51 protein-coding genes (2 of these 51 only partly in view) are annotated in these 57,066 nt (G+C 68.1%); 35 read left to right on the forward strand and 16 right to left on the reverse strand.

Annotation, left to right across the window (positions count from 1 at the left end; all coding sequences use genetic code 11):
• Window positions 1–969: the 3' portion of a proline--tRNA ligase gene (locus AB4070_RS00280; protein WP_441978426.1), read on the forward strand. Its footprint begins 792 nt before the window's first position; the window shows 969 of its 1,761 coding nt (coding positions 793–1,761); its start codon lies off the left edge, out of view; the stop codon is at window positions 967–969.
• A gap of 30 nt (window positions 970–999) precedes the next feature.
• On the opposite strand, the gene AB4070_RS00285 is transcribed toward AB4070_RS00280, so the two are convergent.
• The 3 genes from AB4070_RS00285 to AB4070_RS00295 form a co-directional block, all read right to left on the reverse strand.
• Complete coding sequence (locus tag AB4070_RS00285; RefSeq protein ID WP_441978427.1) at window positions 1,000–1,503, reverse strand: pyridoxamine 5'-phosphate oxidase family protein; 504 nt, start codon at window positions 1,501–1,503, stop codon at window positions 1,000–1,002.
• Window positions 1,504–1,605: 102 nt separating this feature from the next.
• On the reverse strand, window positions 1,606–2,205 hold the full coding sequence (locus AB4070_RS00290; RefSeq protein WP_441978428.1) for a TetR family transcriptional regulator: 600 nt from the start codon (window positions 2,203–2,205) through the stop codon (window positions 1,606–1,608).
• Window positions 2,206–2,226: 21 nt separating this feature from the next.
• Window positions 2,227–3,687 (reverse strand): APC family permease, encoded by a 1,461-nt coding sequence (locus AB4070_RS00295; RefSeq protein ID WP_441978429.1) that lies wholly within the window; start codon window positions 3,685–3,687, stop codon window positions 2,227–2,229.
• 151 nt (window positions 3,688–3,838) lie between these two features.
• Between AB4070_RS00295 and AB4070_RS00300 the strand changes: the two genes are divergently transcribed.
• Both AB4070_RS00300 and AB4070_RS00305 read left to right on the forward strand, forming a co-directional pair.
• Complete coding sequence (locus tag AB4070_RS00300) at window positions 3,839–4,999, forward strand: DmpA family aminopeptidase (RefSeq protein WP_441978430.1); 1,161 nt, start codon at window positions 3,839–3,841, stop codon at window positions 4,997–4,999.
• Between the two features lie 53 nt (window positions 5,000–5,052).
• Window positions 5,053–6,093, forward strand: a complete 1,041-nt coding sequence (locus tag AB4070_RS00305) for a TIGR00730 family Rossman fold protein (RefSeq protein ID WP_441978431.1) — start codon at window positions 5,053–5,055, stop codon at window positions 6,091–6,093.
• On the opposite strand, the gene AB4070_RS00310 is transcribed toward AB4070_RS00305, so the two are convergent.
• Window positions 6,062–7,417, reverse strand: a complete 1,356-nt coding sequence (locus AB4070_RS00310; RefSeq protein ID WP_441978432.1) for a flavin monoamine oxidase family protein — start codon at window positions 7,415–7,417, stop codon at window positions 6,062–6,064. The two genes, AB4070_RS00305 and AB4070_RS00310, sit on opposite strands and share 32 nt — an antisense overlap.
• 131 nt (window positions 7,418–7,548) lie before the next feature.
• On the opposite strand from AB4070_RS00310, the gene nusA reads away from it, so the two are divergent.
• From nusA to AB4070_RS00335, 5 genes are all read left to right on the forward strand, one after another.
• Window positions 7,549–8,532, forward strand: a complete 984-nt coding sequence (gene nusA / locus AB4070_RS00315; protein WP_282846915.1) for a transcription termination factor NusA — start codon at window positions 7,549–7,551, stop codon at window positions 8,530–8,532.
• A gap of 61 nt (window positions 8,533–8,593) precedes the next feature.
• A complete protein-coding gene (locus AB4070_RS00320; protein WP_082108654.1) occupies window positions 8,594–8,848 on the forward strand; it encodes a YlxR family protein in 255 nt (84 codons plus the stop codon).
• 94 nt (window positions 8,849–8,942) lie between these two features.
• A complete protein-coding gene (gene infB / locus AB4070_RS00325) occupies window positions 8,943–11,693 on the forward strand; it encodes a translation initiation factor IF-2 (RefSeq protein WP_282846914.1) in 2,751 nt (916 codons plus the stop codon).
• A 96-nt stretch (window positions 11,694–11,789) separates the two neighbouring features.
• Window positions 11,790–12,215, forward strand: coding sequence for a 30S ribosome-binding factor RbfA (rbfA, locus tag AB4070_RS00330; protein WP_046748269.1), 426 nt, complete (start codon window positions 11,790–11,792; stop codon window positions 12,213–12,215).
• A 164-nt stretch (window positions 12,216–12,379) separates the two neighbouring features.
• A complete protein-coding gene (locus tag AB4070_RS00335; RefSeq protein WP_441978433.1) occupies window positions 12,380–14,455 on the forward strand; it encodes a response regulator transcription factor in 2,076 nt (691 codons plus the stop codon).
• 57 nt (window positions 14,456–14,512) lie between these two features.
• On the opposite strand, the gene AB4070_RS00340 is transcribed toward AB4070_RS00335, so the two are convergent.
• On the reverse strand, window positions 14,513–15,409 hold the full coding sequence (locus AB4070_RS00340; protein WP_441978434.1) for an A/G-specific adenine glycosylase: 897 nt from the start codon (window positions 15,407–15,409) through the stop codon (window positions 14,513–14,515).
• 54 nt (window positions 15,410–15,463) lie between these two features.
• Here AB4070_RS00340 and AB4070_RS00345 point away from each other — a divergent pair, with 54 nt between their 5' ends.
• The 7 genes from AB4070_RS00345 (at window position 15,464) to AB4070_RS00375 (ending at window position 22,460) form a co-directional block, all read left to right on the forward strand.
• Complete coding sequence (locus AB4070_RS00345; protein WP_441978435.1) at window positions 15,464–16,117, forward strand: hypothetical protein; 654 nt, start codon at window positions 15,464–15,466, stop codon at window positions 16,115–16,117.
• A gap of 44 nt (window positions 16,118–16,161) precedes the next feature.
• On the forward strand, window positions 16,162–17,055 hold the full coding sequence (gene truB, locus AB4070_RS00350) for a tRNA pseudouridine(55) synthase TruB (RefSeq protein ID WP_441978436.1): 894 nt from the start codon (window positions 16,162–16,164) through the stop codon (window positions 17,053–17,055).
• Window positions 17,052–17,420, forward strand: a complete 369-nt coding sequence (locus tag AB4070_RS00355) for a hypothetical protein (protein WP_282846909.1) — start codon at window positions 17,052–17,054, stop codon at window positions 17,418–17,420. Before truB ends, AB4070_RS00355 begins: the two co-directional genes overlap by 4 nt.
• A gap of 85 nt (window positions 17,421–17,505) precedes the next feature.
• Window positions 17,506–17,916, forward strand: coding sequence for a hypothetical protein (locus tag AB4070_RS00360; protein WP_419775707.1), 411 nt, complete (start codon window positions 17,506–17,508; stop codon window positions 17,914–17,916).
• Window positions 17,913–18,863, forward strand: a complete 951-nt coding sequence (locus AB4070_RS00365; protein ID WP_441978437.1) for a bifunctional riboflavin kinase/FAD synthetase — start codon at window positions 17,913–17,915, stop codon at window positions 18,861–18,863. Before AB4070_RS00360 ends, AB4070_RS00365 begins: the two co-directional genes overlap by 4 nt.
• A 222-nt stretch (window positions 18,864–19,085) precedes the next feature.
• A complete protein-coding gene (locus AB4070_RS00370; protein WP_441978438.1) occupies window positions 19,086–21,230 on the forward strand; it encodes a DEAD/DEAH box helicase in 2,145 nt (714 codons plus the stop codon).
• A 201-nt stretch (window positions 21,231–21,431) separates the two neighbouring features.
• Complete coding sequence (locus tag AB4070_RS00375; RefSeq protein WP_046748279.1) at window positions 21,432–22,460, forward strand: 6-phosphofructokinase; 1,029 nt, start codon at window positions 21,432–21,434, stop codon at window positions 22,458–22,460.
• 190 nt (window positions 22,461–22,650) lie between these two features.
• Here AB4070_RS00375 and AB4070_RS00380 read toward each other — a convergent pair whose 3' ends face one another.
• Window positions 22,651–24,750 carry a S9 family peptidase gene (locus tag AB4070_RS00380; RefSeq protein WP_441978439.1) on the reverse strand — a complete coding sequence of 700 codons (2,100 nt, stop codon included), beginning with the start codon at window positions 24,748–24,750 and terminating at the stop codon, window positions 22,651–22,653.
• Window positions 24,751–24,905: 155 nt separating this feature from the next.
• Here AB4070_RS00380 and AB4070_RS00385 point away from each other — a divergent pair, with 155 nt between their 5' ends.
• The 4 genes from AB4070_RS00385 (at window position 24,906) to AB4070_RS00400 (ending at window position 29,132) form a co-directional block, all read left to right on the forward strand.
• Window positions 24,906–26,297 (forward strand): anion permease, encoded by a 1,392-nt coding sequence (locus AB4070_RS00385; RefSeq protein WP_441978440.1) that lies wholly within the window; start codon window positions 24,906–24,908, stop codon window positions 26,295–26,297.
• On the forward strand, window positions 26,294–26,629 hold the full coding sequence (locus AB4070_RS00390) for a peptidase (RefSeq protein ID WP_441978441.1): 336 nt from the start codon (window positions 26,294–26,296) through the stop codon (window positions 26,627–26,629). The genes AB4070_RS00385 and AB4070_RS00390 overlap by 4 nt, the downstream gene beginning before the upstream one ends.
• Window positions 26,630–26,688: 59 nt before the next feature.
• A complete protein-coding gene (locus tag AB4070_RS00395) occupies window positions 26,689–27,609 on the forward strand; it encodes a phosphodiesterase (protein ID WP_441978442.1) in 921 nt (306 codons plus the stop codon).
• 62 nt (window positions 27,610–27,671) lie between these two features.
• The gene (locus tag AB4070_RS00400) at window positions 27,672–29,132 is read left to right on the forward strand and encodes an aspartate ammonia-lyase (RefSeq protein ID WP_046748284.1); all 1,461 of its coding nucleotides are present in this window, start codon (window positions 27,672–27,674) and stop codon (window positions 29,130–29,132) included.
• A 64-nt stretch (window positions 29,133–29,196) separates the two neighbouring features.
• Here AB4070_RS00400 and AB4070_RS00405 read toward each other — a convergent pair whose 3' ends face one another.
• Window positions 29,197–30,066, reverse strand: a complete 870-nt coding sequence (locus AB4070_RS00405; RefSeq protein WP_441978443.1) for a fumarylacetoacetate hydrolase family protein — start codon at window positions 30,064–30,066, stop codon at window positions 29,197–29,199.
• Between the two features lie 334 nt (window positions 30,067–30,400).
• On the opposite strand from AB4070_RS00405, the gene AB4070_RS00410 reads away from it, so the two are divergent.
• From AB4070_RS00410 to AB4070_RS00425, 4 genes are all read left to right on the forward strand, one after another.
• On the forward strand, window positions 30,401–31,471 hold the full coding sequence (locus tag AB4070_RS00410; protein ID WP_441978444.1) for a PrsW family intramembrane metalloprotease: 1,071 nt from the start codon (window positions 30,401–30,403) through the stop codon (window positions 31,469–31,471).
• 47 nt (window positions 31,472–31,518) lie between these two features.
• Window positions 31,519–32,199: an alpha/beta fold hydrolase gene (locus tag AB4070_RS00415; RefSeq protein ID WP_441978445.1), complete on the forward strand. Its 681-nt coding sequence runs from the start codon at window positions 31,519–31,521 to the stop codon at window positions 32,197–32,199.
• Window positions 32,200–32,417: 218 nt separating this feature from the next.
• Window positions 32,418–32,786 (forward strand): FKBP-type peptidyl-prolyl cis-trans isomerase, encoded by a 369-nt coding sequence (locus AB4070_RS00420; protein ID WP_046748293.1) that lies wholly within the window; start codon window positions 32,418–32,420, stop codon window positions 32,784–32,786.
• Window positions 32,787–32,966: 180 nt separating this feature from the next.
• Entirely contained in the window at window positions 32,967–33,521 is a 555-nt protein-coding gene (locus tag AB4070_RS00425) for a YceI family protein (RefSeq protein ID WP_045265072.1), read from the forward strand.
• A gap of 32 nt (window positions 33,522–33,553) precedes the next feature.
• Here AB4070_RS00425 and AB4070_RS00430 read toward each other — a convergent pair whose 3' ends face one another.
• Window positions 33,554–34,846, reverse strand: a complete 1,293-nt coding sequence (locus AB4070_RS00430; RefSeq protein ID WP_441978446.1) for an MFS transporter — start codon at window positions 34,844–34,846, stop codon at window positions 33,554–33,556.
• 187 nt (window positions 34,847–35,033) lie between these two features.
• On the opposite strand from AB4070_RS00430, the gene rpsO reads away from it, so the two are divergent.
• The 3 genes from rpsO (at window position 35,034) to AB4070_RS00445 (ending at window position 36,664) form a co-directional block, all read left to right on the forward strand.
• A complete protein-coding gene (rpsO, locus tag AB4070_RS00435) occupies window positions 35,034–35,303 on the forward strand; it encodes a 30S ribosomal protein S15 (protein ID WP_017830938.1) in 270 nt (89 codons plus the stop codon).
• A 169-nt stretch (window positions 35,304–35,472) separates the two neighbouring features.
• On the forward strand, window positions 35,473–36,342 hold the full coding sequence (locus AB4070_RS00440; RefSeq protein WP_441978447.1) for a hypothetical protein: 870 nt from the start codon (window positions 35,473–35,475) through the stop codon (window positions 36,340–36,342).
• The gene (locus AB4070_RS00445) at window positions 36,335–36,664 is read left to right on the forward strand and encodes a transcriptional regulator (RefSeq protein WP_040568602.1); all 330 of its coding nucleotides are present in this window, start codon (window positions 36,335–36,337) and stop codon (window positions 36,662–36,664) included. Before AB4070_RS00440 ends, AB4070_RS00445 begins: the two co-directional genes overlap by 8 nt.
• A gap of 6 nt (window positions 36,665–36,670) precedes the next feature.
• Here AB4070_RS00445 and AB4070_RS00450 read toward each other — a convergent pair whose 3' ends face one another.
• Window positions 36,671–37,675, reverse strand: a complete 1,005-nt coding sequence (locus tag AB4070_RS00450) for an isopenicillin N synthase family dioxygenase (protein ID WP_441978448.1) — start codon at window positions 37,673–37,675, stop codon at window positions 36,671–36,673.
• Between the two features lie 150 nt (window positions 37,676–37,825).
• On the opposite strand from AB4070_RS00450, the gene efeU reads away from it, so the two are divergent.
• Genes efeU through efeB form a run of 3 tightly spaced genes read left to right on the forward strand, consistent with a single transcriptional unit; the run spans window position 37,826 to window position 41,341 of the window.
• On the forward strand, window positions 37,826–38,770 hold the full coding sequence (gene efeU, locus AB4070_RS00455; RefSeq protein ID WP_441978449.1) for an iron uptake transporter permease EfeU: 945 nt from the start codon (window positions 37,826–37,828) through the stop codon (window positions 38,768–38,770).
• On the forward strand, window positions 38,767–39,999 hold the full coding sequence (gene efeO, locus AB4070_RS00460) for an iron uptake system protein EfeO (RefSeq protein ID WP_441978450.1): 1,233 nt from the start codon (window positions 38,767–38,769) through the stop codon (window positions 39,997–39,999). Before efeU ends, efeO begins: the two co-directional genes overlap by 4 nt.
• Before the next feature lie 37 nt (window positions 40,000–40,036).
• A complete protein-coding gene (gene efeB / locus AB4070_RS00465; protein WP_441978451.1) occupies window positions 40,037–41,341 on the forward strand; it encodes an iron uptake transporter deferrochelatase/peroxidase subunit in 1,305 nt (434 codons plus the stop codon).
• A gap of 4 nt (window positions 41,342–41,345) precedes the next feature.
• On the opposite strand, the gene AB4070_RS00470 is transcribed toward efeB, so the two are convergent.
• Both AB4070_RS00470 and AB4070_RS00475 read right to left on the reverse strand, forming a co-directional pair.
• The gene (locus tag AB4070_RS00470; RefSeq protein WP_441978452.1) at window positions 41,346–42,221 is read right to left on the reverse strand and encodes a serine hydrolase domain-containing protein; all 876 of its coding nucleotides are present in this window, start codon (window positions 42,219–42,221) and stop codon (window positions 41,346–41,348) included.
• Between the two features lie 10 nt (window positions 42,222–42,231).
• The gene (locus AB4070_RS00475) at window positions 42,232–43,374 is read right to left on the reverse strand and encodes an acyltransferase family protein (RefSeq protein ID WP_441978453.1); all 1,143 of its coding nucleotides are present in this window, start codon (window positions 43,372–43,374) and stop codon (window positions 42,232–42,234) included.
• A gap of 110 nt (window positions 43,375–43,484) precedes the next feature.
• Here AB4070_RS00475 and AB4070_RS00480 point away from each other — a divergent pair, with 110 nt between their 5' ends.
• Genes AB4070_RS00480 through AB4070_RS00490 form a run of 3 tightly spaced genes read left to right on the forward strand, consistent with a single transcriptional unit; the run spans window position 43,485 to window position 46,760 of the window.
• A complete protein-coding gene (locus AB4070_RS00480; protein ID WP_441978454.1) occupies window positions 43,485–44,711 on the forward strand; it encodes an LLM class flavin-dependent oxidoreductase in 1,227 nt (408 codons plus the stop codon).
• Window position 44,712: 1 nt separating this feature from the next.
• Window positions 44,713–45,357, forward strand: coding sequence for an FMN reductase (locus tag AB4070_RS00485; RefSeq protein ID WP_282846888.1), 645 nt, complete (start codon window positions 44,713–44,715; stop codon window positions 45,355–45,357).
• Between the two features lie 50 nt (window positions 45,358–45,407).
• A complete protein-coding gene (locus AB4070_RS00490) occupies window positions 45,408–46,760 on the forward strand; it encodes an FAD-binding oxidoreductase (RefSeq protein WP_441978455.1) in 1,353 nt (450 codons plus the stop codon).
• 1 nt (window position 46,761) lies between these two features.
• Here the strand turns inward: AB4070_RS00490 and AB4070_RS00495 are convergent, their stop codons facing one another.
• A complete protein-coding gene (locus AB4070_RS00495; protein WP_441978456.1) occupies window positions 46,762–47,451 on the reverse strand; it encodes a response regulator in 690 nt (229 codons plus the stop codon).
• Complete coding sequence (locus tag AB4070_RS00500; RefSeq protein WP_441978457.1) at window positions 47,448–48,737, reverse strand: ATP-binding protein; 1,290 nt, start codon at window positions 48,735–48,737, stop codon at window positions 47,448–47,450. The genes AB4070_RS00495 and AB4070_RS00500 overlap by 4 nt, the downstream gene beginning before the upstream one ends.
• A gap of 145 nt (window positions 48,738–48,882) precedes the next feature.
• On the opposite strand from AB4070_RS00500, the gene AB4070_RS00505 reads away from it, so the two are divergent.
• Window positions 48,883–50,322: a cation:dicarboxylate symporter family transporter gene (locus AB4070_RS00505; RefSeq protein WP_441978458.1), complete on the forward strand. Its 1,440-nt coding sequence runs from the start codon at window positions 48,883–48,885 to the stop codon at window positions 50,320–50,322.
• 54 nt (window positions 50,323–50,376) lie between these two features.
• On the opposite strand, the gene AB4070_RS00510 is transcribed toward AB4070_RS00505, so the two are convergent.
• On the reverse strand, window positions 50,377–50,553 hold the full coding sequence (locus tag AB4070_RS00510; protein ID WP_017830923.1) for a DUF5302 domain-containing protein: 177 nt from the start codon (window positions 50,551–50,553) through the stop codon (window positions 50,377–50,379).
• A 31-nt stretch (window positions 50,554–50,584) separates the two neighbouring features.
• Window positions 50,585–51,169 (reverse strand): DedA family protein, encoded by a 585-nt coding sequence (locus AB4070_RS00515; RefSeq protein ID WP_441978459.1) that lies wholly within the window; start codon window positions 51,167–51,169, stop codon window positions 50,585–50,587.
• A gap of 140 nt (window positions 51,170–51,309) precedes the next feature.
• On the opposite strand from AB4070_RS00515, the gene AB4070_RS00520 reads away from it, so the two are divergent.
• Window positions 51,310–53,250, forward strand: a complete 1,941-nt coding sequence (locus AB4070_RS00520) for a GDSL-type esterase/lipase family protein (protein ID WP_441978460.1) — start codon at window positions 51,310–51,312, stop codon at window positions 53,248–53,250.
• Between the two features lie 12 nt (window positions 53,251–53,262).
• Here AB4070_RS00520 and AB4070_RS00525 read toward each other — a convergent pair whose 3' ends face one another.
• Entirely contained in the window at window positions 53,263–54,573 is a 1,311-nt protein-coding gene (locus tag AB4070_RS00525; RefSeq protein ID WP_441978461.1) for a UDP-glucose dehydrogenase family protein, read from the reverse strand.
• A gap of 359 nt (window positions 54,574–54,932) precedes the next feature.
• Between AB4070_RS00525 and AB4070_RS00530 the strand changes: the two genes are divergently transcribed.
• Window positions 54,933–57,066: the 5' portion of a polyribonucleotide nucleotidyltransferase gene (locus AB4070_RS00530; protein ID WP_441978462.1), read on the forward strand. The gene runs 143 nt beyond the window's last position; the window shows 2,134 of its 2,277 coding nt (coding positions 1–2,134); the start codon lies at window positions 54,933–54,935; its stop codon lies off the right edge, out of view.

Below are 57,066 nucleotides of genomic sequence, written 5' to 3' on the forward strand. Positions count from 1 at the left end.
GACACGCTGGTCGCTCACGCGAACCGCGAACTCGACGGCGAGTACACCGCTGCGGACACGCTCAAGAACGTCGTCCTCGCCCTCACGCATCTCGATGGCACCCGCGAGCTGGTCATCGTCGGGATCCCCGGCGACCGCGAGGTCGATGAGAAGCGCGCCGAGGTGGCCTTCGCGCCCGCCGAGGTCGAGACGGCCACCGCGGACGACTTCGAGAACAACCCGCTGCTCGTGAAGGGCTATATCGGCCCTTGGTCGCCGACGGGGGCGGTGCTCGGCGAGGAGTCGGCCACCGGCATCCGTTACCTCGTCGATCCGCGCGTGAGCGAGGGCACGAGCTGGATCACCGGCGCGAACATCGATGAGAAGCACGCGCACTCCGTGGTGGCTGGTCGCGACTTCGCCGCCGACGGCATCGTGGAGATCGCGAACGTGCGTGCAGGCGATCCTGCCCCCGACGGCTCCGGTCCGGTCGAGCTCGCTCGCGGCATGGAGATCGGACACGTCTTCCAGCTCGGACGCAAGTATGCCGAGGCATTGGGCCTCAAGGTGCTGAACGAGAACGGCAAGCTCGTCACCGTCACGATGGGCTCGTACGGCATCGGCGTGACCCGTATCCTCGCGATCATCGCCGAGCTCAACAACGACGACAAGGGCCTCATCTGGCCGGCGTCCGTCGCGCCGTTCGACGTGCAGGTCGTCGCCGCGGGCCGCGACCAGGTCGCGTTCGAGGTCGCGGAGGGGATCTCCGCTCAGCTCGAAGCCGCGGGGCTCGACGTGCTCTACGACGACCGTCCCAAGGTCTCGCCCGGCGTGAAGTTCGGAGACGCCGAGCTCGTCGGTGTGCCGAAGATCGTCATCGTCGGGCGCGGAGCCGCAGACGGCCAGGTCGAGCTGTGGGACCGTGCCACCGGGGAGCGCGAGGCTGTGTCCGTCGACGAGGTCGTGCCGCGACTCTCCGCCGCGCACTGACCTCCACGATGAGCCTCCACGGCCGTATCGTCAGCAGACGATGCGGCCGTGGTTCATGGTGTCGTCGTCCGGAGTGTCGCGGGTCACGAGCGACTTCAGTGCACCCGCCGCGAGCGCGAGCTTGCCTTTCGACGGCTCCCAGAACTCGGTGACCTTCGGTGTGACCTTGAGGAGTGCGATGCCCGGGGTGTCGAGGCCGTCCACGAACCAGATCTCCAGCGACGCGGAGTAGAGCTCCTCCATCTTGGCGCGATCGTGCACCACTTCTGCGGTCCCCGCGACCGACACGTATCGCATGCCCTTGGCATCGCAGTAGGCGAGGCCCACGTGGTGGTGCTTTCGGGCCTCGTCGACCTTCTCGGTGTCCTCAGCGGTGAAGAACCAGATGTCGCCCGCGTCGTCCATCTGCCTGGTCGACATCGGCCGACTCACGAGGTTGCCGTCGTCGTCGGTCGTTGTGAGCATCGTGATGTCGATGTCCTCCACGAGTTCGGCGATGCGGGCGAGGGCTTCGGGTCCTGTGATCTCCGTCATGACGCCATCGTGCCGCGCGGAGCATGCGGGCACACGGGCATTGACAGAGAGCGGGCGCCGTGCTCGACATCGTCGAGGGCAGACCCCCGTGGACGGCGGGGCTCAGACGTCGAGGTCGCAGTCGAGAGCGGTGCGGGCGTAGGACAGGATGTTCGACCGGTACGTCTCCGCTCCCAGCTCGACGCCGATCAGCGGGTAGAGGTCGTACGCGTCCTCGAGAGCGACGATGTTCCGTGCGATCACGGTGAGGTCGGCGGTGGGGCGGAAGGCGCCGAGCGCCGTGCCGATCTCGATCGTCGATCTGTAGAGGGCGACCTGCCGTTCGACGATGGAGCGGTGCAGGGGACGGTATTGAGGCTGCTCCCGCAGCAGGGGGATGCTCTCGTACGCCATACGCAGATGGTCGCTGATCTCATCCGGGATCCCGGCCCTGATCAGAGCGATCAGACGCTTCGCCGGATCGGGCTCGTTCTCGGCGAGTGCGCGTCGCCTTTCGTACATCTCCTCCAGAACACCCTCGACGGTCGCGTACATGAGCTCATCGAAGCTGGAGAAGTAGTACAGCACGCTCCCCGCGCTGACCGATGCCTCTGCGGCGACCGCGCGCACGTTCGTGCCGAGGAGACCGCTGCGCCCGGCGACGCGTCTGGTCGCGGAGATGAGCTCTGCCCGTCGGGTGGCGTGCTTGCGCTGCTCGGCCACGTATCCTCCTCGCGCCTGGCGCTACTCGTCGTCGGGAACGAGCGTGGTGAGTTCAGCATAGTGGCGCGGGCGGCGTCGCTTCAGGACGAGCCCGACGACGATGCCGGCCACGAACAGGACCGGGGTGGGGGCGAGGAGTGCGAGGTTGATGGGCCCCTGGAGGCCGGTGACGAGATCGAAGTTGGTCGCGATGAGGCCGAATCCGATGATCAGACCGAGCGCGCCGAGCGCCGGTGCGACCAGTACCCGCCAGATGCTGTGGCCTCGCCGTCCTCTCAGGAAGAAGCCGACCACCGCGATGGCGGCCACGGCCTGTGCGAAGACCAACCCGGCCACGCCGATCGAGTACACAGGGAGCGCGAAGCCGAGGAAGGGATCCGCTCCACTGACCATCGTCACCGCGATGGCGACGAGCGACACGGTCGAGATCACGAGGCTGGCGTGGTGAGGTGCCTGCGTCGTCGGCTGAGTCTGCGCGAGCCACGACGGCAGCAGACGCTCCCGTCCGAGCGAGAAGAGATACCGGGAGCTGGCGTTGTGGAACGCGAGGAGGCAGGCGAAGAAGCTCGTGACGATCAGCACCCGCATCGTCACGGACGCCCACGTGCCCAGGTACGCGTCGCCTGCGTGGAACACCATGTCCTGGAAGTCGTCCTGCAGGGCGAGGCGCAGCACGCCCTCGATGCCGAAGGCGACAGTGAGGATCCAGAAGGTGAAGGCGTAGAAGACGCCGAGGAACGCGATCGAGATGTACGTCGCGATCGGTACGGTGCGCGCCGGATCCCGCGCCTCCTCGGCGTAGATCGCCGTGCTCTCGAAGCCGAGGTAGGCGCCGAACCCGAAGACGAAGAGCGCGCCGCTCCCGGCGGCGAAGAAGACGTTCTCGGGCGCGAAGGAGGCGAACGAGATCGGCTCGGGGCCGCCCGCGGCGAGCACGGCGATCGCGAGGACGAGCAGGATGGCGACCTCGGCCGTGAGCAGGACGCCCAGAACTTTCGCGCCCACATCGATCTTGCGGTAGCCGAGCACTCCGACGATGACGAGCGCCAGCAGTGCGTAGACGGTCCAGGGCAGGTCGATGCCGAAGAGCGCGGAAAACGTCATCTCCCCGAAGAACCCGACGAAGCCGTAGAAGCAGATGCAGAGGGCGGTGTACGAGAAGATCGTCACGAACACGATGCCGATGCCGACGGGTTTGCCGAGTCCTCGTGCGCCGTAGACGTAGAACGCGCCGGTGTTGCGCACATACCTCGACATGGCGGTGAAACCGAAGGCGAAGAGCATCAGTACGACACCGCTGGCGAGCATCGCGCCCGGGCCGCCGATGCCCGCGAGACGGAAGTCCGTGGCGGCAGCGCTGGCGACCACCGTGAGGGGCGCCGCGGCGGAGACCACGAAGAAGACGATCGCCCAGACCCCGAGGCGCCGCTGGGCCAGCGTCGTGGTCGTGGTCGTGGGGACGGAGGGATTCGGCTGAGACATCTGCGGCTCCGGAATCTGCTGTCGGGAGGTGGCGTTTCGGGCGGTACGAGCTCTTGAACAGTGATTCAAAAGCCAAATCCGCGTTAAGTCAAGCAAATTATGCGGCTGATGACGTACTCTCTGAACATACGTTCAAGTCAGAGTGGAGTACATGGTGGTTTCCTCAACGGCGTCGGAGGCATCGCGCAGGCGCGTCAGGGCCAGGGATCTGGGGATCCCGTTCACGGGACGCAGCGGCGCCCACGGCGCGATCACCGATGTCCCCGGCGTGGCCGTCGGGTATCGCACCATGGTCGCGGGGGAGGGGGCGCACGCCGTGCGCACCGGTGTCACTGCCGTCCTGCCCCGGGGTCGCGAAGGCGTGGGTGTGCCCTGCGCAGCGGCCGTTCACTCCTTCAACGGCAACGGCGAGCTCACCGGCCGCGCATGGATCGACGAGTCAGGATCGCTGTCCATGCCGATCGGGATCACCAGCTCGCATGCGGTCGGAGCCGTGCACAGCGGTATCGACTCCTGGGTGGCGCAGATCGCCCCGCACGTCGCGGCCCAGTGGATGCTGCCCGTCGTCGGGGAGACCTGGGACGGATACCTCAACGACATCAACGGCGGTCACGTCACGCCCGAGGACGCGTGGTCGGCTCTGGATGCGGCCAGCACCGCCGCACCGGCGGAGGGGAACGTCGGCGGAGGGACGGGGATGAACTGCTACGGCTTCAAGGGAGGCACCGGCACGGCGTCGAGGACGGTGGCGTACGGCGATTCCGAGTACACCGTCGGAGTCCTCATCCAGGCGAACTTCGGTGCGCGCGAGGAGCTTCGGCTCGGCAGCATCGACCTTGGCGCACGATCGTCGGCGCCGAACCCGATGGGCGACGACGACTGGTTCGCTCGGGAGCGGCGCCAGCGCGCTCCGGGAGGAGCCGGATCCGCGATCGTGGTCATCGCCACGGACGCACCCTTCCTCCCCGGTCAGTGCGCGGCACTCGCTCGTCGGGGAGCTCTCGGTCTCGGCCGCAGCGGCACGGCAGGCAGTCACTTCTCGGGCGACATCGTCCTCGCGTTCTCCACCGCGAACGAGGGTGCGCTCACGTCGCAGTTCCCGGACGGGAGTGACGAGGTCTACGAGACCATGCGCCTGATCCCGTGGGGGCGGATCGATCCCTTCCTGACAGCGGCGGTGCAGGCCGTCGACGAGGCTGTGTGGAACGCACTCGTCGCAGCGGACGACATGACCGGACGCGACGGGCACAGGAGCCTCGCGCTCCCGCACGACGAGATCCGGGCGGCCGTCGACGAGTCCCGCGGAGTCTGAGCGACGGCGTGGCACGAGGCGACCGTCGCTCCGGAGCATGACACCCTGGAGACATGATCGACGAACCCCTCCCCGAAGCGCTCAGCGCCGAGATCAACACCGTCCTCGACGACGCGGGAGTCCACACCGACCGCAGGCTCGTGATGCGGATGCTGCGCACCGCGATCCTGCTGGGAGAGGACGGTGCCGACCGCCTCGATCTGAAGATCGCTTCGGCGGCGCTCGCCGAGATGCGTGACGCGTTCCGTCTCTTCGCTCCGTTCCGCGGCGTCCCCAAGGTCACTGTCTTCGGCTCGGCGCGAACCAGGCAGGACGACCCGCTGTATCTGACGGCACGCGACGTCGCCTCCGCCCTCGCGGGGGACGGATGGATGGTCGTCACGGGGGCGGGGCCAGGCATCATGCAGGCGGCTTCCGAGGGAGCGGGTCCTGCACTCTCGCTGGGCGTCTCGATCAGGCTGCCTTTCGAAGAGAAGCCCAACGGCTTCGTGGCAGGCCAGGACCACGTGGTCGCGATGAAGTACTTCTTCACCCGCAAGCTCATGCTCATCAAGGAATCGCTCGGGTTCATCTGCCTGCCTGGGGGATTCGGCACCCTCGACGAGATGTTCGAACTGCTCACCCTGCAGCAGACCGGAAAGGCGGAACCGACGCCGATCGTTCTCCTCGACGAGCCGGGTGGCACTTTCTGGCAGGGGCTTCGCAGCTTCATCGACGACCATCTCGCCCCGACTGGGGTCATCTCCGAGGGCGACTTCGATCGCGTCGTGATCACGGATTCGGTCGATGCGGCCAGGGCGGAGATCACGGGCTTCTGGCACAACTACGACTCGTTGCGGTGGGTCGGCGATGCGCTGGTGCTGCGGCTCAAGGCAGAGCCGACGGACGAGGAGATCGCTCAGCTCAACGAGGAATTCGGCTCGATGCTGTCATCGGGGAGGATCGAGCGGACGGGCCCGCGGCAGCCGGAGGTCGCCGATGCCGACAGCCTCGACCTCCCGCGACTGATCCTGCACCTGGATCAGCGGCAGGTGGGCAATCTGTTCCGACTGATCGGCGCGATCAACGCCCTCCCGTCTGCTCCCGCGCGGTGATGCGGGCGGCGAAGTCGGCGAGGTCGACCGGGCGATCGAGGATGCGCTCCGCAGCGCGGTGTCCTGAATAGAGCGCCGCCCCGACCGTGGCCGGCTCATCGCCCCAGGTCGCTTCGCCGGCGAAGTGCAGCACGCCGTCGACGGGACCGGCCAGCGCATCGTGATCGTGGTGCGTCGATCCGAGGGCGAGGTGCGAATACGAGCCGTTCGAGAACTCATCCTCACCCCAGCGCGTGACCCAGTGGGCGAGCGGTTCACCGACGGCGTCTCCGTAGAGGACGTGAAGAGCGCTGACCGCATCGGCGACGATCTCGGCATCCGCGAGGTCCTGCATACGGCGGCCGAAGGGGCCGGCGGCGAAGGTGAGGAGCGTGGGGATGCCGCTCACGGCCGATACGTCGTACCAGGAATGCCAGTGCTCGCCGGCGTCGCCGAGCGCGCGGATCACGTAGGTCTCCTCGTCCCAGAAGCGCTCGGGGAATTGGACGAACACCTTGTTGAACACGCCCATCCCGAGGCGGGAGATAGGCCCGGAGACCGCCTCGGGGAGCTCGGGATCGAACGAGATCGTACCCGCCTTGAGGACCCCGAGCGGCACGGTGACGATGACGCGGTCCGCGCGGTACTCGGTATCACCGGCGCGCACGATGAGGCCCGCTGCGGAACGGCTCACGCGGGTCACGACCGTGCTCAGGCGCACATCGAGGCCGGCTGCGATGCGGCGGGGGAGCTCGTCGTAACCGCGGGGGAAGATGACCTCGTCGCCCTCGATCGCATCCTCATCGAGGCCATGGGCATCGAGATCGCCGATCCAGGCGCCGCACTGCTCCTCGACGCGATGGCGGAAGAACTCGCGGATGTCGTCGATGCGATCAGGGGAAAACCCCGACCTGTCCAGAGCGCGCTCCGTGACGTCCAGGTACGTGTCGCCGGGGGAGGAGGCGGCGATCTCCTCCACGAGCAGGCGGTCCGCCAGGTCGACGTCGCCGACCCATTGCGCGGTCGCGGCTTCGTCCAGATGGCGGCCCTCGCCGTCGTAGTTCTCGATCGGGCGACCTCCCACCTGGAAGCTGCCCACCGTGTACTCGATCGCCGGGATGCGCAGCGCATGCACGAGGTCCCACAGCGGGGAGTTCTCGATGCCGTGGATCCATGAGGCGCCGAGATCGACGGGGAATCCGGCGCTGCGGTCGGTGTGCATGCGCCCTCCGATGCGGTCGCGCCCCTCGAGGACGACGACGCGCTGACCGGCGTCGGCGAGCATCCGGGCGCTCGTGAGCCCCGACATGCCTGCGCCGATCACGACCGTGTCGAATGTGCTCACGTGCTCCTCCTCGAGCGGCTCCGGGATTCCGCCACCGCCGCCGCCGTGCGGGAGCCGGTGGGCACAGGGTATCGTGGTACGGATGTCGCGCGTGCGAACAGGCGCGACGAGAGCTGAATAGAGAGGCCGTCATGGACATCGAACTGAGTCTGCTGCGAGGGATCGAGAAGGAGAAGGCGATTCCCTTCGATGAGCTCGTCGCCATCATCGAGCAGGCGATCCTGACCGCGTACTCCAAGCACGTCTCCGCCGATGGCGTCACGCCCGAGGGCGTCCGCGTCGACCTCGACCGCAAGACCGGCCACGTCGCCGTCCTGCAGGTCGTCAAGGACGAAGAGGGTGCGATCATCGGCGAAGAGGACGCAACGCCGGACGACTTCGGCCGCATCGCCGCCTTCGCCGCCAAGCAGGTCATCAGCCAGCGTCTCCGTGACATCGCGGACGACGTCGTGCTCGGCGACTTCAAGGACAAGGAAGGCGACATCGTCGCAGGCGTGATCCAGCAGGGCCCGAACCCCCGCATGATCCACGTCGACCTCGGCTCCGTCGAGGCCATCCTTCCCCCCGAGGAGCAGGTTCCCGGCGAGGAGTACACGCACGGATCTCGCCTGCGCGTCTACGTCACGAGTGTGGCCAAGGGTCTCAAAGGCCCGCAGATCACCGTCTCGCGTACGCACCCGGGGCTCGTCCGCAAGCTCTTCGCCCTGGAGGTCCCGGAGATCGCGGCCGGTCTGGTCGAGATCGTGGCTCTGGCCCGCGAGGCCGGACACCGCACGAAGATCGCGGTGAAGGCGAACGACCCTTCGATCAATGCCAAGGGTGCCTGCATCGGCGAACTGGGTCGTCGTGTGCGCGCGGTCACCGAGGAGCTCGCCGGCGAGAAGATCGATATCGTCGACTACGACGCGGATCTTCCGACCTTCGTGGCGCACGCGCTCTCGCCCGCCAAGGTCACGAGCTCTTTCGTCCTCGATGCCGGTACCAAGGCCGTCCGCGCGCTGGTGCCCGACTACCAGCTGTCGCTCGCGATCGGCAAGGAGGGTCAGAACGCCCGCCTGGCCGCCAAGCTCACGGGGGCGAAGATCGACATCCAGCCGGACAGCGTCCTCGACTGACCGGCTTCGGCCTTCCGCCGCGCCCGGGAACGGGCGAGGCGGGGTGAAACGCAGGTGTAAGATGGAACCCGTACGAACGTGCGTCGGTTGTCGCACGCGTGCTCCCCGCTCCGCCCTTCTCCGGGTGGTTGCCCAGAACGACACCCTCATCCCCGATGAGCGTGCTGTCCTGCCGGGGCGCGGCGCGTGGGTGCATCCGACACCCGAATGCATGGAGGCCGCTCTGCGGCGACGGGCCTTCGGACGAGCACTGCGTGTGAACACTCAGCTGGACACACGGACCTTCGAACAGCACCCACCAAGAAACAAAGGCTGAACAGCTATGGAAACAAAGTGAACGGCTCGAAATGAGACCCGTCCGCGACTAGTGGTCTGCCCTGTCTGGGTGGACCGACTCAGACAGGAGAATTGTGGCTGGTAAACCACGCGTACATGAGATCGCCGCCGAACTCGGCGTCGACAGCAAGATCGCACTTGCAAAGCTCAAGGAACTCGGCGAGTTCGTGAAGAGCCCCTCTTCGACCATCGAACCGCCGGTGGCGCGCAAGCTGCGCGCGGCGATCGAGGCCGACAGCTCGCTCAAGAGCGCAGCCCCTGCTGCTCCGGCCGCCAAGCCGGCTGCGTCTGCGGCGAAGCCCGGTGCGAGCTCCGGTGCCAAGCCGGGCCCGAAGCCCGGCCCGAAGCCTGGTCCCAAGCCTGCCCCGGAGGCCCCGGCCCCCGCTGCTCCGGCGCCCGCGGACCCGACTCCTGCGCCTGCAGCAGCGGCTCCCGCGCCTGCAGCTCCGGAGGCAGCCGCACCCGCCGAGAGCAGTGCGCCGACTCCGGGCGCTCCGCGTCCGGGCAACAACCCCTTCTCGTCCGCCCAGGGCATGGGCCAGCGTCCCGCCGGTCCCCGTCCGGGCAACAACCCCTTCGCCTCCGCGCAGGGCATGGGCCAGCGTCCGACTCCGGGGAACATCCCGCGTCCTCAGGCGCCTCGCCCCGGTGCACCCCGTCCGGGTGCGCCTCGACCCGGCTCGCCTCGTCCCGGTGCACCGCGTGGTGGCCAGGGCGGTCGCCCCGGTGCTCCGTTCCAGCAGCGTCCCGGAGGCCCCGGTCGTCCCGGCGGCGCCGGTGGACCCGGTGGTGCGGGCGGTCCCGGTGCACGTCCCGGCGGCGGCTTCGCCGGTCGTCCCGGTGGTGGTGGCGGTCGCGGCCGTGGACCCGGCGGTGGCACGGCAGGTGCCTTCGGTAAGGGCGGCGGCAAGAGCAAGCAGCGCAAGTCGCGGCGGGCGAAGCGGCAAGAGTTCGAGATGCGGAGTGCTCCGGTCGTCGGTGGCGTCAACGTCACCCGCGGCAACGGAGAGATCATCCGCATGCGTCGCGGCGCATCGATCGCGGACTTCGCCGACAAGATCGAGACGCTGACCGGCTACACGGTGCAGCCCGGAACCCTCGTGACGATCCTCTTCAACCTCGGCGAGATGGCCACGGCCACCGAGTCGCTGGACGAGGCCACGTTCGAGGTACTGGGCGAGGAGCTCGGTTACAAGATCCAGATGGTCTCGCCCGAGGACGAGGACAAGGAGCTCCTCGAGGGCTTCGGTCTCGACCTCGAGGCCGAGCTGGAGGCGGAGAGCGAGGAAGACCTCGAGATCCGTCCTCCCGTCGTCACCGTCATGGGTCACGTCGACCACGGTAAGACGCGACTGCTCGACGCGATCCGTCAGACCAACGTCATCGAGGGAGAAGCCGGCGGCATCACCCAGCACATCGGTGCCTACCAGGTCTGGACCGAGCACGAGGGCATCGAGCGTGCGATCACCTTCATCGACACCCCGGGTCACGAGGCGTTCACCGCCATGCGTGCCCGTGGTGCGCAGGTCACCGACCTCGCGATCCTCGTGGTCGCAGCCGACGACGGCATCATGCCGCAGACGGTCGAGGCGTTGAACCACGCCCAGGCGGCGAACGTGCCGATCGTGGTCGCGGTGAACAAGGTCGACAAGCCCGACGCCAACCCCTCGAAGGTGCGTCAGCAGCTGACCGAGTACGGTCTCGTCGCCGAGGAGTTCGGTGGCGACGTCATGTTCGTCGACGTCTCGGCTCGTGCCAACACGGGTATCCAGGAACTCCTGGATGCCGTGCTGCTCACGGCGGATGCCGGCCTCGACCTGACCGCCAACCCGAACAAGGCCGCTCGCGGTGTCGCCATCGAGGCGAAGCTCGACAAGGGTCGCGGTTCGGTCGCCACGGTGCTCATCCAGTCCGGAACGCTCCGGGTCGGCGACGCGATCGTCGCGGGTACGGCTTACGGCCGTGTGCGTGCGATGGCCGACGAGAACGGCGAGCAGGTCCTCGAGGCCTACCCGTCGCGTCCGGTCCAGGTGCAGGGTCTGAACTCCGTACCGCGTGCCGGCGATGTATTCATCGTCACCGAGGAAGACCGCATGGCCCGCCAGATCGCTGAGAAGCGTGAAGCGGTCGAGCGCAACGCCCAGTTGGCCAAGGCTCGCAAGCGCATCTCGCTCGAGGACTTCACCCGTGCTCTCGAAGAGGGCAAGGTCGAGTCGCTCAACCTCATCATCAAGGGTGACGTCTCCGGTGCCGTCGAGGCACTCGAGGAGTCGCTCCTCAAGATCGAGGTCGACGACTCGGTGCAGCTGCGCATCATCCACCGCGGTGTCGGTGCGATCACCGAGTCCGACGTGAACCTGGCGACGATCGACAACGCGATCATCGTGGGCTTCAACGTCCGCCCGGACACGAAGGCGCGCGAGCGTGCCGCTCGTGAAGGCGTGGACATCCGCTTCTACTCCGTCATCTACAACGCGATCGACGAGATCGAGAGCTCGCTCAAGGGCATGCTCAAGCCGGAGTACGAAGAGGTCCAGTCGGGTGTGGCCGAGATCCGCGAGGTGTTCCGCTCCTCGAAGTTCGGCAACATCGCCGGTGTCATCGTGCGATCGGGAACGATCACGCGCAACGCCAAGGCTCGCGTCATCCGCGATGGCGTCGTCATCGCCGATGGTCTCGCCATCGAGTCGCTGCGCCGCTTCAAGGACGATGTCACCGAGGTCCGTACGGACTACGAGGCCGGTATCGGACTCGGGAAGTACAACGACATCCAGATCGGTGACGAGATCGAGACGACCGAGCTCGTCGAGAAGCCTCGCGGCTGATCTATTCGAAACACTCTCGGGCGTTCCCCGTCTTCCGTTCCTTTCGGATCGTGGAGACGGGGGACGCCCTGAGGGTTCCTGGACAGGGAGAGAACAATGGCAGGCGAACGACAGGCCCGACTCGCGGATCGAATCCGCGTGATCCTCGCGGAGAGGCTGGAGAAGGGGCTGCGCGATCCGCGCCTCGGCTTCGTCACCATCACCGACGTGCGTGTGAGCGGAGACCTTCAGCACGCATCCGTTTTCTACACGGTGCTCGGCACGGAAGAGGAGCGCATCTCCAGCGGAGCCGCGCTGACCTCCGCGACCGGAATGCTGCGCAGCGAAGTCGGACGACAGCTGAGCACGCGACTCGTGCCGACGCTCGAGTTCATCCCGGACGCGCTGCCGGAGAACGCAGACCACATCGGTGCGCTGCTCCGCGAGGCGCAGCAGCGCGATGCAGACGTCGCGAAGCTGGCTTCTTCGGCCTCGCACGCCGGCGACGCCGACCCCTACCGTACGGAAGACGACTCGGAGTGAGCCCCGTTTGATACGCTCTGCTTCGCGGGACCCGATCCCGCGAAGCTGAGGGGGATCGGCGCATCGAGGGTACGGACACCACTGGGGGGCCGTTCGTCGCGCCTGCCGCGGCCGGACTTCTCCTGGCAGATCTCCTCGAGCAGGATCTCGGATGCGCTCCGCACGTGCTCGCGCGTCTCTTCGACGCCGTCGATGGCGACGTGCCGACGATGCGCGAAGTCGTCGAGCGTCTGACACCTGCGCAACGTCATGGGCTGCATTCCCTGCCCACGCCCCTTCCGCTCGTGCCGGCCATCGCGCTTCGGTTCGCGGGCCTGGAACTCGACGAACGTGATCGTGAACTGCTGCTCGCCCTCGCGGTGCGCCTGGACGACGCCCTCGATCCTCTCCTCGCCTTCGACGGAAGAACCGCGAGCGAGTTGGCCGATGCGTCGGTGGCCGATCACGTGATCGTGCACGCCGGTCGCGCACGGCTCGTCGATGCGCGACTGTCCGTCTGGGTGCAGGCGACCACCTGTGCGGCCAGGACTGCGGCGGTTCACGAGCGGTTGAGCGTGCTCTTCCGAGAGCGGGGTGAACGCGCGAGTGCGGACTGGCACGAGGCGCGGGCCTCCCTCGAGGGAGCCCCGTCCACCGCGCCCGGGCTCACGCAGCTCGCCCGGCGGCTCTCCGAGGCCGGCCAGTCCGAACGTGCGCTGCTGCTCGCGACGGAGGCGCACAGACACGCCGTGGGCGATGCCAGAGACGAGGCACGTCTCGTCGCGGGCGTCTCAGCTGTGAGCGCCGGATTCGCTGCGGAGGCCGCAGCATGGCTGGGGGGTCTCTACCCGCACGGAAGCGCGCATCACCGGATCGCCGGGCTCGGCGCGCTGATCGTCGCTCAGACGTTCGTGCGGGGCGCAGTACCTGACGTCGATCCGACCACGCTGCGGCCGAGAGCGCTCGATCAGGACGGCTGGCGCCACTGGACCAGGGCTGCTGCTCTCGCGGCCGTCCTGTGCGCCGAGCGCGGCGACCGGACCGGGATGCGCACCTGGCTCGATGTCCTGCGAGACGGTGCCGCCCGCACGGATGCAGGCGATGAGCTCCGCGATCCCGTCGTCGCGTTGTGCTGGCTCATCGTGGGGGACCGCGGCGGCGACGCCGTGAGCGGAGCCGGTCCGGCGAGCGGGGGCATGCTCCGTGCACTGCGCGCCGCGACGGACGGAGACCTCGATCGCGCGCTCCGCCTGCTGGCGGACGACGGATCGGTCCTGTCCGTCGGCCCCGAGCCTCTCATCCCGGGCTACGGGAACAGCCCGGTCACCCACGCCTATCGCGCGGTCATCGAGGTGCTGCTGCTGGTGTGGCGGGGCGATATCGGGCTTGCGCGCGACCGACTGATGCAATCGGCTCTCCGGCTTCCGATCGCGATGCCTTTCGCCGGCCTCGGCGTGGTCCTCGCCCGGCGCCTGGACGTGGCCGTGCTCGGTGAGCTCGGGCCTTTCGCCCGTTCGCTCACGGCGGCCCTCCCCGTAGGGGTGAAGGTCGATCTGCTCGTGGACCGCGGCATCCGCTCGTTCCTCGCCGGCTCGTTCGACGAGGCTGCTGCGACGTTCCGGCTCTGGTTCGATCGCGGCGCACCGCAGACGGCGTTGGCGGTGCCGGGGCTGGAGGAGATGGCGTTCGTGGGCCAGGAGAGCGTCAGGGTCGCCGCGCTCGAGCCTCCCGAGATCGCCCTCGCGCAGCAGCTGCGGATACGCCTCGCCACAGCGGGGGATGGGCGGTGGTCCTCTGAGAGTGAGGAGGTGCGCGAGATCGCGCGCACTCTCACTTCGCCGTTCGCCAGGGCGCGTGTGGAGATGATGCTCGGGACGCAGCAGGCCATCCGAGACGATCACGCGTCAGCGAGAATCCACCTCCAGTACGCGGAGCGGCTGTTCGAGCTCTCCGGCGCAACCGCCTGGGCCAAGGCCATCCGGAACAGGTTGGATCGCCTCGACGCCAGGGAAGGAAGCATCCTGCCCGTGGCGGAGGCTCTCTCCGCGTGCCGTTCGGCCTGGGCGCTCCGGCTCACGGCGCGCGAACTGGAGGTCGCGATGCGCGCCGTCCGAGGAGCGGCGAACCGTGAGATCGCGGAGGCGTTGAGTGTCTCGGTGCGCACCGTGGAGGTGCACCTCGGTCGGGTCTTCGTCAAGCTGGACGTGCGGAGCAGGGTCGAGCTGACGGTGCTCGCGCATCGCACGGATCACCACGTCTGAGGGTACGGACCCGTCGATGCATCGGCGTCCTCTGCCGTGATCGCCTCCGGAAGACCTTCAGCGTGGCAGGAACAGCGCTGACCCGTCCGCTTCCGCGAGACCGTCCGCGATGAGGGAGTCGATGGCGCGGTCCCGCTGAACCCCGTCCGGCCAATCCGGCAGCACGGCCTCGAGCGGAACAGGCTCCGGATCCAGGGTGCGCAACAGCCGCAGCACCGCACCGCGGGCCTGTCTGTCCGACCCCTCGTACGTCGCCTGGCGTCGGCGCTCATCCCCGGTGTCGGGTCTGCCGGCCGCCAGCCAGGCGCAACTGCCTGCCAACGGGCACAGCTCGCATCGTGGCGATCGTGACGTGCACACCGTGGCGCCGAGCTCCATCGCCGCGGCGTTGAACACCGCCGCGGCATCGTCGTCCTCGGGCAGCAGCGAGGCCATCAGATCGAGGTCCCGGCGTGACGGCGCACCCGGCTGTGCGCGGCCCTCGACGGCACGAGCCAGCACCCGCCGAGTGTTCGTATCGACCACCGGGTGGCGGTCGCCGTAGGCGAACACGGCCACCGCCCTGGCGGTGTAATCGCCGATGCCCGACAGCGCCAGCAGGGCGTCCACCCCACGCGGGACGACCCCGCCATGCCGATCGGTGATCTCGACGGCCGCGCGATGCAACCAGAGCGCGCGCCGGGGGTAGCCCAGGTTCGCCCACTGCTGCACGACGTCCGCCGTCGATGCTCCGGCCATCGTCGCGGGCGTCGGCCACCTCTTCAACCAGGCATCGAGGTGCGGGATGACCCTCGTCACCGGCGTCTGCTGCAGCATGAACTCGCTCACGAGCACGCCCCAGGCTCCGTACTCGTCGTGGAACTCGGGGCGCCGCCACGGCAGGTCTCTGGCGGTCGAGCGGTACCATTCAGGCAGGGCCGACACCACGTCGGAAGGGACCTGCGTGTCGGGCATCCCTCCAGCCTACGTGAGCGGGCCGAGGGGCCCGAGACCGGAGTCAGGGGCTTCATGATCCGTGCACGCGCCGCCGCGCTCATCCTGCTCACCGCTCTCGCCACGAGCGGTCTCACCGGTTGCACCGGGAGTGCGGCCCCCGCGCCATCCGACAGTCGGGCATCCAGCCCCAGCCAGACGCCGTCCGTCTCTCCGAGCTCGACGACGGAAGCCAGGGTCGAGGTCACGACAGACCCGGGCACCTGGATCATCGACGACGCGGGTGTCGGGCCGATCGAGATCGGCGGCGACTTCACCGCGACGCTCGACGGTCTCGCACCGGGATGGACCAACGACCTGGCCAACTGCTCATGGTCGGCATGGTGGACGGCGTCCGATTCCGCCTACGGCATCTCGTTCGTGCGGGGCACCGAGAGCTCGACCGCTCCCATCCGCGAGATCTCCATCTCTTCCACGAGTGAGTCGCTCGAGGCGGTTCCGGGTCCCCGGACGATGACGGGGCTGGGCATCGGTGCCACCAGGGACGATCTGCTCGCGGCATACCCCGCCGCGCAGCAGGGGACGTCGACGGTCGGGAGCGACAGCTGGATCATGCTCCCGAGTGAGACCGACGCCCACGTGTTCTTCGCGTTCCGGGAGGGCGCGGACACCGCCTGGGACGTCACGGTGACGACCGGTGCGGAGCCCTCGTACGAGGTCTGCGGCTGAGCGCAGTGACGGCTCCGCCCCGTCACCGTCGGTAGGCTGGGAGGATGGTCTCGCCCGGCATCCTCCTCGTCGACAAACCCGCTGGGCTGACCAGTCACGACGTCGTCGCCCGCACGCGGCGGGCGTTCGGTACCCGCAAGGTGGGGCATGCCGGAACCCTCGACCCGATGGCGACGGGCCTGCTGGTGATCGGCATCGAGGGTGCGACCAGGCTCCTGACGTACATCGTGGGAGCCGACAAGACCTATACGGCGACGATCCGTCTCGGTCAGACGACCGGCACCGACGATGCGGAGGGGGAGATCCTCACGACGGCGTCCGCCGATGCCTGGGACTCGGTAACCGACGACGCGGTGTCGGCCGGTATCGCCGAGCTCACGGGTGAGATCTCCCAGGTCCCCAGTGCCGTCTCGGCGATCAAGGTGGATGGTCGCCGCGCCTACGATCGGGTGCGCGCGGGAGAAGAGGTCGTGCTCGCGGCACGGGACGTCGTGATCTCGCGGTTCGACCTGCTGGCCACTCGCCGAGGGGAGGGGCACGTCGATCTGGATGTCATCGTCGAGTGCTCGTCCGGGACCTACATCCGCTCGCTCGCCCGCGACCTCGGGGCAGGCCTCGGCGTCGGCGGTCATCTGACGGCGCTTCGGCGCACCAGGGTCGGGCCGTTCGATGTGACCGACGCCGTCGGGATCGATGCGCTCGAGGGCGCGCCGACCTTGACTCCGGGGGAAGCAGCGGCGCGGATCCTGCCCGTGCTCGAGATGTCCTCGGAAGACGCGCGCGACCTCCGCCACGGCAAGCGATTGAGCGGACAGGCGGCGCGTCTGCACGAGGCGATCGGCGCGGCGATCGACCAGGAGGGTGCCCTGATCGGCATCGTCGAGAAGCGCGGCGCGGATCTCAAGAGCGCCATGAACATGCCGGAGGTCGCACCATGATCCTGTGGTTCACGATCGCGCAGATCGTCATCGCGGTCGCCGCGGGTGTGTTCTGCATCGCCGCGGGGCTGATCGGCAGAAGACCGAGCGACTTCAGCGTCGGTGCCCTCGCCCTCGTCGAGGCGCTCCTCGTCGTCCAGGTGGTCGTCGCGATCATTGCACCGCTGGCGGGCAACCCGCCGACCGGAGACCTCCTGGAGTACTGGGTGTACCTGGTCTCGGCTGCCCTGCTCCCCGTCGGGGCCGTGCTGTGGGCGCTCATGGAGCGCAGCCGCTGGAGCACGGTGATCCTCGGGGTCGCGGCACTCGCGATCGCCATCATGCTGTGGCGCATGCAGGTCATCTGGGCGGTCCAGATCGCGTGAGGCGAGTGGTCGACGCGGGAGCCCGGCAGCTTCCCGCGGCTCTAGGATGGAATGCGCTATGAGCTCCACCGCCCCCTCCTCTCGGATGACCGGAATCGGTCGCGTCCTCGTCATCGTCTACGCCGTCATGGCGCTGGCGGCGACAGGTCGCAGCTTCGTGCAGATCGTGCGCCGGTTCGACGAGGCGCCGCTGGCGTACTCGCTCTCCGCACTCGCCGCCGTCGTCTACATCCTCGCCACGCTGGCGCTCGTGCTGGCCCGTCACCGCGGCTGGTATACGGTCGCCTGGGTCGCCATCGTCTTCGAGCTGACCGGAGTGCTCGTCGTCGGGCTGCTGAGCATCCTCCTCCCCGATCTCTTCCAGCACGAGACCGTGTGGTCGCTCTTCGGACGGGGGTACCTGTTCATCCCGCTGATCCTTCCCGTCTTCGGCATCTGGTGGCTGCGCACGCACCGACCCGCCGATGTCGTGCGTCCGGTCGAGGTGGGCGCGTGATCGTCTTCCGCAGCCCGGAGGACGTGCCGAGCGACTTCGGCCCGAGCGCGGTCGCGATCGGCAAGTTCGACGGTGTGCACGCCGGCCATCGTGTGGTGATCGAACGCCTCGAGAAGGCCGCGGCCGCGACGGGGAGTCGGGCGGTCGCCGTCACCTTCGACCGCAACCCTCTCGCCGTCATCCGGCCCGACCGGTGCCCGGAGAACGTGGTCACGGTGGAACGCAAGCTCGAACTCCTGGGGGAGCTCGGGCTCGACGCCACCCTGGTCCTCACGTTCGACGAGCAGCTCGCTGCCCGCAGTGCCGAGGACTTCGTCGTCGACATCCTCGTCGGAGCCCTTCAGGTCTCGACGGTTCTGGTCGGACAGGACTTCCGCTTCGGCAACAGGGGAGCGGGCACTCCGGAGCTTCTGCGGGAGATGGGCCCGCTGTACGGTTTCTCCGTCGAGGTCGTCGACGACGTGTACCTCCCCGGCTCGGAGCGACGCGTCTCGTCGAGCTGGATCCGCGAACTGCTGATGGAGGGCGATGTCGCCTCGGCGGCGACGGTGCTCGGTCGGTACCCCGACGTGCGCGGCGAAGTCGTTCACGGGCTCAAGCGCGGACGCGAGCTGGGTTTCCCCACCGCGAATCTGTCGACCATCGTCGACGCATTCGTGCCGGCAGACGGGGTGTACGCGGGGTGGCTCGTCGACCATGACACCGGTATCCGGCACCCCTCCGCCATCTCCGTGGGCACGAACCCCACATTCGACGACGTGCTCGTCCGGCAGGTGGAGGCTCACGTGCTGGGTGAGACAGGCCTCGACCTGTACGGTCACGATGTCACGGTCGAGTTCGTCGAGAGGCTGCGGGGGATGGTGGCCTTCGAAGGCATCGACAAGCTCATGGCGCAGATGGGTGCCGATGTGACGGATGCCGCGCGTGCCCTGGGGCTCCCGGCCTAGGGGTCCGGGTCCGGGATCCGGCGCGGCGCGGCGCGGGCAATCGCGTTCGCGCGAGCGTCATGACATAGAATGGATATCGGCTCCCGCCGGACTTCGCGAATCTCGCGTACCACGACGGGAAGAAGACCCACTGTTCGTACGTCCTGGCTCGTGCCACACGCGGACAACGAGAACGGCCCATGGCTTCCTGGGGAAGCCGGAGCCTTCACGCTCAGGAGGAGCATGCCGACCACGGCAACCGCCGCCACGCGGCGCAAGAAGACGTCCCGTCGCGACGACGAGGCACCCCTCATCCCGATCCTCGCGCGCAAGGTGCGCGAGATCGAGGCGAAGTCGCAGCGCGGCAAGCTCGGACCCACGAACAGGGTGAAGTTCCAGGTGATCGCCTTCCTGGTGCGAGAAGAGCGCGCGCGGGTGAAGGCCGACGGCGAGATCACCGATCCCGCACGCGCGGAGCTGCTCAAGCGGCTCGACGGAGTCGCGACGATCCTCGCCAAGACGGCGGCCCGCGATACGTCGCTCATCCAGCTGCTCGAGGCTGACCAGGCGACGTCGCCGGTGGCGAAGCGCATGCGTCGGGACTGGCTGCTCGAATCCGGTGCCGAGCTGGCGCCGGAAGAGCTCATCATCGCCGACGCTGCCCCGGTGCAGATCTCGGTGGTTCCCGCCGCGATCGCCGAGCGACAGGTGACCCCGCCCTCGGTCGAGGCGCGACAGCTGGCCAACCCGTTCCTGGCTCCCGACCTCACGCCGCGTCCGACCGCCACCCCGCGCCGTCGTCTGGACGGCTGGGAGCTCATGGGGCCGCTCTACAAGGCATTCGAGACGGGGGCCGGCGGCGCTGCGGCGTCGATGGATCTGCCGCCTGCACCCGAGTTCGACCACATCTCGCCCAAGGGCCTCGAGGTCATGGTGCACCAGTCACGGTTCCTCGAAGCCGTGAAGGCCGGCCACCGCAGCTTCCTGCTCGCGGACGAGCCGGGTCTCGGCAAGACCGCGCAGTCCGTGCTCGCGGCCTCTGTCGCCGGCGCATACCCGCTCCTGGTCGTGGTACCCAACGTCGTGAAGATGAACTGGGCACGCGAGGTCGAGCGTTGGACGCCGCAACGTCGTGCGACGGTCATCCAGGGGGACGGCGACGACATCGACGCCTTCGCCGACGTCTTCATCGTGAACTACGAGATCCTGGATCGGCACATGTCGTGGCTCGCGTCGATCGGCCTGCGGGGCATGGTCGTCGACGAGGCCCACTTCATCAAGAACCTCTCGTCGCAGCGGTCGCAGAACGTGCTGTCGCTGGCCGCTCAGGTGCGCGAGCGCACCCCGGGTCACAACCCTCTGATGCTCGCCCTCACCGGCACGCCGTTGATCAACGATGTCGAGGACTTCGACGCGATCTGGCGTTTCCTGGGGTGGACGACCGGTGAGAAGCCGGGCCCGGAGCTCATGGAGAAGCTCGACGCGACGGGCTTCACGCCGGCGGACAAGGCCTTCTACCCGGAAGCGCGAGACGCCGTCATCTCGATGGGCATCGTCCGTCGCAAGAAGAAGGACGTGGCGGCGGACCTTCCGGACAAGCTCATCGCCGATCTGCCGGTTCAGCTCGACGACGAGTTCGGACGCAGCATCCGCCAGGCCGAACGCGAGCTGGGGGAGCGGCTCGCCGCTCGCTACCGTCGCATCATCGAAGCGCGGGGAGATCGCGGCCTCGCGCCTGGCGAGATCGACGACGACATCGTGCGGCTGGTCGCTCAGAACGAGCTCGAGGAGTCGAAGGCCGCCGGCACCGGCGGAGACAACGTCTTCACCATGGTGCGCCGCATCGGTCAGGCGAAGGCTCCGCTTGCAGCGGACTACGCAGCGCAGCTCCAGCGCTCGGTGGGCAAGGTCGTGTTCTTCGCGAAGCACATCGACGTCATGGACCAGGCGGAGGCGCACTTCGCCGCCGCGGGCATCCGCTCGGTGTCGATCCGTGGAGACCAGACCACCGCGGTCCGGCAGCAGGCGATCGACGACTTCAACAGCGACGCCGAGGTCGGCATCGCCGTCTGCTCGCTCACAGCGGCAGGAGTCGGACTCAACCTGCAGGCCGCGTCGAACGTGGTCCTCGCGGAGCTGTCCTGGACGGCGGCCGAGCAGACGCAGGCGATCGACCGCGTGCATCGGATCGGCCAGGATGAGCCCGTCACCGCATGGCGGATCATCGCCGCGCACACGATCGACACCAAGATCGCGGAGTTGATCGATCAGAAGCAGGGGCTCGCGGCTCGCGCGCTCGACGGGGAAGCGGTCGACGAGTCGGCGGCCGAACCGGTGCAGCTGGCGGCGCTCATGCATCTGCTGCGTCAGGCGCTCGGCGAGATCTGAGCGTCAAGAACAACTGTTCTTAACGCGCTTCGGAGGGTCAGATCTCCGGTGATCGGGAAGTTCATCGGTTTCGGTGAATCAAGCCGTCAAGATCGACGTTTTTCGTCGCGCCCGAATGGCGCCCGGACGTGCCGGGGCGCTAGGGTCGATCGAAGGCAGCGTCGCCTTTCCCCCATCTCCCGAACGTCTGAAGGCACCAGCATGAAGATCGGCATCCTGACGAGCGGCGGCGACTGCCCCGGCCTCAACGCGGTCATCCGCGGCATCGTGCTCAAGGGCACCACCACGTACGACCTGGAGTTCGTCGGCATCCGTGATGGATGGCGTGGCCTGGTCGACGGCGACTTCATGCCGTTGACCCGACACGAGGTGAAGGGCTTGTCGAAGGTCGGCGGCACCATCCTCGGCACCAGCCGCACCAACCCTTACGAGGGCGAGCGCGGCGGAGCCGAGAACATCGCCAAGACTCTCTACGGGCACAAGATCGACGGCATCATCGCGATCGGCGGCGAAGGGACACTCGCCGCGGCCGACCGGCTCGCGAAGGACGGGATCAAGGTCATCGGCGTCCCCAAGACGATCGACAACGACCTGCAGGCGACGGACTACTCGTTCGGCTTCGACACCGCGGTGAACATCGCCACGGACGCCATGGACCGCTTGCGCACGACCGGCGATTCGCACCAGCGCTGCATGGTCGCCGAGGTCATGGGGCGGCACGTCGGCTGGATCGCGCTGCATGCGGGGATGGCCGCGGGTGCTCACGTGATCTGCATCCCCGAGGTGCCGATGTCCATCGATGACATCACGGAGCTCGTGACCAGTGCACATGATCGCGGGCGTGCACCGCTGGTCGTCGTCTCGGAGGGCTTCAAGCTGCTCGGGATGGACGAGGCATACAGCGACAAGGGTCTCGACGCCTTCAATCGCCCGCGCCTCGGCGGCATCGGAGATCAGCTTGCCCCTGAGATCGAGCGCATCACCGGGATCGAGACGCGTGCGACGATCCTCGGACACATCCAGCGTGGTGGATCGCCCTCCGCATTCGACCGCGTGCTCGCGACGCGGCTCGGACTGCATGCGGCTGACGCGATCGTCGATGGTGCATGGGGTCAGATGGTCGCGATGCAGGGCACCGACATCGTGCGTGTGCCGTTCGCCGACGCGCTCGGTGAGCTGAACACGGTTCCCCGCTACCGCTATGACGAGGCGGCTGCACTCTTCGGTTGAGCCCGGGCTCTCGTCTGCGGCGCGCGTCGGTTCAGGCCACCTCGCGGATCATCCTCGCCTCGCGTCCTCGGCGTCGACGAGGCGACAGGGTATCCCGCCAGAACAGGCCGCTTCAGTCGAAAGCAGCCTGTTCCGGCGTGATCGCCTGTCCTCGCGCTCGCACAGGCGGGAACGCGACCACGCTCCGGCGTCAGTCCTCGGCGAGGCCGAGAGTATCGAGGAGCCAGGCGAGCTCGAACGCCCGCTCCTTCCAGGAGTTGTAGCGTCCGCTCACGCCGCCGTGCCCTGCGACCATCTCGCACTTGAGCAGCACGTCGGCGGCACCGGCCTCACGCAGACGGGCCACCCACTTCGCCGGCTCCACGTAGAGCACCCGGGTGTCGTTCAGCGAGGTGACCGCGAGGATCCGTGGATACCGGACACCGTCGCGGACGTTCTCGTACGGACTGTACGACTTCATGTAGGCGTAGACATCCGGGTCGTGAAGCGGGTCGCCCCACTCGTCCCACTCGATCACGGTCAGTGGCAGCGACGGATCGAGGATCGTCGTCAGGGCGTCCACGAAAGGCACACCGGCGAGGATCCCTGCGAACAGCTCGGGCGCGAGATTCGTCACGGCGCCCATGAGCAGGCCGCCGGCGCTTCCCCCCTCTGCCACCATCCGGCTCGGAGTGGTCACACCCGTCTCGACCAGATGCTCGCCGCAGGAGACGAAATCGGTGAAGGTGTTGCGCTTGTGGAGGAGCTTCCCGTCCTCGTACCACTGCCTGCCCATCTCGCCGCCTCCGCGCACATGGGCGACCGCGAAGACCACACCGCGGTCGAGTTCGGAGAGGCGCGCGACCGAGAATCCGGGATCGATCGAGTGCTCATACGATCCGTAGCCGTAGAGGTGCACAGGGCGCGGTTCCGCTCCCGGCTCCCCGAACGAGCGCTTCCAGACGAGTGAGATCGGCACGCGCACTCCGTCGGCGGCGGTGGCCCATTCGCGTCGCTGGCCGTAGTCCGTCGGGTCGTAGCCACCCAGCACGGGTACCTGCTTGCGCAGCACCAGCTCACGGGTGGCGAGTTCGAGGTCGTACACGGTTCCCGGCGTCACGAACGACGTGTACCCGAGGCGGAGGAACGGCGAGTGCCATTCCGGGTTTCCACTCACGCCTGCCGAGTAGAGCGGCTCGTCGAAGGCGAGTTCCTCGACAGCGTCGGTGACGTAGTCGAGCAGGCCCACGCGCTCCAGACCTTCACGGCGGTACTCCACGGTCGCGAAGTCGCGGAAGGCCTCGACCCCGAGCAGTCGCCGTCCCTGCTCGTGGGCGAGCACGACACGTCGTTGCCCCTGCGGATCGGAGGCCGAGACCGAGACGAGTTCGAAGTCGAGAGCCCCGTCGTTGTGGAGCACGAGCAACCGGTCATCGCCGTCCACGACCGCGTGCTCGATCGAGTACTCGACCCCTTCTCGACGGGGCCAGACGAGACGCGGTTCAGCGGTGAGGTCGCCGCTCAGATCGACCAGATACTCCTCGCTCGTGATGCTCGATCCCACTGCGATCACCAGGTACCGACGGCTGCGGGTGATCCCGGCGCCGAGCCAGAACTTCTCGTCGGGTTCGTGGAAGAGCTTCACATCTTCGGATACCGGGGTCCCGAGTCTGTGCAGCCACAGGGTGTCGGGGCGCCAGGCCTCGTCACGGGTCGTGTAGAGCACGCCGGTGCCGTCCGGGGTGAAGAAGGCGCCGCCCGTGTTCGGGATCTCATCGTCGAGCGTGGTGCCGGTGGCGAGGTCGCGGACATGCACCGTGTAGAGCTCGTCGCCTTCGAAGTCCGTCGACCACAGCAGCTTCGTCGCGTCGTCCGACGTGTCGAAGGCTCCGAGTGAGAAGAACTCGTGGCCATCGGCCTCGAGGTTGCCGTCGAGGAGCACGACCTCACCGTGCACCGGGACTCCCGGCTCGAGGCGCGGAGGAGTCCAGTCGCCGGGCTCGGCCGCCGCACGGCAGTGGATTCCGTACTGCGAACCCTCCTCGGTGCGGCTGTAGTACCACCAGTCACCACGGCGCGTGGGGACGGAGAGGTCAGTCTCCTGCACTCTTCCCTTGATCTCCTGGAACAGCGTCTCGCGGAGCGGGGCGAGATGTGCGGTCTCGGAATCGGTATGGGCGTTCTCCGCTTCCAGATGGGCGATGACCTCCGCGGAATCCTTGGCGCGGAGCCATTCGTAGGGATCGTCGAAGGTGTCGCCGTGGTGGGTGCGGAGCGTCGAACGGCGGTCGGTGGCAGGGGCATCAGTCACCGTCTCACGCTATCCCAGGTCGAGTTGACCGGCACGGGGGAGGGTGGGAGGATTTACCGGGGCCGGTTAACGGAAGTCAAACCCACGGTGAACTCTTCGTTCGTCACGTCGATCACGTCGACATCTCCTTCTTCCTCAACGACCGAAAGCGAACGGTGGAAACCGCAGCCCTCATCGTCGTGCTTGTCATCGCGCTGGCACTCTTCTTCGACTTCACCAACGGCTTTCACGACACGGCGAACGCCATGGCGACGCCGATCGCCACAGGTGCGCTGAAGCCCAAGACCGCCGTTCTCCTCGCCGCGGTCCTCAACCTGGTCGGCGCGTTCCTGTCGACGGAGGTCTCCAAGACGATCTCCGGCGGCATCATCCGTGAAGACGCGATTATCGACGCGGGAACCGATCTGTTCCTGTCGCTGATCTTCGCCGGGCTGATCGGCGCCATCACCTGGAACATGCTGACCTGGCTGCTGGGGCTGCCGTCGAGCTCGTCCCACGCCCTCTTCGGCGGACTGATCGGCGCGACCATGGTCGGCGCGGGGATCAGCGGCATCGACTTCGGCATGGTGCTCTCGAAGATCGTGCTCCCGGCTCTGATCGCTCCTGTCACCGCTGGTCTCATCGCCTTCGCTGCCACCAAGATCGCCTACTCGATCACCCGTCGCTACGACGGGAAGCCCGATGGGCGCGATGGCTTCCGGTGGGGGCAGATCTTCACTTCATCCCTGGTCGCGCTCGCGCACGGCACGAACGACGCGCAGAAGACGATGGGCGTGATCACGCTGGCGATGATCACCATCGGATGGCAGTCGGGAGCGCACCACGAGCCCGAGCTGTGGGTCATCATCGCCTGTGCGTTCACGATCGCTCTCGGCACCTACCTCGGCGGCTGGCGCATCATCCGCACCCTCGGCAAGGGGCTCACCGACGTCAAGCCGGCGCAGGGCTTCGCTGCGGAGAGCTCGACCGCAGCCACCATCCTCGCCTCCAGCGCCCTCGGCTTCGCCCTCTCCACGACGCAGGTCGCCTCCGGCTCGGTCATCGGCTCCGGTCTCGGACGTCGTGGCTCCACCGTGCGCTGGCGGACCGCCGGCCGTATCGGTGTCGGCTGGCTGCTGACTCTCCCTGCGGCAGGAGGCGTCGGGGCGCTCGCAGCGCTGCTCGTCGTCTGGCTCGGCAACTGGGGTGTCGTGATCGACGCGGTCATCGCGCTCGCCATCATCCTCGGACTCTTCATGCGTTCGCGCCGCAACGCCGTGACGCCGGCGAACGCCATGAGCGACGTCGCCGAGTCGGGCCGTGCGATCGAGCTGCCGGACACGCCACCGCCGACGAGGCGTCAGCAGCGCATCGAGCAGGCCAAGGCCGAGGCCCGGGCCCGGGCCGAGGCGCGCGACAAGGCGAAGGCCGAGGCCAAGGCCCAGGCGAAGAAGGATGCGGCGGCGAAGGCGAAGAAGAAGGCTGACGCCAAAGCGACCACCAAGGCATCGAAGACCGCGTCGACGACGCCGAACTCCGACGCCCGCCGGAACGGAGAGTCCGAATGAGCGTCGCGATCGACTGGTTCGCGTTCCTCCAGGTGTTCGCGGCCGCCCTCATCGGCGCCGCGGCCATCGTCACGTTCTACGCACTGGGGCTCCGGCTCCTCGTCCGCAGCGGTCGCGCACCTGTCGTGAGCCCCGCCGAGTTCACCGACGCGATCACGGTGATCACGGAGAAGGAGCTGAAGCGCGCCGAGAAGCAGGCCGCCAAGGCTGCCCGAAAGAGCCCGCTGACCGAGGGGCAGAAGTCCCTCGCACTGGTCGGTGCCTATGCCTGTTTCGCGCTGTGCGGTGTCGCCGTCGTCAGCGGGATCCTGCTCCTGGTCCTCGGGCACTGATCGACGGCGAACTGCACGGATCCCGCTCCTCGGTGAACGCTCGGCCATAGGCTGGGGCCATGTCCGCAGGAACAGGCAGCCCCTATGTGTTCGGCAGGCACGAGCCCGCATCGCATGTGCTCGTCCACGTCAGCGACCCGCATTTCCTCGCCGGGGGGATCCCGCTGGGCGGACGTTACGACGTCGAGGCGAACTTCGCCCGCACGCTGGAGGCGATCAGGGCGGTGCATCCGCACCCGGCTGCGATCGTCGTGACGGGCGACCTCGCCGACCTGGGGGAGCCCGACGCGTACCGGCGACTCCGCGCAGCCGTCGAGCCCGTGGCCGCGCAGCTGGACACGCCGGTCGTCTGGGTCGCCGGCAACCACGACGAACGTCCGGCGCTGCGGGCCGAGCTGCTCGGTCTGGAGCCCACGGAAGACCCTGTCACGGGAATCTGGGACCTCGACGGCCTGAGGGTCATCGCACTGGACACGAGCGTGCCGGGCTGGCATCACGGCGACCTCGATGAGAGTCAGCTCTCGTGGCTGGCCGAGGTGCTCTCCGAGCCCGCCCCGCTCGGGACGATACTGGCCATGCACCACCCGCCGCTCCCGAGCCACCTGCCGCTGTTCGACATCCTCGAGCTGCGGCATCAGGACGAGCTCGCCGACGTCATCCGCGGAAGCGATGTCCGTGGAATCCTCGCCGGCCACCTGCACTACTCGTCCCACGGCACCTTCGCCGGGGTTCCGGTCAGCGTCGCATCCGCCACCTGCTACACGATGAACGTCGCGCGACCCGCCGCCGACGTGAACGGCATGGACGCCGCGCAGGCGTTCCAGCTCGTGCACGTGTATGACGACACCATCACGCACACCGTCGTCCCCGTGACCGCGGCCGAGACCGGCGACTACTTCTCCGAGGACTGGCTCGAACGCATGGCGGGGCTCAGCCCGGAAGGGCGACTCGAGGCCTTCTCCCGCAAACCCGGACGCTGAGCGGCGTAGACTGAGGGGCATCCCCCACCCTTCTCACCCGCCACGACCCACGAGGATGTGACATGGCTTCTGCCGCGCCTACCCTGACCCGTACCGAGACCGATTCGCTCGGGAGCATGGAGATTCCCGTCGACGCGTACTGGGGGATCCATACCGCCCGCGCCGACGCGAACTTCCCGATCACGAAGCGGCCGATCTCCGTGTACCCCGACCTCGTGGTCGGTCTCGCGATGGTCAAGCAGGCGAGCGCCCGCGCGAACCGGGAGATCGGCGTGCTCGATCCGGAGCGGGCGGATCTGATCGACCGCGCAGCACAGCGCGTGATCGACGGCGAGTTCCATGAGCAGTTCACGGTCGGCGTCATCCAGGGCGGTGCCGGAACCTCGACGAACATGAACGCGAACGAGGTCATCACCAACATCGCGCTCGAGATGGCCGGACATGAGAAGGGCGACTACGCCTTCCTCTCGCCGATCGACCACACGAACCGCAGCCAGTCGACGAACGACGTGTACCCGACCGCGGTGAAGATCGGTCTCTCGCTGACCCTGCGCTCGCTGCTCGAGGAGCTCGACCTGCTGCGGCTGTCCTTCCTGGGCAAGTCGCGCGAGTTCCACGATGTGCTGAAGGTCGGTCGCACCCAGCTCCAGGACGCCGTGCCCATGACGCTGGGGCAGGAGTTCAACGGTTTCGCCACGACCCTCGGGTACGACCACACGCGACTCACCGAGAACGCCTCGCTGATGTTCGAGATCAACATGGGCGCTACCGCGATCGGCACCGGCATCACGACCCACCCCGGCTACGCTCCTGCCGTGCTCAAGCACCTGCGTGAGATCACCGGTCTCGACCTGCGCACGGCCGGCGACCTCGTCGAGGCCACCAGCGACACCGGATCGTTCATGTCGTTCTCCTCGACGCTCAAGCGCAACGCGATGAAGCTCTCGAAGATCTGCAACGACCTCCGTCTGCTCTCGTCCGGCCCGCAGGCGGGTCTCGGCGAGATCAACCTCCCCGCCATGCAGGCGGGATCGAGCATCATGCCGGGCAAGGTCAACCCGGTCATCCCCGAGGTCGTGAACCAGGTGGCGTTCGCGGTCGCCGGTGCCGACATGACCGTGACGATGGCGGCAGAAGCGGGGCAGCTGCAGCTGAACGCCTTCGAGCCGGTGATCGCGCACTCGATCTTCCAGTCGATCACCTGGATGCGTCAGGCGATGTGGACCCTGCGTGTGAACTGCGTCGACGGCATCACCGCCAACCGCGACCGACTCGGCGCCATGGTGGGTGCATCCGTGGGCGTCATCACCGCGCTGACGCCGTTCATCGGCTACGCGGCTGCGGCCGCTCTGGCGAAGACGGCACTGCTGACCAACCGCAGCGTTGCCGACCTCGTGGTCGAAGCCGGTCTGATGTCGCGCGAAGAGGTCGTCAAGCAGCTGTCGCCGGCACGTCTCTCCGGCCTCGAGACCATCACGGCCGCGATCCCGGTGGTGGCGTCGGAAGACCTGATCGAGATCTGACCCTACCGATACGAAGAGGGGGACGGATGCGCCGCATCCGTCCCCCTCTTCGTATGGTTCGTGATCAGTCGGTGATCCGGCAGTGCGTGGTCAACTCGCCGATGCCGTCGATGCCGACGGTCACGGTGGAGTGGTCGCGGAGGAAGATCTGCGGGTCGCGTGAGTATCCGGCACCGCCGGGGCTTCCGGTCGAGATCAGGGTGCCGGGGAGCAGCGTGAGCGACTGCGAGAGATGGGCGATGAGCTTCGCCACCGACCGGACCATCTGGTCGGTGCTCGCGTCCTGCACGGTGTGGCCGTCCACGACGGTCCAGATGTGGAGGTCCTGCGGGTCTGCCACCTCATCGGCGGTCACGGCGAAGGGCCCGGTCGGGGTGAATCCGTCGAACGACTTGCAGCGGGACCACTGCGCCTCGGAGAACTGGATGTTCCTGGCCGTGATGTCGTTCACCACGGTGTAACCCCAGACGTGAGTCAGGGCATCGGCCTCGGCGACGTCCTTGGCGGGGGTGCCGATGAGCACGCCGAGCTCGGCTTCGTAGTCGACGGCTTCGCTCAGAGCGCGCGGCCACGACGTGGTCTGGTCGTGACCGGTGAGCGAGTTCGGCCACAGGGTGAAGACCGTCGGTGCGGCGTCCGTCTTCAACCCCAGCTCGCTCGAGTGGGCGGCGTAGTTGAGGCCGACGGCCAGCACTGCGGGGGGAGTGAGCACCGCGGAGTCGAATGCCCACCCGTCGAGCAGGTGCCGCGGGGCTGACCCGTTCTCCAGGGCCCCGCGCAGAGCATCGAGAGCCGCTTCCCCTCCCTCGATCAGCTGCTGCAGGGTGGCAGGAGGGTCTGTCAGGAGGTCAGAGACGAGAATGGCGTCCGATCCCTCGACCACGGCGAGAGCCGCGTGGGGGGAGTCAGGACGGCGCAGGTGAGCGAACCGCATGCTCCTACGCTACCGGGTGGGTGCAGGTCGCCGGGTGGAGGGCGTCGCCATATCCGGACCATCGACGTTGTGCCCATAAGCTTTGCCTATGAGTTCCGGAGGACCGTCCCAGCCGCAGCGGCCCTCGCCGTATGCTCCTCCGCCCGCTTCGCAGCCGACGCCCGGGCCGACAGCGCCCCCTCCGTACTCGCCCGCGTACCCCGTGGGCTCGACGCCGCAGGCCGCCGCGAGAACGTCTGTCACCGGCTATGCCTCTCCTCTTGCGCAGCCGACTCCGTACACCCCGCCGGCTCCGGTCGCCCCATCGCCTGCCGAGTCGCTTCCCGCTCTGCCTGTGCCGACGAGAAAGGGCCGCACGATATCGCTCTGGCTCTTCGGCGTACTGGGCTTCCTGCTGATCGCGCTCGTGGGCTACTTCGTGTGGGCGCTCGGATCGTTCGCCTCCGTGGTCGGTCTGGTCCTCGCGCTCATCCCGCTGACGATCGTGTTCCTCGGAGTCCGACTGATCGACCGATGGGAGCCCGAGCCCAAACGGCTCGTCGCGTTCGCCATCGCCTGGGGCGCTGTGGCCGCGGTCGGGCTCACCCTGCTGGTCGACACGGCGCTCACGCTCCTGCTCGGCATCCGGTCGGAGGAGTTCGGTGCGGTCGTACAGGCACCCGTCGTGGAGGAGCTCTGGAAGGGCCTCGGCGTCTTCCTCATCTTCCTGCTCGCCCGTCGTGCGTTCGACGGTCCCGTCGACGGCATCGTCTACGGAGCCCTGGTCGGCGCGGGCTTCGCCTTCACCGAGAACATCCAGTACTTCGGGGTGAGCTTGATCGAGGGCGGGGGAGAGCAGTTGACCGTGACCTTCGTCGTGCGCGGACTCCTCTCGCCCTTCGCTCACGCCATGTTCACTGCGATCACCGGTTTCGCGATCGGCATGGTCGCTCGTCGCCACGGCTCGGCGCGGGCTGCGGCCGGAGCCGGAGCACTGGGTCTGGTCGGAGCGATCCTGCTGCACGCGCTCTGGAACGGATCAGCCACCTTCGCGGACTTCTTCGGGCTCTACTTCACGCTTCAGGTGCCGCTGTTCATCGGCTTCATCCTGGGTATCGTCGCGCTGCGACGGGAGGAGGCGCGACTCACGAGAGCACGCCTGGAGGACTATGCCGCAGCGGGGTGGTTCACGCCGGAGGAAGTCACGATGCTGGCCACGCCAGCCGGACGCAAGGTGGGTCTCGCGTGGGCATCCCAGCTGCGCGGCGACCGACGTCCGCTGATGCGGGCGTTCATCAAGGATGCGACCGAGCTCGCCTCCGTCCGGCAGCGTGCGATCACGGGACGCGATCCCATGGCTGTGAACGACGAGCGCGCGCTGCTGATCCGTACCAGGGCCACGAGAGCGGCGCTCCTGGCCTACTGACGTGGCCGCGGCCGGCGTACTCTTCTCGCAAGGAAGGGCGGTGGCGGATGAGGACGTTCGTCGTGATCCACGGCGGTGGCGACGTCGGCTGGTCGTGGCATCTCGTCGCAGCCGAGTTACGCAGGCGCGGTCACGAGGTGTTCACCCCCGACCTGCCCGCAGACGACGACACCCTCACGCTCGAGGACTATGCCGAAGCGGTCGTGGACACCGTCGGTGCACGCCGGGAGGTGACGGTCGTCGGGCACTCCTTCGGGGCGTTCACCGCGCCCCTGGTCGCGGAACAGGTCGCGGCCGATGAGCTCGTCCTGTTCGCGGGTATGATCCCCACGCCGGGTGAATCCCCGACTCAGTGGTGGGACAACTCCGGGTACACCGTCGCTTCCGCATCCCGATCCGCGCAGGACGGCGGGCTGACCGGCAATGACGATCCGCTCGTCAGCTTCTACAACGGCGTCCCGCGGGCACTTGCCGAGGAGGCGTTGCGGCGCGAGCGCGCGCACCCGTCGCAGGAGGCGATGGAGCGGCCGTGGCCGCTTCGGGAGTGGCCCGACGTGTCGACGCGAGTCGTGGTGTTCTCGGACGACCGCTTCTTCCCTGCCGGGTTCCTGCGCGACCTCGCTGTGACCCGCCTCGGGCTGACCGCGGATGAACTCCCCGGTGGTCACTGCGCGATGCTGAGCCACCCCGTGGAGATCGCAGACCTGCTGTGCGGAGACGCCGGGTGACCGCGGAGCGCGTGCCTGTGGCAAGACTCAGCGCCCGGTGCTGCGGCGATGCCTGCGAGTCTCCCGGGCGCTGAGTTGATCTGTAAACAGGGTGCACCCGGCCCCGCGCGAGTGTCAAGAGCTTCTTCCCTCGGCGCCTCGACGAAGTTGCGAGGTGTTCGCTGTGAGCAGGTGCCGGTGCGTTGACCCGGTCCATCGCGCTCGGGTTTGATGGACGTATGACTGATCGCACAAAGCCTGAGTTCGACGCCCCCACCGGCCCTGCGCCCGCGGACCTCGTCATCCGCGACATCATCGAGGGTGACGGTGCCGAGGCGAAGCCCGGCGACACCGTCACCGTGCACTATGCGGGGGTCGAGTTCGACTCCGGCGAAGAGTTCGACTCCTCCTGGGGTCGTGGTGAGACCATCCAGTTCCCGCTGCGGGGTCTCATCCAGGGCTGGCAGGACGGCATCCCCGGCATGAAGGTGGGCGGCCGCCGCGAGCTGATCATCCCGCCGCACCTGGCCTACGGCCCTGTCGGCGGAGGCCACTTCCTCTCCGGCAAGACCCTGATCTTCATCATCGATCTCGTCGCCGTCGGCTGATCCGGGCTCGCTCCACGAGGCGCCCCGCTCCTTCGGGAGAGGGGCGCCTCGTGCTGTTCGGGAAAAGTTTCTTCATTCAGGGGAATACATGCTTCTGAATGTAAGTTGTCACAGTGGTCGCGGTGAACGCGGCCCCTGTCCCTTGCCGCAGCTGCGGCTGACGTCTCCAGAGGAGAAGCAATGACCAGCATCGACATCCCCGGCTACCGTCCCGGCACCTGGGTCCTGGACCCCTCGCACAGCGAGGTCACCTTCAGTGTCCGTCACATGATGATCTCGAAGGTGCGCGGCACCTTCGGCGTCAAGAGCGCCACCCTGATCGCTCCGGAGAACCCCCTCGAGGCCAAGGTCGAGGCATCCGTCGACGTCACGTCGGTCGACACCAAGGACGAGGGCCGCGACCAGCACCTCCGTTCCGCCGACTTCTTCGACACCGAGAACTTCCCGACCATGGAGTTCGTCTCGACCGGCGCTCGTGCCGAGGGCGGCGACCTGTTCGTGGACGGCGACCTCACCATCCGCGGCATCACGAAGCCGGTGACCTTCGAGCTCGACTTCGGCGGTTTCGGCAGCGACCCGTGGGGCAACTACAAGGCCGGCGCATCCGCCAAGACGGTCATCAACCGCGAGGACTTCGGCCTGACCTGGAACGCTGCGCTCGAGACCGGCGGCGTGCTCGTCGGCAAGGACGTGACCATCAGCCTCGACCTCCAGGGCGCGCTGCAGCAGGACTGACGCGTCGGATCGAGACGAGAACCCCGGGCCTGTCAGGGCTCGGGGTTCTCTGCGTCGTAGTCGTGGAAACGGCGGTTACGGCGGGCGAGCGTCGCCACGAGAGCGATCACCAGGACGCCGCCGAGCATGGGCGGGAACCAGAGGCTCGTCAGCGTCGCGAGCGTTCCCGCGTACAGCGCGCCGATGCGGGGGCCGCCGGCGACGACGACGACGAAGAGTCCCTGGAGGCGTCCGCGCATCGCGTCGGGCACGGCGGCCTGCATCATCGTGTTGCGATAGATCGAGCTGACGTTGTCGGAGGCGCCCGAAAGCGCCAGCGCGATGCACGCGGCGATGATGAGGCCCACGTGCGGCATGGCCTCGCTCGCAGGGGCGGAGAGTGCACCGATGAGCAGCACGGCGCCGAAGAGCAGGATCGATGCGCCGTACGCCTCGACGGCCCTCGCGATCCCTCGACCGTGCCAGCGGTACTGCACGACGCGGCCGGAGAAGAGACTCGAGGTGAACGTTCCGACGGCGACCGCGGCCGTCAGGATGCCTGTGGTCAGTGCTCCGCCGCCGAGGAGAACCGTGCCGAGCGCCGGGAACAACACGAGCGGCTGCCCGAACGTCATCGCGATGATGTCGATGATGTACTGCATGCGGATGTTGCCAGCTCTGCGGAGGAACCGCCAGCCGTCGACAAGGGACTCGAGTCCGGGGCGGACGATCTCTCCTTCGGGCCGCAACGCCGGAAGCGTCCAGAGCCCGAGGAACATCGACAGCATCAGCACCACGTCGATCGTGTAGGTCCATCCGTAGCCGGTGAGAGCTACGAGGAGGCCGGCCAGTGCCGGACCCGCCATGACGGTGAGCCCGAAGGCGACGCCGTTGAGCGCCGATGCCGCGGCGAGTTTCTCACGCGGGATGAGGCGCGGGACGATCGCGGTGCGCGTCGCCATGCCCACGGAGTTGGCGGCCGAGTTGATCATGCTCAGGGCATACAGCCACCAGATCGTCTCCGTGCCCGTCCAGGTGAGCGCGGCCAGGAGCGCGGTGGAGGCGAAGGTGACGGTGGCGGCGATCAGGGCTACCCGACGCCTGTCGAACGCGTCGGCGAGCATCCCGCCGTACAGGCCGGCGAGGACCATGGGCACCAGTCCGGCGACGGCGATCATGGAGACGGCGAAGGTGTTCTGCGTGAGCTCGAACACGTGCAGCATGACCGTGACGATGGTGAGCTGGCCGCCGATGCCCGCCAAGGTCGAACCGATCCACATCCGGGCGAACGCGGGGCTGGATGCGAGCGGGGAGAGGTCGATCAGATGACCGCGTCTGGGGGTCACGCTTCGGACTGCTTCTGCACGGTTCGAGACTAGTTGACCACCGCGGACGTCCCTTCGCCGTCGGTGTCACCCGAGCGAGCCGACGACTGGTAGACTCGTCAGGTTGCCGTTTGATCGGCCGCGGATAAAGAGAGCCCACGCATCAGGCGTCGGGCGCCGCGCAACAAGCTGAAAGGGGATCGAATCTATGGCACTGGAAGCAGACGTCAAGAAGGCGATCATCGAAGAGTACGCGACGCACCCCGGTGACACCGGATCCCCCGAGGTGCAGGTCGCGATGCTGACGCAGCGCATCAAGGACCTCACCGAGCACCTGAAGGAGCACAAGCACGACCACCACTCGCGTCGTGGTCTGTTCCTGCTCGTGGGTCAGCGCCGTCGTCTGCTCGGCTACCTCCAGGACATCGACATCGCGCGCTACCGCTCGCTGATCGAGCGTCTCGGACTCCGCCGCTAAGGCACCGCGACCCTGCGTTCAATCGCGCAGAACATTCTTGAGAAGGCCGTCCCACGGTGTGGGGCGGCCTTCGTCGTACCCGAGTGTGTAGCGATGCCGGTTGCCGCCTGCCCGACTTTCCGATAGGAAAGTCGTAGAGCTTTCCACCAGGAAAGTGAGGGAGGTCGTCATGGAGCGGAAGCCGATCGAAGGTCAGGACGCTCTGGTGCCCCCGGACCCGGAGACCGCCCGGCGCTATCTCGAGACGGTGGAGACGGTGGTGGACCGCCGTGACCGTGCCGTCGACCGACGCGCTCTCGCCCGACTGCAGATCGGCAACGCCGTGGTCATGGCGGCGTACTTCGTCGCCTTCGCGCTCGTCCTCCGGCAGGACGACGTGCTGGCGTCGCAGATCGTGCTGTTCACTCTCCTGGTCTGGGGGCAGCTGTCCACCGGGATGGCGCAGCGCACGGGCATGCAGTGGCGGATGACGCGTTCGCGGTGGCCGCTGCTGGTCGGCGGCGCAGCGATCGTCATCGGTGCGTTCGTGGTGTTCGGGTTCGCTGCTCTGGATACGCGACTTCCGGTCGGGGTGGTGCTCATCCCGGCAGCCTTGGTGCTCGTCGGAGTGGGAGGGCATGGCGTCGTGCAGCTCAGACGGGCTGCGGGTGACCCGCGTCGTCCGCGTCCGGTTCCCCGTCCGCTGCCGCGGCGGCTTCGTTGGGGCACCGTCCTCGTCGGCGTCGCGTTCGCCGTGCTGACGATGCTCGCGGGATCGCCGGACGACGTGCTGAGGAGCGTCGTCACCCTGCTCGTGATGCTGTGCCTCGTGGCGTGGATCGCGGCCTCCGCATCAGACCTCGGGCTCCCCGCAGTCGGCGCGTCCTGGCGCTGGCCGCACATCGCTGTCTTCTTCGTCGCCGCCTGCATACCCGTGGGAATCGTCCTGGGATCGGGATCGCTCGGCAACGCGGGACTCGCCGGCGTGTGTGCCGGCGCTGGCGTGATCGCGTCCTTCGTGGCCGTCTCCTTCGTTGCCGGGCACGGCGAACGTGCGTGAGCCCGCCTCCGTCCCACACCCCCGCACGCGGCTGGACGACAACTTCGCCTCGCCGATCCGGTTCTCCCTCATGGCCGGATTGGGCGACGGGATGGAGCTCGACTTCTCAGCCCTGCGGGAGATGCTGCAGTGCGGCGACTCACCTCTGAGCAAGGCGATCGCGCACCTGCAGGCCGCCGGGTACGTGGTCGCGCGCAAGGGCACGGTCGGGGGCCGATCGCGCACCTGGGTGCGTCCGACGAAGACGGGGCGTGATGCCTTCGCCGCGCACCTTCAGGCACTGCGTGAGATCGTCGCCCTCAGCGGCGGTCCGGAACTGTGAGATCTGTCAGGCGGTCGCGCTGACGAGGTCGGGGTGATGGATCGCCGCGACATCAGGGTGCGCACGAAGGCGAGACTTGAGCGCGTTCTCGCCATAGGTCGCATGGATCGGATTGCCGGGGTCCTCGGTGACTCCGGTCGCGTGAGCTGCGAGGTCAGCGGGGAGCTCGAGCAGCGGCAGCTGTTGGTCGAGAGCGGGGTTGAAGAAGAACGGGATCGAGATGCGCTCCTCCGGTGCCCGCGGTGAGATCACACGGTGGTTCGTGGCCTTGAGGTATCCGCCGGTGGCGTACTCCAACAGCTCACCGATGTTGACGACGAAGGCGCCGGGCACCGGGGGAGCCGAGACCCACTCGCCGTCACGCTCGACCTGGAGCCCGCCCTTGCCGGGCTCGACCCACAGCAGCGTCAGCACGCCGGAATCCTTGTGCGCTCCGACGCCCTGCTGCGGTTCCGGCTCGTCCGTGCCCGGGTATCGCACGATCTTGATCAGGGTCGACGGATCGCGGAACGGCTCGTCGAAGTAGGTCTCGTCTGCGCCGAGAGTGACGGCCCAGGCGCGCAGAAGCTTGCGCGCGATCTCGGTCAGGGTGTCGTGCCACTCCGTGACGATCTCCTTCAGCTCCGGCTGCGCTGCGGGCCAGAGGTTGGGGCCGGTGAGCCGGTTGAAGGCGGGACCGTCGTCGACGGGTTCGCGCTCGGGGCCGATGTCGATCTGCTCGCGCCAGTCGACCTTCCCCTGCGTCCGCTCGCCACCCACTCGCGTGTACCCGCGGAAGTGCGGACTGTTCACGTTCTCGATCGCGAGCTTGTCCTCTTCGGGCAGGGCGAAGAAGTCGAGCGCCGCCTGATGGAGCCGGGCCTCCAGCTCCGGGGAGATGCCGGTGCCGGTGAGATAGAAGAAACCGACATCGTGTGTCGCGGCCCTGAGTTCTTCACGGAATCGTGCGGCGGCGTCGGGGCCTTCGTCGAGCTGGGAGAGGTCGAGGACGGGGAGCGAGAGTTCAGCCATGGACCGAGGCTACGTCGGCCGGACGGCGATGGGGCCTGTGTTGCAATCCATTACTTCCTGCCGTCGGGGTTCGGAGCACGTCCATCGCGGTGCTAGAGTCATCCTTCGGTAAGGGCCGCCTTACCTCAGTCACCGCAGAGAGTGTTTTCCGTGCTCGCCACATTTCTCATCGGGCTCCGCGAGGGTCTCGAAGCCGCGCTCGTCGTCGGCATCCTCGTCGCCTACCTCCGTCGTCTCGGCCGGAAGGATGCACTCCCGAAGATGTGGGCAGGAGTCGGTCTCGCGATCGTCCTGGCGCTCGGCATCGGCGCTGTGCTCACCTTCGGTGCGTACGAGCTGACGTTCCAGGCGCAGGAGTTGATCGGGGGCGGGCTCTCGCTGCTCGCCGTGGCCATGGTGACCTGGATGATCTTCTGGATGCAGCGCGCTGGTCGCAGCATGAAGGCGACGCTGGAGGGCGGCATCGATCGCGCTCTCACCGTCGGTGGGCTCTGGGCCCTCATCGCCATCGGCTTCGTATCGGTCGCGCGCGAGGGCATCGAGACCACGCTGCTGCTGTGGTCGATGGTCCAGTCCTTCGGCGACGCCCCCTCGGCGCTGCTGGGCGCGCTGCTCGGACTGATCGCTGCCGTGATCATCGGCTGGCTGATCTCCCGCGGCGCACTACGACTCGATCTCCGCCGCTTCTTCGCCTGGACGGGGGGCTTCCTCGTGATCGTCGCCGCCGGTGTCCTCGCCTACGCGCTGATGGACCTCCAAGAGGCCGGAGCGCTCCCTGGCCCGTTCACCGCCCTCGCCCCGATCGATGCGGTGACCGGCGGTGTGGCCGTCGGATGGGCAGCCTTCCCCTTCGGCTGGGCATTCGACGTCTCGGCGACGATCGCCCCGGGCGGCCCCCTCGCCTCGATCCTGCAGGCGACCATCGGATTCATGCCGGCGATGACCTGGTTGCAGGTCGTCGCCTGGGTCCTCTACATCTCGATCGTCGGATGGCTGTACATCCGCGGCCTCCGCTCGAGGCGCGCGGCGAAGCCGCAGAGTCCGACGGAGCCCTCATCGACATCTCCCTCCCTCTCACCTCAAGGAGCAGCATGACCACCTCGCACCGGATCCTGGGGGTGCTGGCCGCCACCGGCGCCGCGGCGCTCGTCCTCAGCGGCTGCGTCGCGAAGAGCGATGCACAGGCCACGGCGGCGTTCGACGTCTCGTCGACCGACAGCGACTGCGCCGTGTCGGCGTCGACTGCCGAGAGCGGGACTCTCACCTTCAACGTCAAGAACGACACCGGTCAGGTGACGGAATTCTACCTTCTCGCCGACGACGGCCTCCGCATCGTGGGTGAGGTCGAGAACATCGCACCGGCCGCATCGCGCACGTTGACCGTGCTGGCCCAGCCCGGCGACTACTTCACCCTCTGCAAGCCGGGCATGGTCGGCGACGGCGTCGGCAAGACGGCGTTCACCGTCACCGGGGACCGTGTCGCGGTCGACGGTCCCGATGCCGAGCAGAAGCAGAAGGCGGTCGACCTCTACGGCGCCTTCGTCAAGGACCAGGTGGGCCAGCTCGTCCCGGCGGTCGAGGACTTCGTCGCCGCCTACGAGTCCGGCGACGACGAGACCGCGCGCACCCTGTTCCCGCAGACACGCGCGTTCTACGAGCGCATCGAGCCCGTCGCGGAGGCGCTGGGCGACCTCGACCCGCGGATCGACTACCGAGAGGTCGACGCCGTCGCCGAGAAGCTCGATTGGACCGGCTTCCACCGCATCGAGAAGGATCTGTGGGTGCCCGCGCAGGACGCGCTGAATGCGGATGGTGAGACCCCTGCGTGGCAGGACTGGGCGCCGTCGACACCGGAAGAGCGTGCCGATTACGGCGACCTGCTGCTCGCCGACGTGCAGGAGCTGTACGACTACGTGCACTCCGACGACTTCACCACCGCGCTCGACGACCAGGGCATCGGCGGCATCTCCAACGGAGCGATCGCGTTGCTCGACGAGGTCGCGACCGGCAAGATCTCCGGCGAGGAGGACTGGTGGTCCGGCACGGATCTCTACGACTTCGCGGCAAACGTGGAGGGCTCCAAGATGGCGTTCTCGCTCGTGCAGGAGTTCGCCGCCGCACAGGGTGATCAGGGTAAGGAACTTGTCGCCGAGATCGAGACCGGTTACACCGCGCTCGAGGACTCGCTCGCGATCCACGGTTCGCTCGCAGCCGGATTCGTGGGCTACTCGGAGTTGACCGAGGCCGACAAGCGCGAGTTCACCGATCTGATCAACGCCCTGGCCGAGCCGCTGTCGCAGCTCACCAGCACGGTCCTCGACTGATCAGCGTCGAGTCGGCCTAGCGGATGCGATCACGGACGTGAACGAGTCAGAAGCGGCTGCCGCGCACGGAGAATCGGCGTCGGGCGCGTCATCGACACCGACCGGACTGAGCCGGCGCGGCCTTCTCGGGCTGGCCATCGGCGGCGGTGTCGCGGGGCTCGCTGTCGGGGCGGGCGCCGGCCTCACCGGCGGAGTGGCCTTGGGCCGCGCCAGGGCCGCCGACGACGCGCATTCCGCCTACGACTTCTTCGGAGAGCATCAAGCGGGCATCACCACTCCGGTGCAGGACCACCTGCACTTCGCCAGCTTCGACATGATGCCGCGCACCGACCGCGATGACCTGATCTCCCTGCTGCAGGACTGGTCGTATGCGGCCTCGCGCATGGCGCAGGGGCTCGAGGTCAGCGCGACGGGCGCGGTCGGCGGAGCGGCGGAGGCGCCTCCGGACGACACAGGAGAGGCGCTGGGTCTGCCCGCTGCGGGACTCACGATCACGTTCGGCTTCGGGCCCGGTCTCTTCGAGAACGAGGACGGTGACCGGTACGGCATCGCCGCGCAGCGGCCGGCAGGTCTGGAGCGTCTGCCCGCATTCCTCGGCGACGATCTCGATCCTCAGACCTCTCATGGTGACCTCTGCATCCAGGCCTGTGCCGACGACCCCCAGGTAGCGGTGCACGCCATCCGCAACCTCAGTCGCATCGCGTTCGGCCGCGCGCGCCTGCGCTGGTCGCAGCTCGGCTTCGGCAAGACGTCGCGCACCACGGCGACGCAGGCGACCCCGCGTAACCTCTTCGGGTTCAAGGACGGCACCGCGAACATCCTCGCCGACGACACCGAGGCGCTGAGCGATCACGTCTGGGTGGCCGCGAAAGACGAGCCGGCATGGCTGGCCGGTGGTTCCTATCTCGTGGCCAGGAAGATCGCGATGCTCATCGAGACCTGGGACCGGGTGCGGCTCTCCGAGCAGGACACGATCATCGGTCGCGATAAGGGCGAGGGTGCGCCGCTCTCCGGTGGCGACGAGTTCACCGCTCCGGACTTCCACAGCAAGGCGATCGACGCCGACAGTCACGTGAGCCTCGCGCACCCGGAACACAACGACGGCATCCGCATCCTCCGCCGCGGCTACAACTACGTCGACGGGAACAACGAGCTCGGTCGTCTCGACGCCGGGTTGTTCTTCCTCTCGTATCAGCGTGACCCCGCGCAGTTCATCGCGCTTCAGCGTCGACTGTCGACCGACCTCATGAACGAGTACATCCGCCATGTCGGTTCGGGTATCTGGGCGGTGCCGGCAGGCGCGAGCCCCGGTTCCTACGTGGGAGCCGCGCTGTTCTCCTGAGCGGTCACGGCTCGCGTGTGCTCGTGAGCGTCTCCACCGCGAACGCGGCGACGGCATCGGCGCCGAAGTGATCGTCGGCCGTGATCGTCACCACGGCGTCATCGAGGAAGATCAGCAGCTGGCCGTAGGCGCCGTGAAGTCTCCATGCCGGCCCGGGGCCGCCCCATCCTGCGAGGGCGTAGCGATCGTAGCCCGCGTTCTCGCCGGCGACCCGCCATTCCGTGTGCATCGCGTCGATCCATCCGGGAGAGATCAGTTGTCGGCCCTCCCACGCGCCGCGCTCCCTGATGAGCAGGCCGAGGCGCGCCAGCTCATCGGTGCGCAAGGCCAGGCCTCCTCCCGCGGCGATGCGGCCCTGGGGGCTGCGCTCCCATTCCACGTCGTCGATGCCGAGCGGGCGGAACAGTCGGGCGTCGAGGTAGTCGCCCACATCTCCGACGCGTGCGGCAAGCGCGGTCATGGCGGTGTACGTGCTCGCGTTCGAGTACTGGAACGATCGTCCGCCGGACGGGCGTCGCAGGAACTCGCGGGCGAGGTCCGGCCAGTCCGTCATCAGGGTCTCCGACCAGGGCAGATCGATCCCGCTGGTCATCGAGAGCAGATCCCGCAGCGTGACGTCCTCGACGCCAGCTCCCATCTCGAAGTCGGGGAGGTACGTGACGACGGGCGCGTCGAGCGACACGGCACCCTCGTCGGCGGCCAGTCCCGCAGCCAGAACGCAGACGCCTTTCGCGACGGAGTGGACGTCCTCCCGCACGTCGTCGGCCCAGCGGTGGTCGGCGGTCTCGGTGGCGATGCGGACGTGCAGCCCGTGAGCGCCGAACCCGGTCTCCTCGATGCGTTCGACGATGCGGTCTCGAACGGTCTGTGCGCGGCTCACACCTTCGAGGCTATCGTCCTGTCTGGCGCGGGCGCCGCGATCCCGTCGGGTCGTTCCGGCGCCCCTCCATGGAGGCCAGCGCCGGGTCGGCGAAAAGCCACCCTGGGCGGGGTTCCACCAGCGGGCGGAAGACCCACCTGATCGGCTTCGTCGCCAGCGCGAGGGCGATCAGCACCGACGACACGGTGACGAGGGGGAGCCAGATCCAGGTCGGCTCGAGGCTCTGCAGGATCCCGCTCTCGCGGAAGGGGTACAGCACGAACGAATGCAGCAGGAACACGTACATCGTGTATTGGCCGAATGTCGTCCACCAGTGGGCACCCCGAGGGATGAGGGCGAAGAAGGCGGCGCTGAGCACGACGGCGAGCATCATCAGGAGTATCCGCACCCCGCCGGCCCACCACTGCTCCCCGCCCAGGTCGGCATAGGAGTCCTCGTAGAAGAGCCAGTGCCGCAGGTCGGCCGCCTGCCACAGCGGAAGCCAGTTCCAGGCCGCCCAGCCGGCCAGCGCGAAGATCGCGACGGCGCCGCCGCGGATCCACCAGGGACGGAAGTCGAGCAGACGGAACCTGTCCACGATGTCGTGCTCGCGCAGCCACCAGCCCAGCGTGAAGAAGGGGAGGAGTCCCAGGGTGCGGGACAGGGAGAACGTGCTGTCGACGTTCGGCAGGTAACCCACGCCGACCGAGATGACCACGGTCCACAGCAGCGGCCACCGAAGCAGTGCGAGGTACGGGAGCACGAGACGGAAGATCCCGAGCGCGAGGAGGAACCACAGTGTCCAGCTCGGTTTCGTGATGTTCGGATCGACCTGGCCCTCGACCAGCCATTTGGTGAGTGTCCACAGCGTCTCGAAGATGACGTAGGGGACCAGGATGTCCGTGATCACCCTGGCCATCTGCGTCTTGGAGGGCGAGCCGGACTTCGAGAAGTAGCCGGAGATGATGGCGAACGCCGGCATGTGGAACGCGTAGAGCGCCAGATAGAACGCGAAGGCGATGTCGGAGTCGTACGTCAGGCGCTGGATCGCGTGACCGAGCACGACGAGCACGATGCAGACGTAGCGCGCGTTGTCCCAGAACGGCACACGCCTCCGCCTGCGGGGAACCGATCCTGTGGTGGGCCCTGAGATGTCGGCGCCGGCACTGCTCATCGTTCGAGGCTACAGGCCGGGAATAAAGTTGAAGTGAGCGCGTTGACACAGATACATTCAAATGAATAGAACGGGATGCGAGTCGTCCGGTTCGGAGACACGGAGCAATCATGAGCGAGCAGTCAGGCGCGCAGGCGATGCAGTTCGGCATCATGTCGGTCAGCGACATCACCCGCGATCCCACCACGGGAATCACCCCCAGCGAGCAGGAGCGCATCAAGGCGACGACGGCGATCGCCGTGCACGCCGAAGAGGTCGGACTCGACGTCTTCGCGATCGGCGAGCACCACAACCCGCCGTTCTGGTCCTCCAGCCCCACGACCTTCCTGGCGGCACTGGTCGCGCAGACCGAGCGCCTGATCGTCTCCACGTCGACGACGCTCATCACCACGAACGACCCCGTGCGCATCGCCGAGGAGTACGCGATGCTGCAGCACGTATCCGACGGACGCATGGACCTCATGCTCGGACGCGGCAACACCGGCCCGGTGTACCCCTGGTTCGGCCAGGACATCCGGCAGGGTCTGCCGCTCGCGATCGAGAACTACGCCCTGTTGCACAAGCTGTGGCGCGAGGACGTCGTCGACTGGGAGGGCAAGTTCCGCACCCCGTTGCAGGGCTTCACCTCGACGCCCCGTCCGCTCGACGGCATCGCCCCGTTCGTATGGCACGGCTCCATCCGCACCCCGGAGATCGCGGAGCAGGCCGCTTACTACGGAGACGGGTTCTTCGCGAACAACATCTTCTGGCCGAAGGAGCACTACCAGCGGCTCATCGAGCTGTACCGTCAGCGCTTCGAGCACTACGGTCACGGCACGCGCGAGCAGGCGATCGTGGGACTCGGCGGCCAGGTGTTCATGGCCGCGAAGTCGCAGGACGCGGTGAACCAGTTCCGCCCGTACTTCGACAACGCACCCGTCTACGGCCACGGTCCGAGCATGGAGGACTTCACGGAGATGACCCCGCTGACGGTGGGCTCTCCGCAGCAGGTGATCGACCGCTACGCCGGCATGCGCGAGCACTACGGGGACTACCAGCGCCAGCTGTTCCTCATCGACCACGCGGGCCTGCCCCTGAAGACGGTCCTCGAGCAGCTCGACATCCTCGGTTCCGAGGTCGTCCCCGTGCTGCGCAAGGAGCTGGCGAAGGACCGCCCTGCATCTGTGCCGGACGCGCCGACGCACGCCGCGCGCGTCAAGGCCGAGTTCGGTGACGGGCCGACCCGTCAGGCGCGTCCCGGCGCCAACCGCGGCGACAACCTCACGGGCGACTCGCCCTACCAGGACACCCCGGCACCTGCCGGTGCGTCGTTCGGAATCGGCCGGAAGGAGGCCTGAGATGGCCATGCGTCGTATCGCCGTCGTCTCGGCGGGATTGTCGAACCCGTCCTCCACCAGGATGCTCGCCGACCGCCTCGCTGCCGAGACCGTGAAGGCCCTCGCCGCACACGACATCGAGGCGAGCGTCGACGTGATCGAGCTGCGCGACTACGCGCACGACATCACGAACAACATGCTCACAGGCTTCGCGCCGCCGGCGCTCGAGACCGCGATCAACACCGTGGTCTCCGCCGATGCGCTGATCGCTGTGACGCCGATCTTCTCGACGAGCTACTCGGGCCTGTTCAAGTCGTTCATCGACGTGCTCGACCCGGACGCCCTCACCGGGAAGCCCGTGCTCATCGGGGCGAACGCGGGCACGGCCCGGCACTCGCTGGCGATCGACTACGCGATCCGCCCGCTGTTCGCGTACCTCCACGCGGAGGCCGTCTCGACCGGAGTGTTCGCGGCCTCGAGCGATTGGGGCGGCGCGGGTGACGACGTCGCTCCGCTCGCCAAGCGCGTGGAGAAGGGCGCCAAGGAGCTCGCGGAGGCGATCGCACGTCGCGGGGCGTCCGAGACGGTCGATCCCTACGACCCTGCCACGTACCTGGGCGAGGGGCGTTCGTTCGGCCACATGCTCGGCGGCCTCGCCGGCGAGTGAGCGCGCATGACGCCATCGACGATGTCCGAGGGATGTCGTACGGTGGCGTCATGCCAACGCACCCCGCCATCGTCGCGCTCCAGGACCGGCTGACCGGAACCCTCATCCTTCCCACAGACACGGCGTACGCGGCGGCGCGTCGACCGTGGAATCTCGCGATCGAGCAGCATCCGGATGCCGTCGCGACGCCCGCCGACGTCGACGACCTCCGCGCGCTCCTGCGCGCAGCACGGGAATCGGGGACGAGCCTCGCGCTCCAGCCGAGCGGCCACGGCGCGTCCGGCGACCTGAGTGGTGCCGTCCTGGTGCGCATGAGCGCGTTCGACGAGCTGTCCCTCGACCTCGAGAGCGGGGTCGCGACGGTCGGCGCCGGGGTGCGCTGGGGTGCGATCGTCGAGGCGCTGGAGGGAACCGGGTGGGTCGCGCCGGCCGGCACCAGCCCGGTCGTCAGCGTGGCCGGATACACGCTGGGCGGCGGGCACTCATGGTTCAGCCGCACGGGTGGTCTCGGCTCCGACAACCTGCGCGCGGCGTGGGTGCTCCGCCCTGACGGCACGCATGAGCGCGTCGACGATGACACCGACAGCGACCTCATGTGGGCGCTGAGAGGGGCCGGGGGCCTGGTGGGTATCGTGACCGCGCTCGAGATCGAGCTCGTGCCGGCACCGGACATCTGGGGCGCCAACCTCACCTTCGATGTCGCCGACGCTCCCGCGGTCGTCCGTGCGGTCCGCGACCTCGCCGCATCAGCGCCTGCGACGTTCAACGTGTTCGTCAACTCGATGCGCATGCCGGATGCGCCGGAGCTGCCTGAGCAGATCAGGGGACGTAGTTTCCTCACCGTCCAGGCGCTGTCGACCGATGGGCCGCAGGACGAACTGGTCGACACGGTGCGTAGAGCGGGGGAGGTGCGCAGGGAGATCACCGGCCCGACTTCGCCCGCTGCGCTCGCTGCCGCATCCAACGAGCCCACGGAGCCGACCCCTGGCCGGGGTGCTTCGATGGCTCTGAGCATCCTCGACGACGAGACGATCGATGCCCTCCTCGAGTTCAGGGAGCTGCCGGAGCACTGGCCGATCATGGGCATCGATCTCCGCATGCTCGGCGGTGCGTTGAACGCCCCGCGCCGCTCGGGCTTCGCATCGCTGCAGTCCGCCGGCTGGCTGTTGCACGCTCTCGTCCCGGTCATCCCCGGTGTGCCGACCGAGCCGGGCGACGCGAGTCTCGTGGCGTTCCGTGAGCTCCTGGCGCCGAACGAGGCCTCGCAGACCGTGGCGACCTTCCTCGGCCCTGATCAGTCGCTCGACCGTTGCGGCACCGCCGACGATGTGGCTCGACTGCGCAGCGTGCGTTTGCGTCTCGACCCTGAGGGTCTGCTCCACGAAGGACGCCTGCCGCGCTGACCTAGGCGGGAGGCGGTCCGGGGCGTCTCCACTCGTACTCGGTCTCCGGCCGTCCCCGTGTGCCGTAGCGTGCGCCCCGTGTCAGCACACCCTCGACGACCAGATGCTCCAGGTAACGGCGCACCGCGACCCGCGACATGCCGAGTCGCTCGGCCGCCTCCCGCGCCGACAGCGGGCCGCCGGCGCGCAATTCCCCGGCGACCCTGTCCAAGGAGGTCGTCGAGAGCCCCTTGGGCAGCGCGATCGTGCCCGTGGAGCGGCCGAGCAGTGCATCGATCTCGGCTTGCGTGGCCTCGCCCTCGGTGGAGCGCGCCTGCTTCCGGTATGCGCGGTACTGCTCCATCCGCTCGCGGAACACGGCGAACGGGAACGGCTTGACGAGGTACTGGAACACCCCGAGAGCCGCCATCTGCCGCACCGACTCGGCGTCGCGCACACTGGTGATCGCGATCACGTCCAGCGCGGCGGAGCGTGCTCGGAGCGCGCGGAGCACGTCGATACCCGAGCCGTCCGGCATCGTGATGTCGAGCAGCACGAGATCGAATGCGCCGGGCCGATCGAGCACTGCCGTCATCGCGGCGCGGGCGCCCGTGCACTCCCCGGTCACCTCGAAGCCGTCGAGACGGGCCAGGTAGTCGCGGTGCAGTTCGAGCGTGAGTGCGTCGTCGTCGACGATCAGCGTGCGGATCATCGTTGCCGCCGCCCCTGCCGTTCTCCCGCGGCGGGGAGGACGACTCGGAAGGTCGTCGGGGAGTCCGTCACCGTCACCGAGCCACCCGCCCCGCTCACCACCGAGCGCACGAGCGCCAGGCCGATGCCACGCCCCTGTGCATCGGCGGGCTTCGTGGAGAACCCCTGGTCGAACATCCGCTCGCGCACGGCCGGCGCTATTCTCGGACCGCTGTCGGAGACCTCCAGCACGATTCCGCGGCCCTCGTGCGGACGGAGCGAGACCTGCACCCACCGGTCGTCCGATTCGGCCGCGGCATCCATGGCGTTGTCCACCAGGTTGCCGAGCACGGACACGGCGTCCACGGTCGACAGGGGAGTGCGGGGAGTGTCCGGCTCGATGCGCACCCGCCAGTCGATGCCGCGTTCCTTGGCCTGGGAGGCCTTCCCGAGGAGGAGCGCCCCGACGGCCGGATCGCCGTGGCGTCGCGCGGTCACCTGGTCGACGAGGGACTGGCTCTGACGGGACGTCTCCGTGAGGATCTCGATCGCCTCGTCACGGCGTCCGAGTTCTAGCAGAGCCACTGCAGTGTGCATCCTGTTCCCGTGTTCGTGCGTCTGCGCCCGCAGCGCTTCCCCCAGAGTGCGGATCGACTCGTACGACGACACGGCGTCGCGCAGCTGGCCGGGCGGGAGGTCGCCGGCGATACGGCGGGTCACGCGACGAGCGATGATCGCGCCACCGGCGCCGAGGGCGACGAGGGCGATCGTGATGCCGAGTGTGAGAGGCAGGCGGCGGATCAGCGTGTCGCTGATGGACTCGGTCGTCACCCCTGCGGCGACCCAGCCGATCAGGTCGTCATCCGGCGCGGTGACCGGGACGATGGTCCGTACCGATGGCCCCAGGGTGCCGGTGAACTCCTCGGTAAGTGTGCGCGGCGACGCGGGGATCGTGCCCAGGTAGGTTCCGCCGATCTGGTCGGCGTCGGGATGGGTGATCCGCGTGCCGTCCGGAGTCATCACCGTGATGAAATCGAGCCCCGCTCCGGCGACCACTGTCAGCGAGTAGGGCTCGAGCACCCGCGTGGCTGCCTCCCGGTCTTCCGAGCTCAGACCGTCGATGACGTCCGGGGACGCGGCGAGCGAGACGGCGGTGGCGGCCGTGACCCGTTCCGCCTCGGCGCGGATCGATCGTTGCGCTTCCAGCACCAGGAAGCCCGCCACGAGGATGCCGATCACGACGGCGGCGACCAGCAGTACCGCGAACACACGGGATGCGGTGCTGCGGGTGCGGGAGGGGCGCGCCATCGCTTCCTCCGATCGTCGATGCTCAGGTGCCGTGACCAATACGACCACAACTCGCCCCGATGCGGGAAGTCGAGGACCGTGAACTCTGATCGGCGGCGAAGCAGCCGCCCACCGGACGATGACGTCGATGATCGAGGAGGACGCGATGGCGCTCACAACAGGATTCTCACTGCCGAAGTTCAACTGGCGGCGAGGGAAGCAATCGTGGGACCGGCACACCTGGCTGTATGTGTCGGTGCTCCTGGCGGTCGTGCTCGGTGCGGTCGTCGGTCTCGTCTGGCCCGAGGTCGGACAGGCGTTCGAGCCGCTGGGCAAGGGATTCGTGGCTCTGATCAAGATGATGATCGCCCCGATCATCTTCTGCACGATCGTGGTCGGTGTGGGGTCGATCGCCAAGGCGGCCACCGTCGGCAAGATCGGTGGACTCGCGCTGCTGTACTTCATGGTCATGTCGACCTTCGCCCTCGCGATCGGTCTCGTGGTGGGGAACATCATCCACCCCGGCTCCGGACTGGACATGGCCTCGTCGACGTACGATGCGGTCGAGGCGGAGGCCAAGACGACACAGGAGTTCATCCTCGGCATCATCCCGACCACGTTCTTCTCGGCGTTCACGGGCGAGAGCGTGCTGCAGGTGCTGTTCATCGCGCTCCTCGTCGGTTTCGCCCTGCAGGGGCTCGGCGACCGTGGGGCCCCGATCATGGAGGCGGTCAAGCAGCTCCAGAAGCTCGTCTTCCGCATCCTCGGCATGATCCTGTGGCTGGCTCCGCTCGGGGCCTTCGGCGCGATCGCCGCCGTGGTCGGCAAGACCGGCGTCGCCGCGATCTGGAGCCTCGGCACGCTGATGGTCGCCTTCTACATCACCTGCATCCTGTTCATCGTCGTCATCCTCGGGGTGCTGCTGTGGACCGTCACGAGGGTGAACATCTTCGCGCTCATGAAGTACCTCGCCAGGGAGTACCTGCTCATCGTCGGAACGTCGTCCTCGGAGTCCGCACTGCCCCGGCTGATCGCGAAGATGGAGTTCGTCGGCGTCTCCAAGCCGGTCGTGGGCATCACCGTTCCGACCGGGTACTCGTTCAACCTCGACGGCACGGCCATCTACCTGACCATGGCCTCGCTGTTCATCGCCACGGGCATGGGACAGCCGATGACGATCGGCGAGCAGATCGGTCTCCTCGTGTTCATGATCATCGCGAGCAAGGGCGCCGCCGGAGTCACCGGGGCTGGCCTCGCCACCCTCGCCGGCGGTCTCCAGGCATACCGCCCCGACCTGGTGGACGGCGTCGGGGTCATCGTGGGCATCGATCGGTTCATGTCCGAGGGGCGAGCTCTCACGAACTTCACCGGCAACGCTGTCGCGACCCTCTTGATCGGCACGTGGACGAAGCAGATCGACCGCGACCGCGTGCGACGCGTGCTCAGTGGGGAGCTGCCCTTCGACGAGTCCCTGCTCGACGGCGTCGATGCGCACGAGCCCGTGGGCGGCGCCCAGGCCGCTGACATGCAGGAGCTCCGCGAAGCAGCTGTCTCCGAGATGGCGGCGAAGGAGGAGCGGGCCCGGCTCCGCGCCGACCGCCTCTGATACCGAAATGGGGGATGCGGGAGCCCGGCCGAGCCGGCTCCCGCATCCGCGCGGTCAACCGCTCTTGCGTCGGAACTCGCGCCGCGTCTGCGGGGCGTTCGCACTGTGCACGGCGGAATCGCCGTCGAGGTGTGCCTCGCCCTGCCGGTGGTGCGCGTTCTTCTTCTCGAGCGCTTCCTTGAACTTGCGCTTCATCTCCTCGGAAGAGGAGGCGCCTTCTTCGGTGCTCATGACCCGAGCCTAGGGCACGCGCTCGTGCGGGTCACTCTCTCGAGCGGCGCACGCACAGGTCGATCAGTGCCCCGAGCCCGATCGCGAGCAGGATGGAGACAGGCACGGCCACGAGCGGTCCTCCGGGGAGGAGCGTCGCGACAGCTGCCCCCACCGCGGCCTGGTACAGCGCCCACCCGGTCGCGGCGAGGCTGACGAGCGCGAGGTAGCGCGGCGGGTGGACACGCGAAGCCCCGGCGACCAGATTGATCGCAAGCCGTGCGAACGGCACGAACCTCGCGGTGAACAGCACCGTCGCCATCCCGCCGTCCAAGCGGCGGCGAGCCCAATCCAGAGCTTGCAGCACTCGTGGTGCCCGCATCCACCGCCAGCGCTCCGTGCCCACCGACCACCCGATGAGGTAGCAGCCTGCATCGCCCAGGGCCGCGGCGACGGCAGCGCACACGACCACAGCCCACAGTGGCGGTGAGCCCGTCGTGACCGCGACCGCACCGAGGGCGGTCACCGCGACCTCACCGGGCACCACGACGAAGAAGGCATCCCCCACGACGAGCACGCTCATCAGGGCCAGACTCCAGGGGCCAGCGAGCGAGGCGGTCAGCAGATCCGTCGGCACGTCGCCCACTGTGCCCGCAGAGGGTGAACGGGAACCAAAGAACGGATAGCCGGTGACCCGTTCTCCAGCATCCGGTGAACATCCGGTGCAGAAGGGCGTCTGCGGGCGTCCCCTCTCGTGCGGACCGTCATCCTGGGCCTGTGAGAGTAGCCATCGTCACGGAGTCCTTCCTTCCGCACATGAACGGCGTCACCGGCTCGGTGCTGCAGATTCTGCGACACCTCGAACGTCGAGGGCACGAAGCTCATGTCGTCGCGCCCGCGGCTGTCGGCGCACCGTCCGAGATCAGCGGTGCCCCCGTCGAACCGATACCGAGTCTCGCTCTTCCCGGGTACCGGCATGTGAGGGTAGGAACGTCGAGCGCCCACCGCATCGCCACCTCGCTCGCACGCTTCCAGCCCGACGTCGTGCACCTCGCCTCCCCGTTCGCGTTGGGGTGGCGTGGGGTGCTGGCCGCCGAGCGCCTGAACCTGCCGGCGGTCGCCGCCTACCAGACCGACGTCGCCGCATACACCGAGCGCTATCGGGTCGCGGCGACCACGGGCATCGCCCAGGCTCACATCGCCCGCCTGCATCGACGCGCCACGATCACGCTCGCGCCCTCCGCCGACTCGGCCAGACAGCTCACCGCACTCGGCATCGATCGCGTGCGTCGCTGGGGGAGGGGAGTCGACGCCGAGCGGTTCCAGCCGTCGCGACGCGACGGCGCGCTCCGAGCCGGCTGGGGCGCCGACGTCGTCATCGGCTACGTCGGACGTCTCGCACCGGAGAAGCAGGTCGAAGACCTCGTCGCGCTCCGCGGCATCTCCGGCACACGCCTGGTGATCGTGGGGGACGGCCCCAGCAGAACGAAGTTGCAGGGACTGCTTCCCGATGCGCTCTTCCTCGGCCACCTCGACGGGGAGGCGCTCGCCGCGGCGCTGGCATCCTTCGACCTGTTCGTCCACCCCGGGGAGAGCGAGACATTCGGTCAGACCCTGCAGGAAGCCCACGCGAGCGGTGTCCCCGTGATCGCGACGGGGCGCGGCGGTCCGCTGGGTCTCGTGCGCATGGGCATCGACGGATGGCTCTACCGACCCGGGGACCTCGGCGATCTGCGGGACCGGGTGTCCGACCTCGCCGGCGATGCGCGTAAGAGACGGGCTTTCGGTGAGGCCGGCCGCGAAGCCGTGCAGGAGCGCAGCTGGGAGAAGGTGTGCGATCAGCTCCTCGACCACTTCGACGAGGCGAAGACGCTGCATGCGGCGGATTCCCGGGCTCGCGCTCGTCGCCTCGTGCGCCCCGAACCGCCCGCGGCGATCGTCTCCCGTCGGTGGCGGCGGTATGTCGCGCTCGGTGACTCTCTCACGGAAGGACTGTGCGATCCGGCCCCCGATGGTGCGCTGAGAGGATGGGCCGACCGTCTCGCGCTCCTGCTCGCCGCCAGAGGAGGTCTGCACTACGCGAACCTGGCCATCAGGTCCAAGCGCGTCCGAGACGTCGCCGGGCTGCAGCTGGCCAGGGCACTCGAGCTTCGGCCCGACCTCGTGTCGATCCTGATCGGTGCGAACGACCTCGTGAAGCCCCGTGTCGATGTCACCGCGCTCGCCGCAGAGCTCGAGGACGCCGTGCGCCGTCTACGGGGAATCGGGGCCGACGTTCTCCTCGTCACGCCTTTTCTCCCCGGCCGTCGAGCTGCGTCGATCTATACGCGGAGGTTCTCCGCCTTCGCCACCGCGTTGAGTGGGATCGCCGCCCGCACCGGTGCCATCCTGATCGACACGGATCTGCACCCCTCGCTGGCCGAGCGCTCGAACTGGGGAGAGGATATGGTCCACTTGAGCAGCCGGGGCCACCGCTTCCTCGCCTACCGTGCCGCCGAAGTGCTCGGTGTCCCCGATGCCGATGCGCTCGGGGTGCTCGACGCCGCGATGCACGAGCATGAGGCCATCGGTGCCGGCGTGTGGTGGCGCCGGCATGCGCTTCCGTGGGTCTGGCGCCGGCTCAACGGCCGGGCGGCCGGTGACGGGAGGATCGCGAAGCACGATGGGTACGTGTACCTCGGCCGACCGTCTGCGGCGTTCGCTGCGGTCGTGCCCTGAGGCCCGGCTCGGTCAGCGCCGACCCATGCCGTGGTATTGCCAGCCGGCGGCGCGCCAAGCGGTCGAGTCGAGGCAGTTGCGGCCGTCGACGATGATCCGGCCCCGCACGAGTGCCCCGGCGTGCTCCGGCGAGAGGTCCCGTCGATACTCATCCCACTCGGTGACGACCACGACGGCGTCGGCCTCCCGCAGAGCCTCGTCGCGGTCACGGGCGTAGCCGAGCTGCGGATGCACCATGGCCGCGTTGTCGACGGCAGCGGGGTCGGTGACCACGACATCAGCGCCCAGGCCGCGAAGGCGTACGGCCAGGTCGAGGGCAGGTGAGTCCCTGATGTCGTCGCTGAAAGGCTTGAACGCCGCGCCCAGCACGGCGATCCTGCGACCGAACACCAGACCGCCCAGAGCATCCACGACGATCTGCACGGCTCGATCGCGACGCCGGAGATTGATCGCGTCGACTTCACGCAGGAAGCCGACCGCCTCACCGCGGCCCAGCTCTTCCGCCCGCGCGGCGAACGCCCTGATGTCCTTGGGCAGACAACCGCCGCCGAATCCGATGCCCGCGCCGAGATAGCGCCGCCCGATCCGCGTGTCATGACCGAGTGCGTCGGCGAGCAGGGCGACGTCTGCCCCGGACGCCTCCGCGATCTCCGCCATCGCGTTGATGAAGGAGATCTTCGTGGCGAGGAAGGCGTTCGCCGCTCCCTTGACCAGTTCCGCGGTCGCGAGATCCGTCACCAGGAACGGCACTCCGCTGTCGACGGCGGCACTGTACACGGCACGGAGGACCTCTACGGCGCGCTCACCCGGGACATCCGGTGCCGCGCCCACGACGAGACGGTCCGGTGTCAGGGTGTCGTGCACGGCCCAGCCCTCGCGGAGGAACTCCGGATTCCAGACGAGCGTTGCACCGGTGGGGGAGATGCGAGCGGCGAGGGTGCCGGCGGTGCCGACGGGAACGGTGGATTTGCCGGCCACCACGTCTCCGGCGCGCAGGTGGGGGAGCAGACCGTCGACGGCCGCATCGACATAGCTGAGGTCCGCGGCGTGCGCACCCGGGGACTGTGGGGTGCCGACTGCGAGGAAGTGCACGTCTGCGCCGGAGGCGTCGGCCATCCGATCGCTGAAACGGAGCCTTCCGGTCGACAGGCCTTCCGTGATGAGCTCGGCGAGCCGTGGCTCGAAGAACGGCGCAGCGCCCGACGCGAGCGAGGCGACCTTGTGCCGGTCGACGTCGATGCCCACGACATCGTGTCCCAGGGAGGCCATGGCGGCGGCATGAACGGCTCCGAGATAACCGCAGCCGATGACGGAGAGGCGCATGAACCCACCACAGCGGATGCCGGTCTCGCCTCGGCGTCCGCGGGGTGAACGTGTCGTGGCCGGTCGATGTCCGATCCGCGTCGGGCGCCGACTCGCAGGATTCGAGGGCCGCGCTGGTAGAGTGGATGAGGTTGATGTCTGTCAACCGCACAATTTCATATCGACTCATGGAGCGATCGGCGGAGAAGCTGGTCCCCTGTGGTGGGTTCCTCGGCAGGTGTCGGGTGGCTTTCTACTGGTGGCCAGCGCAGGCGAGATTCGCGGGAATGCCCGCGCGCCCGAACCCTTCCGTTCCGCTCCTCTGAACACGCTCGCGCGTCACATGGATTCGCGAGTCTAAACAAAGAAGGAGAGACCTCTTGGAAGGTCCTGAAATCACCGCCACCGAGGCCGTTCTCGACAACGGCCGCTTCGGCACCCGCACCATCCGCTTCGAGACCGGCCGCCTCGCGCAGCAGGCTCAGGGCGCAGTCGCCGCGTACCTCGACGGCGAGACCATGCTCCTCTCAGCCACCAGCGCAGGAAAGCACCCGCGCGAGGGCTTCGACTTCTTCCCCCTGACGGTGGATGTCGAAGAGCGCTCCTATGCTGCAGGCAAGATCCCCGGCTCGTTCTTCCGTCGTGAGGGTCGTCCCTCCACCGAGGCGATCCTCGTCTGCCGTCTGATCGACCGTCCGCTGCGTCCGTCGTTCGTCGACGGCCTGCGCAACGAGGTCCAGGTCGTCATCACCGTGATGTCGATCGCTCCCGGCGAGTTCTACGACGCTCTCGCCATCAACGCCGCATCCGCGTCGACGCAGATCTCGGGTCTCCCGTTCTCCGGGCCGGTCGCCGGTGTGCGCCTCGCGTTCGTCCCCGGCCAGGGCGAGCACGCCGACCAGTGGGTCGCGTTCCCGACCGCCGAGCAGGTCGCGGAGGCCGTGTTCGACCTGATCGTCGCCGGTCGTGTCGTCACCAAGGCCGATGGCACCGAAGACGTCGCGATCATGATGGTCGAGGCTGAGGCCACCGAGCACAGCTGGAACCTGATCAAGGCCGGCGCCACCAAGCCGAACGAAGAGATCGTCGCTCAGGGTCTCGAGGCCGCGAAGCCGTTCATCGCTCAGCTCGTCAAGGCTCAGGCCGAGCTCGCCGCCACAGCGTCGAAGGAGCCGGGCGTCTACCCGGTCTTCCCGGCATACAGCGACGAGGTCTACAGCTTCGTCTCCGAGCGCGCGTTCGCCGAGCTCAGCGATGTCTACCAGATCGCTGACAAGGTGGAGCGTCAGACCGCCGACGATGCGATCAAGGACCGCGTGAAGGCGGAGCTCATCGAAGCCACCGAGGCGGGTTCGCTCCCGGCTGCGGCCCCGCTCGAGTTCTCGGCCGCGTACAAGTCGGTCACCAAGAGGATCGTCCGCGGTCGCATCCTCACCGAGGGCGCTCGTATCGACGGCCGTGGGCTGGCGGACATCCGCCCGCTCGACGCCGAGGTGCAGGTCATCCCGCGCGTGCACGGCTCTGCGATCTTCCAGCGCGGCGAGACCCAGATCCTGGGTGTCACCACGCTGAACATGCTCAAGATGGAGCAGCAGATCGACTCGCTGTCGCCTGTGACGAGCAAGCGCTACATGCACCACTACAACTTCCCGCCCTACTCGACCGGTGAGACCGGCCGTGTCGGTTCGCCGAAGCGTCGCGAGATCGGGCACGGCTTCCTCGCCGAGCGCGCCCTCGTGCCGGTGCTGCCGAGCCGCGAGGAGTTCCCGTACGCGATCCGTCAGGTGTCCGAGGCGCTCAGCTCCAACGGTTCCACCTCGATGGGCTCCGTCTGCGCGTCGACCCTTTCGCTGCTGAACGCGGGTGTGCCGCTGCGCGCTCCCGTCGCAGGCATCGCGATGGGTCTCGTCTCCGACGAGGTCAACGGTGAGACCCGCTACGCGGCTCTGACCGACATCCTCGGTGCGGAGGACGCGCTCGGCGACATGGACTTCAAGGTCGCCGGAACCAGCGAGTTCGTCACGGCCATCCAGCTGGACACCAAGCTCGACGGCATCCCGACGCAGGTGCTCGCCGGTGCGCTGACCCAGGCTCGTGAGGCTCGTCTGACGATCCTCAACGTCCTGAACGCCGCAATCGACGCCCCCGACGAGATGGCGCCCACCGCGCCTCGCGTCATCAGCGTGCAGATCCCGGTCGACAAGATCGGCGAGCTGATCGGCCCGAAGGGCAAGACGATCAACGCGATCCAGGACGAGACCGGCGCGCAGATCTCCATCGAGGAGGACGGCACCGTCTACATCGGCGCGACCGACGGCCCCTCGGCCGAGGCTGCCCGTGCCCAGGTCAACGCGATCGCCAACCCGACCAACCCCGAGGTCGGCGAGCAGTTCCTCGGAACCGTCGTGAAGATCGCCACCTTCGGTGCGTTCGTCTCGCTGCTCCCGGGCAAGGACGGCCTCCTGCACGTCACCGAGGTGCGCAAGCTCGCCGGTGGCAAGCGGGTCGAGAACG

It is taken from the genome of Microbacterium sp. 2RAF4, assembly GCF_052115285.1.
In the GTDB taxonomy this organism is placed as follows: Bacteria; Actinomycetota; Actinomycetes; order Actinomycetales; family Microbacteriaceae; genus Microbacterium; species Microbacterium oxydans.

Excerpts from the sequence above, each read along its gene's own strand:
- AB4070_RS00285 (WP_441978427.1), bottom strand. The coding sequence starts at position 1,503 with ATGACGGAGATCACAGGACCCGAAGCCCTCGCCCGCATCGCCGAACTC.
- AB4070_RS00295 (WP_441978429.1), bottom strand. The coding sequence starts at position 3,687 with ATGTCTCAGCCGAATCCCTCCGTCCCCACGACCACGACCACGACGCTG.
- AB4070_RS00300 (WP_441978430.1), top strand. The coding sequence starts at position 3,839 with ATGGTGGTTTCCTCAACGGCGTCGGAGGCATCGCGCAGGCGCGTCAGG.
- AB4070_RS00305 (WP_441978431.1), top strand. The coding sequence starts at position 5,053 with ATGATCGACGAACCCCTCCCCGAAGCGCTCAGCGCCGAGATCAACACC.
- nusA (WP_282846915.1), top strand. The coding sequence starts at position 7,549 with ATGGACATCGAACTGAGTCTGCTGCGAGGGATCGAGAAGGAGAAGGCG.
- AB4070_RS00320 (WP_082108654.1), top strand. The coding sequence starts at position 8,594 with ATGGAACCCGTACGAACGTGCGTCGGTTGTCGCACGCGTGCTCCCCGC.
- rbfA (WP_046748269.1), top strand. The coding sequence starts at position 11,790 with ATGGCAGGCGAACGACAGGCCCGACTCGCGGATCGAATCCGCGTGATC.
- AB4070_RS00340 (WP_441978434.1), bottom strand. The coding sequence starts at position 15,409 with ATGCCCGACACGCAGGTCCCTTCCGACGTGGTGTCGGCCCTGCCTGAA.
- AB4070_RS00345 (WP_441978435.1), top strand. The coding sequence starts at position 15,464 with ATGATCCGTGCACGCGCCGCCGCGCTCATCCTGCTCACCGCTCTCGCC.
- truB (WP_441978436.1), top strand. The coding sequence starts at position 16,162 with ATGGTCTCGCCCGGCATCCTCCTCGTCGACAAACCCGCTGGGCTGACC.
- AB4070_RS00355 (WP_282846909.1), top strand. The coding sequence starts at position 17,052 with ATGATCCTGTGGTTCACGATCGCGCAGATCGTCATCGCGGTCGCCGCG.
- AB4070_RS00360 (WP_419775707.1), top strand. The coding sequence starts at position 17,506 with ATGACCGGAATCGGTCGCGTCCTCGTCATCGTCTACGCCGTCATGGCG.
- AB4070_RS00370 (WP_441978438.1), top strand. The coding sequence starts at position 19,086 with ATGCCGACCACGGCAACCGCCGCCACGCGGCGCAAGAAGACGTCCCGT.
- AB4070_RS00375 (WP_046748279.1), top strand. The coding sequence starts at position 21,432 with ATGAAGATCGGCATCCTGACGAGCGGCGGCGACTGCCCCGGCCTCAAC.
- AB4070_RS00390 (WP_441978441.1), top strand. The coding sequence starts at position 26,294 with ATGAGCGTCGCGATCGACTGGTTCGCGTTCCTCCAGGTGTTCGCGGCC.
- AB4070_RS00395 (WP_441978442.1), top strand. The coding sequence starts at position 26,689 with ATGTCCGCAGGAACAGGCAGCCCCTATGTGTTCGGCAGGCACGAGCCC.
- AB4070_RS00400 (WP_046748284.1), top strand. The coding sequence starts at position 27,672 with ATGGCTTCTGCCGCGCCTACCCTGACCCGTACCGAGACCGATTCGCTC.
- AB4070_RS00405 (WP_441978443.1), bottom strand. The coding sequence starts at position 30,066 with ATGCGGTTCGCTCACCTGCGCCGTCCTGACTCCCCCCACGCGGCTCTC.
- AB4070_RS00415 (WP_441978445.1), top strand. The coding sequence starts at position 31,519 with ATGAGGACGTTCGTCGTGATCCACGGCGGTGGCGACGTCGGCTGGTCG.
- AB4070_RS00420 (WP_046748293.1), top strand. The coding sequence starts at position 32,418 with ATGACTGATCGCACAAAGCCTGAGTTCGACGCCCCCACCGGCCCTGCG.
- AB4070_RS00425 (WP_045265072.1), top strand. The coding sequence starts at position 32,967 with ATGACCAGCATCGACATCCCCGGCTACCGTCCCGGCACCTGGGTCCTG.
- rpsO (WP_017830938.1), top strand. The coding sequence starts at position 35,034 with ATGGCACTGGAAGCAGACGTCAAGAAGGCGATCATCGAAGAGTACGCG.
- AB4070_RS00440 (WP_441978447.1), top strand. The coding sequence starts at position 35,473 with ATGGAGCGGAAGCCGATCGAAGGTCAGGACGCTCTGGTGCCCCCGGAC.
- AB4070_RS00450 (WP_441978448.1), bottom strand. The coding sequence starts at position 37,675 with ATGGCTGAACTCTCGCTCCCCGTCCTCGACCTCTCCCAGCTCGACGAA.
- efeO (WP_441978450.1), top strand. The coding sequence starts at position 38,767 with ATGACCACCTCGCACCGGATCCTGGGGGTGCTGGCCGCCACCGGCGCC.
- AB4070_RS00475 (WP_441978453.1), bottom strand. The coding sequence starts at position 43,374 with ATGAGCAGTGCCGGCGCCGACATCTCAGGGCCCACCACAGGATCGGTT.
- AB4070_RS00480 (WP_441978454.1), top strand. The coding sequence starts at position 43,485 with ATGAGCGAGCAGTCAGGCGCGCAGGCGATGCAGTTCGGCATCATGTCG.
- AB4070_RS00485 (WP_282846888.1), top strand. The coding sequence starts at position 44,713 with ATGGCCATGCGTCGTATCGCCGTCGTCTCGGCGGGATTGTCGAACCCG.
- AB4070_RS00490 (WP_441978455.1), top strand. The coding sequence starts at position 45,408 with ATGCCAACGCACCCCGCCATCGTCGCGCTCCAGGACCGGCTGACCGGA.
- AB4070_RS00495 (WP_441978456.1), bottom strand. The coding sequence starts at position 47,451 with ATGATCCGCACGCTGATCGTCGACGACGACGCACTCACGCTCGAACTG.
- AB4070_RS00500 (WP_441978457.1), bottom strand. The coding sequence starts at position 48,737 with ATGGCGCGCCCCTCCCGCACCCGCAGCACCGCATCCCGTGTGTTCGCG.
- AB4070_RS00505 (WP_441978458.1), top strand. The coding sequence starts at position 48,883 with ATGGCGCTCACAACAGGATTCTCACTGCCGAAGTTCAACTGGCGGCGA.
- AB4070_RS00510 (WP_017830923.1), bottom strand. The coding sequence starts at position 50,553 with ATGAGCACCGAAGAAGGCGCCTCCTCTTCCGAGGAGATGAAGCGCAAG.
- AB4070_RS00525 (WP_441978461.1), bottom strand. The coding sequence starts at position 54,573 with ATGCGCCTCTCCGTCATCGGCTGCGGTTATCTCGGAGCCGTTCATGCC.